The 56,255-nt window shown below is 66.7% G+C and carries 55 protein-coding genes, 1 other RNA gene and 1 pseudogene; 25 read left to right on the top strand and 32 right to left on the bottom strand.

The genetic code is table 11. The annotated features are described in order from the left end of the window. Nucleotides 1-41: 41 nt before the first annotated feature. Nucleotides 42-698: a lactate utilization protein gene (locus tag NO366_RS16765; RefSeq protein ID WP_256531930.1), complete on the bottom strand. Its 657-nt coding sequence runs from the start codon at nt 696-698 to the stop codon at nt 42-44. A 394-nt stretch (nt 699-1,092) separates the two neighbouring features. Here NO366_RS16765 and NO366_RS16770 point away from each other — a divergent pair, with 394 nt between their 5' ends. Beyond that, complete coding sequence (locus tag NO366_RS16770) at nt 1,093-1,908, top strand: class I SAM-dependent methyltransferase (protein WP_256531931.1); 816 nt, start codon at nt 1,093-1,095, stop codon at nt 1,906-1,908. Between the two features lie 123 nt (nt 1,909-2,031). Here NO366_RS16770 and NO366_RS16775 read toward each other — a convergent pair whose 3' ends face one another. The 5 genes from NO366_RS16775 to NO366_RS16795 form a co-directional block, all read right to left on the bottom strand. Beyond that, entirely contained in the window at nt 2,032-2,727 is a 696-nt protein-coding gene (locus NO366_RS16775; RefSeq protein WP_256531932.1) for a hypothetical protein, read from the bottom strand. A 143-nt stretch (nt 2,728-2,870) separates the two neighbouring features. Continuing rightward, complete coding sequence (locus NO366_RS16780; RefSeq protein WP_256531933.1) at nt 2,871-3,335, bottom strand: MaoC family dehydratase; 465 nt, start codon at nt 3,333-3,335, stop codon at nt 2,871-2,873. A 53-nt stretch (nt 3,336-3,388) separates the two neighbouring features. Further along, entirely contained in the window at nt 3,389-3,706 is a 318-nt protein-coding gene (locus tag NO366_RS16785; RefSeq protein WP_256531934.1) for a hypothetical protein, read from the bottom strand. A gap of 129 nt (nt 3,707-3,835) precedes the next feature. Then, nucleotides 3,836-4,129: an HVO_2922 family protein gene (locus tag NO366_RS16790; RefSeq protein WP_256531935.1), complete on the bottom strand. Its 294-nt coding sequence runs from the start codon at nt 4,127-4,129 to the stop codon at nt 3,836-3,838. A 123-nt stretch (nt 4,130-4,252) separates the two neighbouring features. Further along, on the bottom strand, nt 4,253-4,537 hold the full coding sequence (locus NO366_RS16795) for an amphi-Trp domain-containing protein (protein ID WP_256531936.1): 285 nt from the start codon (nt 4,535-4,537) through the stop codon (nt 4,253-4,255). A 469-nt stretch (nt 4,538-5,006) separates the two neighbouring features. Between NO366_RS16795 and NO366_RS16800 the strand changes: the two genes are divergently transcribed. Beyond that, on the top strand, nt 5,007-6,344 hold the full coding sequence (locus NO366_RS16800; RefSeq protein WP_256531937.1) for a TIGR00341 family protein: 1,338 nt from the start codon (nt 5,007-5,009) through the stop codon (nt 6,342-6,344). A 161-nt stretch (nt 6,345-6,505) separates the two neighbouring features. Here NO366_RS16800 and NO366_RS16805 read toward each other — a convergent pair whose 3' ends face one another. Continuing rightward, nucleotides 6,506-8,293: a PQQ-dependent sugar dehydrogenase gene (locus NO366_RS16805; protein ID WP_256531938.1), complete on the bottom strand. Its 1,788-nt coding sequence runs from the start codon at nt 8,291-8,293 to the stop codon at nt 6,506-6,508. Between the two features lie 507 nt (nt 8,294-8,800). On the opposite strand from NO366_RS16805, the gene NO366_RS16810 reads away from it, so the two are divergent. Further along, nucleotides 8,801-10,837, top strand: a complete 2,037-nt coding sequence (locus NO366_RS16810) for an SLC13 family permease (protein ID WP_256531939.1) — start codon at nt 8,801-8,803, stop codon at nt 10,835-10,837. Nucleotides 10,838-11,087: 250 nt separating this feature from the next. On the opposite strand, the gene NO366_RS16815 is transcribed toward NO366_RS16810, so the two are convergent. The 6 genes from NO366_RS16815 to NO366_RS16840 all read right to left on the bottom strand — a co-directional run bounded on the left by NO366_RS16815 (nt 11,088) and on the right by NO366_RS16840 (nt 17,332). After that, nucleotides 11,088-11,813 carry a TMEM165/GDT1 family protein gene (locus tag NO366_RS16815; RefSeq protein ID WP_256531940.1) on the bottom strand — a complete coding sequence of 242 codons (726 nt, stop codon included), beginning with the start codon at nt 11,811-11,813 and terminating at the stop codon, nt 11,088-11,090. A gap of 300 nt (nt 11,814-12,113) precedes the next feature. Then, nucleotides 12,114-12,488: a helix-turn-helix transcriptional regulator gene (locus tag NO366_RS16820; protein WP_256531941.1), complete on the bottom strand. Its 375-nt coding sequence runs from the start codon at nt 12,486-12,488 to the stop codon at nt 12,114-12,116. Between the two features lie 208 nt (nt 12,489-12,696). After that, nucleotides 12,697-13,494 (bottom strand): 5'/3'-nucleotidase SurE, encoded by a 798-nt coding sequence (gene surE, locus NO366_RS16825; protein WP_256531942.1) that lies wholly within the window; start codon nt 13,492-13,494, stop codon nt 12,697-12,699. 144 nt (nt 13,495-13,638) lie between these two features. Beyond that, nucleotides 13,639-15,171 (bottom strand): small ribosomal subunit Rsm22 family protein, encoded by a 1,533-nt coding sequence (locus NO366_RS16830; RefSeq protein ID WP_256531943.1) that lies wholly within the window; start codon nt 15,169-15,171, stop codon nt 13,639-13,641. Then, nucleotides 15,168-15,965 (bottom strand): prephenate dehydrogenase/arogenate dehydrogenase family protein, encoded by a 798-nt coding sequence (locus tag NO366_RS16835; RefSeq protein WP_256531944.1) that lies wholly within the window; start codon nt 15,963-15,965, stop codon nt 15,168-15,170. Before NO366_RS16835 ends, NO366_RS16830 begins: the two co-directional genes overlap by 4 nt. A gap of 182 nt (nt 15,966-16,147) precedes the next feature. After that, entirely contained in the window at nt 16,148-17,332 is a 1,185-nt protein-coding gene (locus tag NO366_RS16840; RefSeq protein ID WP_256531945.1) for a M24 family metallopeptidase, read from the bottom strand. Between the two features lie 310 nt (nt 17,333-17,642). Here NO366_RS16840 and NO366_RS16845 point away from each other — a divergent pair, with 310 nt between their 5' ends. The 6 genes from NO366_RS16845 to aglJ all read left to right on the top strand — a co-directional run bounded on the left by NO366_RS16845 (nt 17,643) and on the right by aglJ (nt 23,004). Next, nucleotides 17,643-18,896, top strand: a complete 1,254-nt coding sequence (locus tag NO366_RS16845; RefSeq protein ID WP_256531946.1) for a hypothetical protein — start codon at nt 17,643-17,645, stop codon at nt 18,894-18,896. A gap of 164 nt (nt 18,897-19,060) precedes the next feature. Then, the gene (locus NO366_RS16850; RefSeq protein ID WP_256531947.1) at nt 19,061-19,405 is read left to right on the top strand and encodes an ArsR/SmtB family transcription factor; all 345 of its coding nucleotides are present in this window, start codon (nt 19,061-19,063) and stop codon (nt 19,403-19,405) included. Continuing rightward, nucleotides 19,405-19,716, top strand: a complete 312-nt coding sequence (locus tag NO366_RS16855; RefSeq protein ID WP_256531948.1) for a DUF7521 family protein — start codon at nt 19,405-19,407, stop codon at nt 19,714-19,716. Before NO366_RS16850 ends, NO366_RS16855 begins: the two co-directional genes overlap by 1 nt. Before the next feature lie 165 nt (nt 19,717-19,881). Next, nucleotides 19,882-21,210 carry a 3-phosphoshikimate 1-carboxyvinyltransferase gene (aroA, locus tag NO366_RS16860; protein WP_256531949.1) on the top strand — a complete coding sequence of 443 codons (1,329 nt, stop codon included), beginning with the start codon at nt 19,882-19,884 and terminating at the stop codon, nt 21,208-21,210. 136 nt (nt 21,211-21,346) lie between these two features. Continuing rightward, nucleotides 21,347-21,694, top strand: a complete 348-nt coding sequence (locus NO366_RS16865) for an amphi-Trp domain-containing protein (RefSeq protein ID WP_256531950.1) — start codon at nt 21,347-21,349, stop codon at nt 21,692-21,694. A 209-nt stretch (nt 21,695-21,903) separates the two neighbouring features. Beyond that, nucleotides 21,904-23,004, top strand: coding sequence for an S-layer glycoprotein N-glycosyltransferase AglJ (gene aglJ / locus NO366_RS16870; RefSeq protein WP_256531951.1), 1,101 nt, complete (start codon nt 21,904-21,906; stop codon nt 23,002-23,004). A gap of 101 nt (nt 23,005-23,105) precedes the next feature. Here the strand turns inward: aglJ and NO366_RS16875 are convergent, their stop codons facing one another. Then, nucleotides 23,106-23,435, bottom strand: a complete 330-nt coding sequence (locus NO366_RS16875; protein ID WP_256531952.1) for a DUF5789 family protein — start codon at nt 23,433-23,435, stop codon at nt 23,106-23,108. Between the two features lie 125 nt (nt 23,436-23,560). Between NO366_RS16875 and NO366_RS16880 the strand changes: the two genes are divergently transcribed. Next, complete coding sequence (locus NO366_RS16880; RefSeq protein ID WP_256531953.1) at nt 23,561-23,770, top strand: ribbon-helix-helix domain-containing protein; 210 nt, start codon at nt 23,561-23,563, stop codon at nt 23,768-23,770. 95 nt (nt 23,771-23,865) lie between these two features. Here the strand turns inward: NO366_RS16880 and NO366_RS16885 are convergent, their stop codons facing one another. The 3 genes from NO366_RS16885 to NO366_RS16895 all read right to left on the bottom strand — a co-directional run bounded on the left by NO366_RS16885 (nt 23,866) and on the right by NO366_RS16895 (nt 25,955). Next, entirely contained in the window at nt 23,866-24,327 is a 462-nt protein-coding gene (locus tag NO366_RS16885; RefSeq protein WP_256531954.1) for a JAB/MPN domain protein-containing protein, read from the bottom strand. 202 nt (nt 24,328-24,529) lie between these two features. Further along, entirely contained in the window at nt 24,530-25,510 is a 981-nt protein-coding gene (locus NO366_RS16890; protein WP_256531955.1) for a PLP-dependent cysteine synthase family protein, read from the bottom strand. 67 nt (nt 25,511-25,577) lie between these two features. Beyond that, the gene (locus NO366_RS16895) at nt 25,578-25,955 is read right to left on the bottom strand and encodes a DUF5798 family protein (protein WP_256531956.1); all 378 of its coding nucleotides are present in this window, start codon (nt 25,953-25,955) and stop codon (nt 25,578-25,580) included. 135 nt (nt 25,956-26,090) lie between these two features. Here NO366_RS16895 and ffs point away from each other — a divergent pair. After that, nucleotides 26,091-26,402: signal recognition particle sRNA (gene ffs, locus NO366_RS16900), an RNA gene on the top strand. A gap of 405 nt (nt 26,403-26,807) precedes the next feature. On the opposite strand, the gene NO366_RS16905 is transcribed toward ffs, so the two are convergent. Continuing rightward, entirely contained in the window at nt 26,808-27,056 is a 249-nt protein-coding gene (locus tag NO366_RS16905; RefSeq protein WP_256531957.1) for a YhbY family RNA-binding protein, read from the bottom strand. A gap of 86 nt (nt 27,057-27,142) precedes the next feature. Then, a complete protein-coding gene (locus tag NO366_RS16910; protein ID WP_256531958.1) occupies nt 27,143-27,424 on the bottom strand; it encodes a ribonuclease P protein component 4 in 282 nt (93 codons plus the stop codon). A 431-nt stretch (nt 27,425-27,855) separates the two neighbouring features. Between NO366_RS16910 and NO366_RS16915 the strand changes: the two genes are divergently transcribed. From NO366_RS16915 to NO366_RS16925, 3 genes are all read left to right on the top strand, one after another. Next, nucleotides 27,856-29,598 (top strand): ABC transporter substrate-binding protein, encoded by a 1,743-nt coding sequence (locus tag NO366_RS16915; protein ID WP_256531959.1) that lies wholly within the window; start codon nt 27,856-27,858, stop codon nt 29,596-29,598. After that, a complete protein-coding gene (locus NO366_RS16920; protein ID WP_256531960.1) occupies nt 29,598-30,452 on the top strand; it encodes a phosphatase PAP2 family protein in 855 nt (284 codons plus the stop codon). Before NO366_RS16915 ends, NO366_RS16920 begins: the two co-directional genes overlap by 1 nt. Nucleotides 30,453-30,603: 151 nt before the next feature. Then, nucleotides 30,604-32,343 (top strand): ABC transporter substrate-binding protein, encoded by a 1,740-nt coding sequence (locus tag NO366_RS16925; RefSeq protein ID WP_256531961.1) that lies wholly within the window; start codon nt 30,604-30,606, stop codon nt 32,341-32,343. 203 nt (nt 32,344-32,546) lie between these two features. Here the strand turns inward: NO366_RS16925 and NO366_RS16930 are convergent, their stop codons facing one another. Beyond that, a complete protein-coding gene (locus NO366_RS16930; RefSeq protein WP_256531962.1) occupies nt 32,547-32,909 on the bottom strand; it encodes a hypothetical protein in 363 nt (120 codons plus the stop codon). A gap of 87 nt (nt 32,910-32,996) precedes the next feature. Next, complete coding sequence (locus NO366_RS16935) at nt 32,997-33,761, bottom strand: DUF2797 domain-containing protein (RefSeq protein WP_256531963.1); 765 nt, start codon at nt 33,759-33,761, stop codon at nt 32,997-32,999. Between the two features lie 99 nt (nt 33,762-33,860). Here NO366_RS16935 and NO366_RS16940 point away from each other — a divergent pair, with 99 nt between their 5' ends. The 5 genes from NO366_RS16940 (at nt 33,861) to NO366_RS16960 (ending at nt 38,249) form a co-directional block, all read left to right on the top strand. Next, on the top strand, nt 33,861-34,193 hold the full coding sequence (locus NO366_RS16940) for a BsuPI-related putative proteinase inhibitor (protein ID WP_256531964.1): 333 nt from the start codon (nt 33,861-33,863) through the stop codon (nt 34,191-34,193). A 188-nt stretch (nt 34,194-34,381) separates the two neighbouring features. Further along, on the top strand, nt 34,382-34,582 hold the full coding sequence (locus NO366_RS16945; protein ID WP_256531965.1) for a hypothetical protein: 201 nt from the start codon (nt 34,382-34,384) through the stop codon (nt 34,580-34,582). Nucleotides 34,583-34,819: 237 nt separating this feature from the next. After that, nucleotides 34,820-35,707, top strand: a complete 888-nt coding sequence (locus tag NO366_RS16950) for a sulfurtransferase (RefSeq protein ID WP_256531966.1) — start codon at nt 34,820-34,822, stop codon at nt 35,705-35,707. 323 nt (nt 35,708-36,030) lie between these two features. Continuing rightward, complete coding sequence (locus NO366_RS16955; protein ID WP_256531967.1) at nt 36,031-36,774, top strand: TetR/AcrR family transcriptional regulator; 744 nt, start codon at nt 36,031-36,033, stop codon at nt 36,772-36,774. Beyond that, on the top strand, nt 36,771-38,249 hold the full coding sequence (locus NO366_RS16960; protein ID WP_256531968.1) for an MATE family efflux transporter: 1,479 nt from the start codon (nt 36,771-36,773) through the stop codon (nt 38,247-38,249). The genes NO366_RS16955 and NO366_RS16960 overlap by 4 nt, the downstream gene beginning before the upstream one ends. A gap of 27 nt (nt 38,250-38,276) precedes the next feature. Here NO366_RS16960 and NO366_RS16965 read toward each other — a convergent pair whose 3' ends face one another. After that, complete coding sequence (locus NO366_RS16965) at nt 38,277-39,557, bottom strand: MFS transporter (protein ID WP_256531969.1); 1,281 nt, start codon at nt 39,555-39,557, stop codon at nt 38,277-38,279. Nucleotides 39,558-40,027: 470 nt separating this feature from the next. Here NO366_RS16965 and NO366_RS16970 point away from each other — a divergent pair, with 470 nt between their 5' ends. Beyond that, entirely contained in the window at nt 40,028-40,174 is a 147-nt protein-coding gene (locus NO366_RS16970) for a hypothetical protein (protein WP_256531970.1), read from the top strand. Between the two features lie 18 nt (nt 40,175-40,192). Here NO366_RS16970 and NO366_RS16975 read toward each other — a convergent pair whose 3' ends face one another. Continuing rightward, the gene (locus tag NO366_RS16975; protein WP_256531971.1) at nt 40,193-41,902 is read right to left on the bottom strand and encodes a GNAT family N-acetyltransferase; all 1,710 of its coding nucleotides are present in this window, start codon (nt 41,900-41,902) and stop codon (nt 40,193-40,195) included. Between the two features lie 256 nt (nt 41,903-42,158). Here NO366_RS16975 and NO366_RS16980 point away from each other — a divergent pair, with 256 nt between their 5' ends. Both NO366_RS16980 and NO366_RS16985 read left to right on the top strand, forming a co-directional pair. Continuing rightward, nucleotides 42,159-43,493, top strand: coding sequence for an APC family permease (locus NO366_RS16980; RefSeq protein ID WP_256531972.1), 1,335 nt, complete (start codon nt 42,159-42,161; stop codon nt 43,491-43,493). After that, nucleotides 43,490-44,626, top strand: coding sequence for a 3-hydroxyacyl-CoA dehydrogenase (locus tag NO366_RS16985; protein WP_256531973.1), 1,137 nt, complete (start codon nt 43,490-43,492; stop codon nt 44,624-44,626). The genes NO366_RS16980 and NO366_RS16985 overlap by 4 nt, the downstream gene beginning before the upstream one ends. Nucleotides 44,627-44,949: 323 nt before the next feature. On the opposite strand, the gene NO366_RS16990 is transcribed toward NO366_RS16985, so the two are convergent. The 7 genes from NO366_RS16990 to NO366_RS17020 form a co-directional block, all read right to left on the bottom strand. Further along, nucleotides 44,950-46,629, bottom strand: coding sequence for a thiamine pyrophosphate-binding protein (locus NO366_RS16990; protein ID WP_256531974.1), 1,680 nt, complete (start codon nt 46,627-46,629; stop codon nt 44,950-44,952). Between the two features lie 165 nt (nt 46,630-46,794). Next, the gene (locus tag NO366_RS16995) at nt 46,795-48,786 is read right to left on the bottom strand and encodes a S9 family peptidase (RefSeq protein WP_256531975.1); all 1,992 of its coding nucleotides are present in this window, start codon (nt 48,784-48,786) and stop codon (nt 46,795-46,797) included. Nucleotides 48,787-48,984: 198 nt separating this feature from the next. After that, entirely contained in the window at nt 48,985-49,707 is a 723-nt protein-coding gene (locus tag NO366_RS17000; RefSeq protein ID WP_256531976.1) for a ZIP family metal transporter, read from the bottom strand. A 217-nt stretch (nt 49,708-49,924) separates the two neighbouring features. Then, nucleotides 49,925-50,386 (bottom strand): DUF2267 domain-containing protein, encoded by a 462-nt coding sequence (locus tag NO366_RS17005; protein WP_256531977.1) that lies wholly within the window; start codon nt 50,384-50,386, stop codon nt 49,925-49,927. A gap of 181 nt (nt 50,387-50,567) precedes the next feature. Further along, nucleotides 50,568-50,717, bottom strand: coding sequence for a DUF7557 family protein (locus NO366_RS17010; RefSeq protein ID WP_256531978.1), 150 nt, complete (start codon nt 50,715-50,717; stop codon nt 50,568-50,570). 259 nt (nt 50,718-50,976) lie between these two features. After that, entirely contained in the window at nt 50,977-51,474 is a 498-nt protein-coding gene (locus NO366_RS17015; RefSeq protein WP_256531979.1) for a YbhB/YbcL family Raf kinase inhibitor-like protein, read from the bottom strand. Further along, nucleotides 51,471-51,614 (bottom strand): DUF7557 family protein, encoded by a 144-nt coding sequence (locus tag NO366_RS17020; protein WP_256531980.1) that lies wholly within the window; start codon nt 51,612-51,614, stop codon nt 51,471-51,473. Before NO366_RS17020 ends, NO366_RS17015 begins: the two co-directional genes overlap by 4 nt. A gap of 217 nt (nt 51,615-51,831) precedes the next feature. Here NO366_RS17020 and NO366_RS17025 point away from each other — a divergent pair, with 217 nt between their 5' ends. After that, nucleotides 51,832-52,518, top strand: a complete 687-nt coding sequence (locus NO366_RS17025; protein ID WP_256531981.1) for a dienelactone hydrolase family protein — start codon at nt 51,832-51,834, stop codon at nt 52,516-52,518. 91 nt (nt 52,519-52,609) lie between these two features. On the opposite strand, the gene NO366_RS17030 is transcribed toward NO366_RS17025, so the two are convergent. Then, complete coding sequence (locus tag NO366_RS17030) at nt 52,610-53,485, bottom strand: helix-turn-helix domain-containing protein (protein WP_256531982.1); 876 nt, start codon at nt 53,483-53,485, stop codon at nt 52,610-52,612. 203 nt (nt 53,486-53,688) lie between these two features. Here NO366_RS17030 and NO366_RS17035 point away from each other — a divergent pair. Both NO366_RS17035 and NO366_RS17040 read left to right on the top strand, forming a co-directional pair. After that, nucleotides 53,689-54,145 (top strand): annotated as a pseudogene (locus NO366_RS17035) (manganese catalase family protein); the annotation flags it as partial. A gap of 255 nt (nt 54,146-54,400) precedes the next feature. Next, nucleotides 54,401-55,312, top strand: a complete 912-nt coding sequence (locus tag NO366_RS17040; RefSeq protein ID WP_256531983.1) for a hypothetical protein — start codon at nt 54,401-54,403, stop codon at nt 55,310-55,312. Between the two features lie 82 nt (nt 55,313-55,394). Here NO366_RS17040 and NO366_RS17045 read toward each other — a convergent pair whose 3' ends face one another. After that, nucleotides 55,395-55,985: an HdeD family acid-resistance protein gene (locus NO366_RS17045; RefSeq protein WP_256531984.1), complete on the bottom strand. Its 591-nt coding sequence runs from the start codon at nt 55,983-55,985 to the stop codon at nt 55,395-55,397. Nucleotides 55,986-56,255 lie beyond the last annotated feature (270 nt).

The raw sequence follows: 56,255 nt of genomic DNA on the forward strand, positions 1-56,255 counted from the left end.
TGGCATCCGCAGGCGGTGGCCGGAGCCCCCACTCGAGTGATCTAGTACCCGAGTTGGGCGCGGATCAGCACGACGGTCGTCCGCCCCTCCTCGAGTTCCTGTCGGAAGATGAGCTGTTTGGCCATCGCCGAGTCGACACCGTAGGTTTCCTTGGCGCGTTCGTTTTCGAGCGGATAGGCCACCGACTCGAGGCGGTCGAGGGCATCGTCCAGCGTCGGGACGATCTTGTTCACGCCGCTGACGATGACGACGTTGCTCGCGGCGAAGGGGTAGGCGCCGATCCGACTGCCCGAGCGGTCGGCGGCGACGAGTTCACCCGTTTCCGCGATCGCGTTGATACCGCCGAGGAAGTAGTCGGCCGTCTGCGACGCGCGCCGAGCCGCCTGGCGCTCGGCGTCGTCCTCGATACTCCAGATCTCGTCGGGGAGGCTCTCCCACTCGTGGTCGCCCTCGGAGAGGTACTCGACGAAGCCGATCTCTTCGAGCGTCGTCGAGTGACCGTTCATTACCGTTGCGCCATGGGGGACGTGTGACTGTATCGCCTCCAGGGCGTGTTCGGCCGAGTCGACGACTACCACGTCGAAACCGTTCGATTCGAGGGTGTCGACGGTCTCCTCGATCGTTTCGTCGGCCGGAAGGTCGTCGAGCGAAGCGTCGATATCCGTCTCGGGTGCGTAGTCTGATTTCTGTTGAGACATGCCGGATAACCGTACCAGGAGTAGCCGCGAGACCCTCATAAGCGCTCGCGGACACGCCCGTCGGGAAGTTGCATCGGTGATACCGGTATCGTCGAGACGATCTCCCACGTGGCCGGGGATCACAGGGTCTTCTTCGTCAGTCCACTTCTTCGATCCAGCCGAACCACGGCAGGTGGCCACCCACTCGAAGGAAGTACCCTCGGCCGTCCGGGGTGAGACCAATCGCTCGTATCACATCACGATGGCAGACGGCCCGTCACATACGGATCGCCGAACACGACGCGGCGTTCGACGACCCGCTCGCTGGCCAGCGGCGACGGGAGCAACCGCTATCGCCTGGACACGGTCCATCGAACCACCCCACTCTAAACCCCTGTCGTTCAGACACGTTCACATGGACGAGATCCGATCAGCGAACCGTCGGCTCTGGGACGAGTGGAGCGACGACTTCCAGGCGCTGTGGAACGCGAACACCGCCGACGGCGAACACCCGCCGGCGCCGAATCCGTTCGCCGACGATGCGCCCGGCGGAAGCCAGCCCGACCTCCTGCCGACCGTCGAGGGACTCGACGTCGTCGAACTGGGTTGCGGGGGTGGGCAGGGGAGCGTCGGCGCCGCGATTGACGGCGCCGACACCGTCGTCGGTGTGGACTTCTCCGCGGCGCAGCTCGAACACGCGCGACACCTTCGGAACCACTACGGCGTGGACGCGCGGTTCGTCCGCGGCGACGTGACGGCCCTGCCGCTGCCCGACGATTCGTTCGACGCCGCGTTCTCCGGTTGGGTCTTCCAGATGGTTCCCAATCTCGACGCGTGTCTGTCGGAGGCCCACCGGGTGCTTCGACCCGACGGCGTGCTGGTCTTCAGCGTGCCGCACCCGGTCTACGAGTGCTTCGACCCTGAGACGGGCCAATTCAGACGGAGCTACCACGCTGACCCCCGACGAACGATCACGATCGACGACGCGTACGAGTCGGACCTGGTCGTCTTCGACAGGGCGGTGGGCGAACTCCACGACGCGGCGGAAGCGGCGGGATTCGACGTACGTCGGGTCCTCGAACCCGAGGGTGACGACACCGGCTCCGACGATACAGCGGCCGACGACACCGGGTCTGACGACGAGGGCGACGACGGCCCGCCGGTGAGCGATCGCCAGGACCTGACGGCGCTGGTGCCGCAAACGCTTCGCTTCTGGGCGACGGTGCGCTGATCAACGGACCCGGATGCGTCTGGAGGTCACCACGAGACCGCGACGACGACCGCCCCGCTGCCGAGATCGACGAGGAGCCACGGACGCGGCTCGCGTCTGGTTCTCGATTCGAAAGCGGCGTGCTCACTCCATCGCGAGCGTCCACTCGCCGTCCGCTCGCACGCCGACCCAGCCGATCCCCTCGTACTGGAACGCCGTCTCGATCCCATCGACCGCGCCGATCTCGTTGAACACCAGCTCGCTGAACCCGCCGAACTGGCCCACCTCCATGGGAACGACTTCGACGATGAAGTTGCCCTCGCCGGTGTGTGACCCGGTCGCAACGTGAGTGCCGCCGAACTCGTACGGGCCGAAGACGCGATCGGTCTCGCCCGACACTTCCACCGGCGGCGAGTTACCCGACTCTGCCCGCGGCTGGTAGACCGCGAGCGACCACTCGCCATCTGCCTCGACGTCGACGACGTACGTCCCGGCCTCGACCGCCGCCGCGCGCTCGCCCTCGTAGGGTTCGAGCTGGTTCTGAAAGAGGTCGCCGACGTCACCCTCCTCGGGAACGAACTCGACGATGAAGGTGCCGATTTCGGGACCATCGTACGCGGCCCGGACGACGGTCAGGCCGCCGTCGATCTCGATGCCCTCGCGAATCTCCGACCCCTCGCCCTCGAACTCGAACGGATCGGGCTCGAAGTCGTCCGGAACGAACGGTGGCCACTCCGATTCGTCGCTCTCCTCGTCGCCGGACCCCTCCTGCGCCCCGGCGGAGCCGAGCGCGAGGAGCGTCGTACCACTCGTCGCGACGATGTACTGTCGCCTTTTCATGTTGTATGCTAGCACGCCAAAAGACGTAACGTTTCCCCGCAACGCACGTGAGCGTCAGGCATTCCTGGTAGTGTCGTCCGACAAACACCGGATCCGTTCGGCGGATCCAAAGTCGATTCGGCGGGTGCGCGAGTCGGGACGGATCAGTCCCGGGGCGAATTCGTCGACCGGCGCTCGAAGAGGACGTTGTTGACGGCCTCGAAGACCACCGCGTCGGCCCCATCGACGACGGTCCGCTCCGTCGTGACGATGCCGCGGGACGGATCGCTCTCGGAGACACGCCGGTCGAGTACCTCGATGTGGGTCGTCAGTCTGTCACCCGGCCGGACGGGGCGCGGAAAGCGGACCGACTCGAACCCGAGACTGCCGATGATGTGCGATCGGCCGTAGAGGCCGTCGACCACCTGACTCTGTGAGAGCGCCATCGTCTGGATCCCGCTGGCGATGAGTCCGCCGTAGCGCGACTCGCTCGCGGCGCCGGCGTCCGTGTGAAACGAGAGCGGGTCGTACCGCGTTGCGAACTCGACGATGTCGTCTTCGTCGACGCGGACCGGGTCGAACTCGTACGTCTCCCCGACGCGGAAGTCCTCGTACCACAACTCGTCCATATACTCCGATTGCCAGTACCGGCACATAGGTCTTCGCCACCCTCGGCCGCCGGTCACAGCCACACGCCGACGAAATACAGCGGGACGTAACTGGCGAGGGCCCACCAGGGCTCGTGGCGGACCGTCCGGAGGCCGATCGATCGCGAGTAGTCGGCGTGATCGTGCGCCAGCGCGTGGAATCGCGGTCGACCGAGGACGGCGTACAGCGGCAGAAGTGGACCGAGCACCGGAACACTGTAGCCGATCAACACTCCGACCGTTCCGAGGAGCGCGGCGTGGACCTCGTTGATCGTGATCGGGTGGCCGAACAGCCGGGCCAGCGCCTCGTCACCCTCGTCCAGACGGTTCTCGGCGGTCGCGGGCTGGCTCACGCTCGTTCTGGCGTTCGCCCGCGTCCGGATAAATAATTACCGTTATATGTCGTTTCGTGATATTTCCGACCAGGCGGCGGATACCGGTCCTTTCACGGGTCAACGGTCCGTTCACGAATCAGCAGTCTTTCACGAGTCGGTCAGGACGACCCGCGCGCCCGGCGCGTTTCGCTTCACACTCTCTAGACCCCTCCTGGCTCCGTCTTTTCGGTCGTAGCCCTCGCCGCTGTCGGCGATGATGTTGCCGTTGTCGTGGACGAGTCGCCAGCGCCACTCGCCGACGCCGTCGCGGTAGAGTTCGAAACGAGCCTTGCTCTCGGTATCGCCACCGTCCGCGACGATCGACTCGTCGACCTGAACGCCACCCGATCCGGAACGGTGTTCGCCGTCCTCGTCGGGAATCGTGCATCGGTCACGCACCATACCGGTACGACGTGCCGACACCCGAAAGAACCCGGCCTTCCGGAATCAGGCCGCCGCGACCGTCCTATCCGCACTCGTCGAGCGCTCGGGTCTGAGCCCTCGGGCGAACCGAGGTCGGGCGAATCAGCCGTCCGCCGACATGGACGCACCGTCCCCTACCGACCACTCGAGTTCGACCTCGAGTTCCGCCTCGCCCTCGGCGACCTCGTACTCGACCTCGAGTTCGAAACGGTCCGGGATCGTCGCCGTGAAGCCGTTCTCCCCCTCGATGGCGATCTCGCCGTCCTCGACGCCGGCGGCGACCTCTCGCAGAATCGCGGCGCCGTCAGCGCGATTCATCACGCGCTCGCCTTCGTGTTCGGTCTCCTCGGACGCTTCGATCTCGGTGTCGGCTTCGTCGTCTGGCATACCGCGGAATCCGACCCGCTCGTACAAAATACCACACGTCAGGACCCTCCGTCAGTATCCCAGCCTCGTGGCGTGTCGGTGCGATCCGTCCGGCTGCTAGTGTCGGTCTGGAAGGAGCCGTTCGAGTTTGTGGATCGTCTATTCTACGGAACGTCCGTGCCAGAACAGTCGAACCAGGCTCGGTCACAGTCGAATCACGCCAGATCACAGTCGAACCAGGCTCGATCACTATCGAACCTGGCCCGATCGACGTCCGATTTCGCGACCCGATGAACGTGGTCGGATCGCACTCCCGCTGCTCGTCGGCCTGTATTCGGCCAGGGAGTCGACCTCCCGTCGGACACGACGGCCGTGATGAACGCACCCGGTTCCAGCTTGCGCACCATGTCGCCGCCTGATCCACGTCGGTCTCGACCATCGAACCCGCCGCAACGTGGTACTAACCATCGGTTCGTGGTTGGTGGAGACGATGCGATACGTCGAAATCGCGATCCCCGAGGGGCGGCGCGGGGCCGTCCTCAGCGTCCTCGACGATGCGGGAATCAACTACGTCATGAGCGACGAGACCAGCGGGGCCCAGTACAGTTCTGTCGTCCGGTTTCCCCTCCCGACGAACGCGGTCGAACCGGTGCTCGACGATCTGGCGCAGGTGGACCTCGAAGACGCCCACGTCGTCGTGGTCAACGCCGAGACGGTCGTCTCCGAGGCGTTCGACGAGGTCCGCGACCAGTACAGCGGGAGCGGTGCAGGCGGGGCGCGCACGTCCCGACAGGTGCTGCGGACGAAGGCCGACGAGTTCACACCTGCGCTGTCGATCTACCTCGTCATGCTGTTGATCAGCGCCGTGGTCGCGACAGCGGGGCTACTGGCCGACTCTCCGGCAGTCGTCGTCGGCTCGATGGTCATCGCGCCCTTACTCGGTCCATCGCTCGCGGCCAGCGTCGGTATCGTCACAGGCGACGACGCCCTTCGACGCGGCGGCTTTCGCTACCAGGCCCTCGGCGTGAGTGTCGTCGTCTTCGCCTCTATCGGCCTCGCGACGCTCGCTCGTCTGGCCGGTCTCGAGCCCGCCGGCGTGGACATCGTCCTCGTCGCGGAGTTAGAAGAGCGCGTCTCGCCGAACCTGTTCTCGGTACTGGTCGCCCTGGGGGCCGGCGTCGCCGGCATCCTGAGTCTCACCCGCGGGTTCTCCGAGGCCATCGTCGGCGTGATGATCGCCGCCGCGCTCATCCCACCCGCGGCGGCCGTCGGCATCACGACCGCCTGGGGGATGAACGGCGCCGCGCTCGGCGCCCTGATCCTCGTCACGGTGAACCTGCTCTCGATCAACCTGGCGGCGCTGGTGACCCTCTGGGTCGCCGGCTACCGGCCCCAGGGCCTCTTCGAGGTGGCGCCGACCCGAGGGGCGACGATGCGGTACATCGCCGTCTTCGCGGTCGGCCTGTTGGTGCTGGCGGTACCCCTCGCCGGATTGACGCTGAACGACTTCCAGACGACGGAACTCGAGGCGACCGCCCAGGACGAAGTCGAGCAGCTCCTCGACGACCCGCAGTACAACGAGGTGACGAACGACGACGTGACGGTCGTACTAGACGACGATTACCCAGCCCGATCGGTCGAGCGCGTGATCGTCGTGGTCAAGGGGTTCGATCCCGGGCCGGACCCGCAACTCAGTGACCGGATCTACGAGGCCATCAGCGAGGAGACGGACGCGGCGTTCCTCGTGGAAGTGCAGTACGTCGTCGCCGAGGAACGTGGTGAGGCGAGTGCGGAGCGGAACGTTCGGACGGTAGCGGTTGACGAGTGAAGTTGGGGATACGTTCAGCCTGACGGGAGGACAGCTCACGGCGTTCACCACGGGAAGAATCCGTACAGCCGACTCTCTACCGATACTCCCGGAGGCCAGGGTTCCGCCACGTCGGGTTCACTCCGGACGATAGCGAACCGTTGGTCCCCGCTGCTACTCGATCACTCGCCGGACTCGTTACCCGCCGACTCGTTGCCGTCGTTGTCTTCGATCGATTCGTTGTCCGTCCCGTCGTCCACGGATTCGTTCCCGCCGTCTACCGTCTCGTTTCCGGCACCGTCCACGGACTCGTCGTCGGTTTCGTTGTCACCTCCATCGTCGTCGGCTGCGTCGTCGTCCATCTCGTCGTCTTCCTCGCCGTCGGAGTCCTCGTCATCTGCTTCTTCTTCGCTCCCGACCGCGTCCTCGTGCGGTTCGATGGTCTCGCCTTCACCCTCGGGGACGATGCGCCAGACTTCGCCGGTCTCGCCGTCGGTGTAGCGCGCGGTGGTCAGGACGTAGAGTTCGTCGTCGTGGTCGCGACCGAACGCGAGGACGAAGCGGTTGATCCGATCGTTCGGCGCATCCGAGACCGAGAGCTCTTGAATCTCCCAGAGATCGTCCTCGGATCGGTCGGCGGACGGTTCGTACTCTGCGACCGGGGAGGCGAACAGTGACCCGTCAGGCGACCCGAACCCTCGGCTCCAGTCGCCGTAGACGTACATGTCCTGCAATTCCGAGGCGGCCTCGCCCTCGTAGACGTAGCCGCCGGTGATCGAGATCCCGAACGACTCGCCGTCGACGAGGTGTGGGTACTGGATCACCGGGTCGAGCAGGTCCTCGCCGCCGCGGACGTCTTCGGGTGTCGCGTTCGGACAGTCCTCGCCGGGTTCGCCCGGGTTCTCGGTGCTGAAGCACTCGATCCCCTCCTTGACGTTCCAGCCGTAGTTGCCGCCGTTCTCGACGATGTTGACTTCCTCGAAGAGGTTCTGCCCCACGTCGGCGACGTAGAAGTTCCCCTCGCTGTCGAAGGAGAGGCGCCACGGGTTGCGCAGCCCCCACGCGTAGTACTCGTCGAACCCCGCGTCGCTTTCGACGAACGGGTTGTCGTCGGGGATGCCGTACGGCCGGTCACCGTCGCCATCGGCGTCGACGTCGATCCGGTGGATTCCACCGAGGAGGGTGTCCGTCGTGTTCTGGGCGTTCCCGCCGTCGTTCTCGTCGTACCAGTCCTCGACGTGACCGAGGCCGACGTCGTCGGCGTTCCCCCCGTCGCCCAGAGGAACGTAGAGGTAGCCATCCGGCCCGAAGAGCACGGCCCCGGCGTTGTGGTTGAACTGCGGTTCCGGCACTTCGAGCAGTCTCTCTTCGGACTCCGGGTCCGCGGTCGAGTGCTCGTCGTCCGCGGTAGTGAACTCCGCCAGGACGGCCGTGTGGTCGTAGTCCTCCGGCGTGTCATCGGTCGGCGGCGCGCTGTACCGGACGAAGAACCGTCCGTTCTCCTGAAAGTCCGGGTGGAACGCGAGTCCGAGCAACCCCCGCTCGTCGAACTCGCCCGTGCCGCCACTCACCTCCACCATCCGATCGCTCACGTCGAGGAACGGTTCGTCCCGACGCTGGAGTGGACCGCCGTCGCCGTTCGAGGCTCCTTCCAGTACGTGGATCTGGCCGAGTTGATCGACGACGAAGTATCGGTCGTCGTCACCTGGTGCGACCTCGAATCCGACAGGCGAAGTGAAACCCTCGCCGACGAGTTCGAGGCCGATCGTCGGTCCGTCGGTCACGACGTCCCCCCATTGCTCGTCGCTCCCGTCGCTGTCGTCCGTCTCGTTGTCCTCGTCGTCCTGCGCGACGCTGACGCCCGAGAGACTCGCGACCGCTCCGGTTGCGGCAGTCACTTGCAGGAAGCGCCGTCGCGACGAATTCCTGCGCCGTCGCTGTCCGTCTCGCCCGGGTGGTGAGTGGGTCATGTCTCTCTCACGTCCCGGGCGAGACGTGTCCATAAATGGACGATACCGTTCCACGCGAAATACGGGTTTTCCGCTCGTCCGTCCCCGGTAATGACGGCTTCGTCCCGTCGAACGTCGGTTGGACGACGTCGCTCGAAGGTTCAGAAACCCACCCAGCCCGTTGGCCGCGCCCGTAACGGTTGCCTACGGACGGGAGCTCGGGGCCAGCTCCCGGATCGAACGTCGGTCGGTCCAGCGGTAGCCTCGCCGAGACAAGCGGCGATTTTGGCACGCCGCTCACTCGATTGCCAGTGTGAAGAGACGTGGTGATCGAAGCGCGACCGATCGGAGACCAACGGACGGGTCGGGTTCGGCGACAGTCGTGCATCCAAACTGTTTTGGGGACCCGCGAGCACCGTCTCCTGTGCGTTCGTTCGATCGTCGTCCAGAATCGAAGCGCCCGCAATCCCGTCCGATCCCGACGCCGTCCCGGGACGTTGAGGGGCGTCGATCGGTGGGTCCGGACCGATGACCGATCCCGTTCTCTCGACCGGTGCCCTCGTCGTCTTTACCCTGATCGCTGTCACACTGATCCTGTTCGTCACGGAAGTCATCCCGACCGACGCGACCGCGATCGGCGTGCTGGTCTCGCTCGCCGTCCTCGAACCGGTGACGGGTGTGTCCGCCGGCGACGCCATCTCCGGCTTCGCCAGCACGGCGACGATAACCATCGTCGCGATGTACATGCTGAGTGCGGGTATCCAGCGGACGGGGCTCGTCCAGCGGCTGGGCCTGTCGCTCGCACGGTTCGCCCGCGGCAGCGAGACGCGGGCACTCGCTGCGACCATCGTGACTGCCGGCCCGCTCGCGGGGTTCGTCAACAACACACCGATCGTGGCCGTCTTCATCCCGATGATCTCGGAACTCGCACAGAAGACGGGAGTGTCGCCCTCGAAACTCTTGCTCCCGCTCTCGTACGCGGCCATTCTCGGGGGCACGTTGACGCTCATCGGGACGTCCACCAACCTGCTCGCGAGCGAGTTCGCGGTCGAACTCGTCGGCCGCGACCCCATCGGGTTGTTCGAGTTCAGCGCGCTGGGCGTCGTGATCCTCGTGGTCGGACTCGCCTACCTCATGACGGTCGGCCGCTGGTTGACACCCGGGCGAGCGCCCGTCGAAGGGGACCTCGTCGACGAGTTCGACCTCCAGGATCACCTCACCCAGGTTCGGGTGCGCCCCGACGCATCGGCCATCGGGTCGACCGTGGGCGAGCTCGAATCACGATCGACGGCCAAGGTTCGCATTCTCCAGTTGCGACGCGAGGACGGCCCAGAACTGACGTACGACGAGGAGAGTACGAGCGGAGCGGCCACAACCGAGCCACCGATCGAACACTCAACGACGGCGTCCAATATAGCAGGAGACACCCACACGGTCGACCGTCGCGAAGGCGACGGGGACACCACGGACCGTTCCGACGTGACGCCGGCTTCGTCGGATGCAGGTGCCGACGGCGTGGTCTCGTTCGCGTCTGTCAGCCCGGAAACGCGGATTCAGGCGGACGACGTCCTCACGGTTCACGGAACGCTGCAGGCGGTCAATCGTTTCGTCGGTACACAGGGACTCTCACAACTGCTCCGCCGATCGGTCACGGATGAGACGTTCGACGGGGCTGCGAGCGACGACGTGCTCGCGAAGGCCGTCGTCTCGCCGGAGTCGTCGTTCGCCGGTGAGCGCCTGGCCGACTCACACCTCCGGGAGGTCTACCGGACGACGGTGCTCGCGATCCGTCGAGACGGCGAATTGCTCCGCACCGATCTGGGCGAGCGGCGTCTCGAACCAGGTGACCTGCTGTTGATCCAGACCGTCCCCGAAACCATCGAGTATTTCGCCGACGGGACAGACCTGGTCGTCGTCGACGAGGACACGCTCGACCGATTGCTCGCGGACGAGTCGACCGAACGGGCGTCACTCTCGTCGAAAACGCCACTCGCGGTGGCGATCATGGCGGGCGTGATCGGCGTGGCCGCGCTCGGACTGGCGCCGATCGTCATCTCGGCACTCGCCGGCGTCTTCTGCATGGTCGTCACCGGCTGTCTCTCGACGAGCGACGCCTACGATGCGGTCTCCTGGAACGTGGTATTTCTCCTCGCGGGTGTCCTGCCGCTTGGGATCGCCCTCGAGGCGACGGGCGGGTCGGCAGTCATCGCCGAGGCGCTGGGCGGGACGGAATCCTTCCTGCCGCACGCTGGGATCCTGTTACTCTGTTACCTCGTGACGGGAATTCTCTCGAACGTCATCACCCCAGTCGCGACGATCGTGTTGATGGCGCCGATCGCCGTCGATACCGCGACGAGACTCGGCGCCGATCCGTTTTCGTTCCTGCTCGCGGTCACGTTCGCCGCGGCGACGTCGTTCTCGACGCCGGTCGGGTACCAGACCAACCTGATGGTCTACGGGCCCGGACAGTACGAGTTCACCGACTTCCTTCGGGTCGGCGGCCCGCTCCAGTTGTTGCTCTCGGTCGTCACGTCGATCGGTATCGTCGCCCTCTGGGGCGTGTAACGTCGTCGCCACGGTGCGAAACGGTGCCCGGGGCCGATGTCGTCGATAGCTGTCGTCGGTAGACGCGCTCGGCTCCCGATAGGAACCCGAACCCGGTGTCACGAGCGTCGACGGAACCCCCTACCGTGCTCGACCGACGCCGCGGACGAGGCTCGCTGAACGACGCGTGGCCAGCCCGGGGGTTCCGGGACGTGTGCGCCGCGTTCGACGGGGTCGGCGAGTCGGTCGCATCGGTCCCGATAGCCGGCGCTCAGATCGGCAGGAGCGAGACCCCGACGACGTACTCCGCCGCGATATCCAGCGCGAAGACGAGGAAGACCGCGGCGGCGACACGGTGGAGCCACCCGCCGTCGAGGCGAGCTGCGCTTCGGTCGACGACGAGGGCCGTCGCCAGGCTCACTGGGACGATGGCGAGCATCTCTCCCGCCCAGATCGCTGCGGACGCACCGTACTGGGCCGCCAGTCCGATCGTGACGAGTTGTGTCTTGTCGCCGAATTCGCCGACGACCATCATCGAGAAGGCGGGGACGAACCCGCGGTAGGCGGGGGAGACGTGTGAGTCGAGGTGCGACGAGCGGGTCGAATCGACCGCCGTTGCACCGCCGTCCGTCGTCGCACTCCCCGGCGCCACCGGCCCGGCGTCGGCGGCCGCTCCGGAAGGTGTGCGCTCCGATCCCCCACGATCGGTCGAGTCGCCGGCTCCGAGAGACCCGTACAGGAGCCACGCGGCGAAGACGACGAACAGTCCGGCGGTCACGGCGTCCAGCGCGGCGACGGGGAGCGCCCCCTTGAGCGCGTTCCCGAGGAGGATCTCGACGGCCGTCCAGCCGCCGAACGCCGTGGCCGCGCCAGCGACGACCATGTACGGGTTGTAGCGCGTCGCGAGGCTCGCGATCACGAGCTGGCCCTTCTCCCCCGGAAGGGCCAGAAGTTGCGCGACGAACGCCGTGACGAGGATTTCGACGAACGCACTCATCCTCGTCCACCCGCAGACCGACGTCGGTACGGAGAGCGTCTCCCGACGGCCAACGTGCGGCTACGTTCACGACACCCGTCGACGATCTCGTCCATCCGTGCGAACGGATTAGACGCAGCTAACAAAGAGGGTTGTGGTAGCTAACCCCGTCCTCGCTCGGTCCCAGCCGACGCGCCGGAACGAGTGAGGCCCACGACAGTAGCGCGGTCACACGGAGTTGTCCAGTCGCACGACAGTAGCGCGGTCACACGGAGTTGTCCAGTCGCACGACAGTAGCGCGGTCACACGATAATTTCGCAGTCACTCGTTCAGGTGAGACCGGTAGCCTTTGGGTTCGAATCCGCGACGGCAGATTATGTCCTGGCGCCCGACGGTGATGGCGCTGACCTGGTCGTCGTCTTCCATCTCGGAGACGACGTCGTCGAGGCGGTCGTGCGACCACCCGGTCTTCTCGAGAACGGTCCCGCGGTCGACCCGCCCGCCACGTTTGACGAGCAATCTGAGGATGCGATCCTCGTCGGCGAGATCACGTTCGTCGACGCCGTATTCGACCTGCTCGGCGTAGCTCAGCGTCTCTTCGTCGTCCCCGCTCGCGTCCGTCGGTCCTGCGTCGGCCTCCTCGACAGGTTCCCCAAACCTGGCGGACAGCTGGGACCAGAGGTTTTTGAGTACCATGTGTTGATCACCGTTCGCAATTGGTCGTCCTTCGACGCCCTCCTACCTTGTCCTTTTCCCCGGACTCACATATCGGTGGCGGACGTCGCCCGTCGGTGGAGACGACTCCCCTCCACGGAATGAACGCCCTGCTTGCGAAGACAGGTCGCATCCAGGGACCCGGGACGGCCAGCTGACGCGGGATCGGCCGGTTCGGACGACGAGGCGATCACCGACGGTCGCTCTCCGGGTAGGCGGCCGCGATCGACTCCAGGGCGTCGAGTGACCCCGTCGTGTGCGGCGCGACGAGGGGAGAGACACTGATTCGTCCCTCCGCGACCGACCGCCGATCGGTACCCGGCGGATCCGGAATAGTCTCGGGATCCATCGACTCCCAGACGCGGTCCTCGACCGTGATGGTCGTTCCGTCGCGCTCGGCGGTCATCTCGTAGCGCGTCGAGGGATACGTGACGTCCATCGGGAGGCCCTCACCGGCGTCCTTCGGGACGTTGACGTTCAGATACGAGGCCTCGTCGAAGACGCCACCTGCTATCGACTGCTCGATCAGGTGCCGCGTCGCCCTGACCGGTTCGGCGAAGTCCGCGGCCGTCGTCTCGACGTCGGCGAGCGTCCCATCGCCTACGGGGATGTACATCGACGTGGCGATCGCCGGCGCACCGAAGAACGCAGCTTCGACGGCGGCACTGATCGTCCCGGAGCGCCCGAGGACGTACGCGCCCAGGTTCGCCCCCTCGTTGCAGCCCGCGACCACCAGGTCCGGATCCGGGACCAGTTCGGAGAAGCCGGCGACGACACAGTCTGCGGGCGTCCCACTCACGGCGTAGCCGTCCGAGCGTTCTTCGACCGTCACCTCGTCGGAGAGGCGTCGACCCACGGCGCTCTGGTCGTCGGCCGGCGCGACGACCGTGACGTCGCCGACGGCCGCAAGCCCGTCCGCCATGGCCCGGATCCCCGGCGCGTCGATGCCGTCGTCGTTCGTCACCAGGATCTCCAGCTCGTCGTCCATACGGGTGTCGTTACGGCGAACGGCGAAAAACACGTCGGAGTCTCGATTCACCGGAGTGGCTGGCCAGGCGCCGAACCCGTCGCCGGAGTGGCTGGCCAGGTGCCGAGCCGGTCTCCGAATTAGCTGGTCACCCGCTCGATCGGGTCACGCGAGCGGATCGACGACCGTCTCCTCGTCGACGACGAGGTTGTACGCCCCCTCGTCGTCGTTCCACAGCGCCAGGGCCGACTCGAACGCGAGCAGATCGCCGTAGTCGGCCTCGAGCAGCGGCCGGTTGAGTGCCGTCTCCTTCGTCACGACGGCGTAGTGGTCGCGCGCCTCGCTACCGTCCGAGATCTTGTAGAGCGGATTCGGGTCGTCGGCCGGACCGCTCTGCGGGTTCGTAGCGGTCCGGCTGCCGGGTCCCGACGCCTCGCCGGCCTCGCTCAGCGATCGACTCACTTTGGCCGCGACGAGGTCGATGCGGTTCGAGACGTGGCGGTCCATCTCGGCCATCTTCGCCCAGCGATCCGTATCGAGCGAGACATCGTAGTATCGCGTCCCGTCCGTTCGCAGGACGCTGTAGGCGAACTGCACGTCGACGTTGACGAACTCGCCTCGTGCGTGGTCGGGATCGTCGGCGGCCTCGTCGAGACGCGATTGGACAGAGGGGACGGCGAGGTCGGGACGGACGTCGAACGACCAGCCGCGGTCGGACGGGCGCTCACCCGGCCAGAGACGAACCATGGGACCGTAGACGGTGGCCCCACGGCGTTCGTCGGCGTCGTCGAGTGCGTCTTCGGCCGCACCACCTGAATCCGCCCCTTCCAGGGCGCGCTCCACCTCGCGCAGACCGATGGCCGTCTCGCGGTCGGCGGGCGCCATCGCGAGTAGCGAGCCGTCGTCGGCGAGGCTGTCTACGTATCGCCGGGCGACCGCGACCGGCTCGTCGAGTTCGCTGAGGACGTTACACGCCAGAATCAGATCGTACGTCCCGTCGTCGGTGCCGTCGGTCGGCTCGAAGGCCTCCGCCGTCGTCCGGTGGACCGTGGCGTGCACGTTGCGGCCGGTCTCTTCGAGCATCGCCTCGAGGACATCTGCCGCGGCACTGGGTTCGACGGCGTGGTACTCGACGAGGGCATCGTCGGGAAGATACTCGAACAGGCCGAGAGCAGGTCCACCGACGCCGGCGCCCACGTCGAGCACCCGAAGGTGGCGATCGAGGAGGGCCCGTTCGGCGAGGTCGTCGAGCGCGTACTGGATCGCCGCGTAGTAGCCTGGCAGGTGGTAGATCGCGTAGCTCGCCGCGACGTCTTCGCCGTAGGTGACGGCGCCACCCTCCAGGTACTGTGCCTTCGTCCGGCGGAGCGTCGAACGCAGGAGGTCGCCCGAGGCACCCTCGTGCCAGTTCGGTCCGTAGCGCTCTGCCAGCCAGTCGTCGAGGCGTTCGGCGTACCGGGCCGGAAACTCGCGAATCGAGTCCGTGCGCCGGGGAACCGGTTCGTCGGAGACGGGGACGAAGGTGCCGTCGTCGCGCTCGACCAGGCCGAGGTCGAGCGCCTCCTCGCGAAGGAGCTGGCGGACGACAGCCGGATGCGGCTGGCCCGCGACGTACTCGACGATCTCGTCGGGGTCGATCGGCCTGACGTTCCGGAGATACAACGCGTTCTGCCGAACCGCTTCGCGGTGATCCGTCACGCGCCGTCACCTCCGTCGGCTCCCCATCGGTCACGGAGTCCGGCGAGGATCACGTCGAGTTCGTCGTGATCGGCGCTCGCCACCCGTTCGGCGGCCGCGGCCACCGCGGCTGCCCCGTCGAAGCGCGCCTGGACGTCCGCGTAGACGCGCGGCGTCCCACCGGCCATCCGCTCGACCTGCTCACGCAAGGCGGCGTAGACTGGCGTCTCGAACTCTTGCGGAACCGGATCGGCCGTCAGTCCGAACGCGAGTACCGCCGCGTGGGTCGCCGCCTGGACGGATTCCATCGTCGCGTCGTGCTCGGCGGCGGTCGTCTCGACGAGGTCGTTCCCGGCGGCTTCGAGGTCGGTCAGGATCGCGTCGATCAGGGGCCCTCCTTCGTCGGTGACCACGGCGACGGAGCCGGGCGCTCGCTCCGGCGCGAAGAGCGGATGTAAACTGCACCGTTCCAGATCGGGAGCGTGTTCGGTCATCGCGTCGAGTGCCGGCGCCATCACGCCGGTTACGTCGACGATTGCACCGCGAGCACGGTCGGCATGAGCGACGACCGCCTCCTCCACCAGTGGCATCGGGACGGCGAGACAGACCACGTCGAAATCGGCCGATGGCCCATCCGCGTCGCCGGCAGCCTCGCCGATGCCGGTGGCCGGGTCGAGTGGTACTACCCGGGCGTCGACGGCCGCGGCCGTCTCACGTGCCACGGCCTCGTCGACGTCGGCCACGGCGACGTCCGCGTCGAGCACGTCGGCGATCCAGCGGCCCATCGCACCGGCCCCGACGACGAGTACCTCCATTGGCGGGTGGTATCCGGCGGTTCCGCAAAAGGGGTTCGGTCGGTCACCCGTCCCGGCGTCGATCGCGGACCCAGCGGACACCGAGAGCACGGTCGACTCCCGGAGACTGGGACCACGCTAGATGCCTGAATCACGTCGGAGGCTCGAATCACGCCGAAGATCCAAAACACGACGGAGACGGGTTAGCGCCGGTCTTCGGGTTCGACGTCGATCGGGTAGTCCGTGAGATTCTCGTACCCGTCCTCGGTGACGACGACGAGGTCCTCGATGCGGACGCCGCCGACCTCGGGGTCGTAGATTCCAGGTTCGACCGTGACGACGTGTCCGGGTTCGAGTTCTTCGCCGCCGAACGAGAGACGCGGGCCCTCGTGGATGTCGAGACCGACGCCGTGGCCGGTGCCGTGGATGTAGCCGGTGTCGGTCTCGGGGTCGCTTCGCAGCGTGGCGTAGCCGGCGTCCTCGATCACGTCGCAGACGATTTCGTGGACCTCGTCGCCCGTGACGCCGGGTTCGATGGCGTCGAGGGCGGCCTCGAACGCTTCGTACGTGACGTCGTAGCGTCGCCGGAGCTCGTCCGACGGCTCGCCGCGGACGAAGGTCCGGGTCATGTCGCCGAAGTAGCCCGTCTCCTTGTCGCGCGGGAAGATGTCGATCACGATCGACTCGCCCGCTTTCAGCGGGCCGCTCCCGCGGTCGTGTGGGTCCGCGGCGTCGGCGCCGCAGGCGACGATCGTCTCGTCTAACGCGCAGCCCTCGCGCAGGAGCGTGATCTCGATCTCGGTCGTCACGCGCTCGCTCGTCAACGGCTCACCCTCGTAGTAGAGGACGCCGTCGCGCACCGCTGCGCTCGCGATCAACCCTTCGGCGACGGCCATCGCCCGCTGGTTCGCTGCCTGCGTCTCGTGGATGGCGTCGATCTCGGCACCGGTCTTCGTCGCCCGAATCTCGCCGACGACGTCGTCGGTCTCGACGGTGACGTCGATCCCGTGCTCGCGTAACCCGTCGGCCGTCCCGACGGGGCAGTGCTCGGGTACCGCGATCGACGAAACGTCGTGGGTATCGAGAAAGGCCGCGATCGTCCGGAGCGTGCCCTCGCGGGGGCCGTACTCCGAACGGAGTTCCTGCGCGTCGTAGGCTGCCATGTTGGTCACGGTGTCGGCAGCGGCCTCGCTCTCGGCGCGCCCGTACTCGAGGCCGGAGACGAGGAGGTGGACGCCGTCCTCGGTGACGAGCGTCTGGTACGGATCCGGCGCGTCGAACCCGGAGACGTAGCGCTGGTCTGCATCCTCGCCAGCAGCGTCGACGAGGTACCCGTCCAGGTCGTTCGTCGCGAGGTAGTCTGCTAGTGCCGTCAGATCGTTGCCCATGGACTCGCTCGGTGCGGATGCACCATAACGGTCGGGATTGTGCGCGCACGGGTAGACTCTCGTCGCTCCACACGGGTCGACGACCGCGCCGCTCGGAACGATCTGACGACCCTCGTCGCTCCACACGGGTTGTCGACCACGGTGCTCAGACGACCTGACGTCTCCGGATCCTCGTCGGGTCGCGTTTCTGTGGAGCACGACCCGTCGAATCGACCGGAGAACCAGACAGATTATATAAACGTTCCGGCGGCTTTCCACCTCGCACGGTCGAGGATCCGTTATAGGATGCGGCGTTCGTCTGTCGGAGTAGATGCCATCCCAGGAGACACGGTTCGACCGCCGGTCGCTCCTTCGCCGGGTGAGCGGCGTGACGGCGCTCGGTACGAGTCTCGGACTCGCCGGGTGTCTCTCGTCGCTACCGACGATGGGGCAACGAATTACCTACGCGGACGTCGACGTTCCAGCGCCCGGAGAGCCGGTCTACCGCGAGTGGATTCCGGCCCCACTCGAGACGGACGAGTACGAGTGGGACGAACTGATCGACCTGTATCTCACCCCGCCCACGCTGACCGACGGCCAGGTCGACGCTCGCTCACTCCTCCACCTTCAGGACCGGGTCATCCGCCCGCGAGTGGCGTACGTCGGCGTCGGGTTCGAAAACTACGAGAGGACGTTTACGATCGGGCCGGTTACCGTCGCGCTCGGTGCATTCGATCCGGCGGACGTCCACGAGACAGTTCTCGGGATGGGCTACGAACGCCTCGAATCCGACAGGTACGACCTGTTCGGCAGAACGGATACAGGGGGCGTCCTCTGCGTCCTCGACGGGGCGATCGTCTCCGGTCGCGACCCCGATTCGCGACCGGCGGTCGAGGCCGTCGCCGATGCCGGGACGGGCCGGCGAAATCGCCTCCACGAGGTCGACGACGGGTTCGACGCGATCTCGTCGACCGTCGGGTCCCAGCCGGGCATCATGTTCGTCACCGACGTCGGGGAGATGCACGTCCTCGGGTTGGACGGTGCCGATGTACAGAAAGCGGCCGCGGCGACTACCTTCGACGACGAGTACGTCTACTACCAGTACGTCCAGACGTTCGCCGAGAAGATCGACCTCACCGAACGGCGCGTCCGGGATCGCATCGAGCACGAAGATGAGACGCTCGACGCCTCACAGGTCGACGTCGTGATTCGGGGGAACCTGGCCACGATCTCGATGAAACACGCCATCGACGACCTGTCCGTGGACACCCCAGAGACGGTGTCACCACCTCAGATCTCCTGGTGGTTCGACCACGATCCGGACGACGAGACGCTGACAATCGACCATCGCGGGGGCGAGACGGTCGACGCGGACGAGCTCGTCGTGGGGTACGGTAGTGGAGCCAACATTCGAGAGCCCTTCGACCGGCAATTTTCGTCCGTCACCGGGACCGTCGCTCCCGGCGACTCGATCACGGTCGACGTGAGCGGACGGGGAGATAGGGACCGGGTATCCCTGGTCTTTCACCCTGGGAATCGTAGATCGCGGGTCCGAATCGGCGTATACAGACTCGATACACCGTGAGCACGTCCTCGACAGACGTACAGATGGCACCGGTAGACCGGCGAGAAACTACTGCCCAGGGAACGCCCGTAGAGGGCGCCCCCGGGTGCCGTTTCCGGCCCGGCCTCCAGGTCGACGGACGATCGACCGACACCTTCACGTTACAGATGTCCGATGAGAAACCCGTGAGTGAGGATCCGCCGCTGGAGGTGCTCGTCTCGGTTCTCGACGACGAGTACGCCCGTTCGATCCTCGTAGCCACGTGTACCGAACCCATGTCAGCGACAGAACTCGCCGACCACTGCGACGCCTCGCTGTCGACGATCAGTCGTCGACTCGATCGACTCGAAACGGCGGACCTCGTCCACGAACGCACACGACCACGAGCCGACGGTCACCACGATACGATCTACACGGCGACGCTCGCGGAGATCCGACTCAGACTCGAGGCTGACGGGTTCGAGTTCGACCTCCGTCGACGCGACGAAGACGCGATCGATCGCCTCCAGCGCCTTTGGGGTGATCTCTGATGGTCCTAGACGTTCCGCCGATCCAGTTCGCGGTCGGTGTACTCGCCGTCGGAGCGACGCTGCTGGGCCTCTACATCGGCTACCTCGCCTATCGCGCGATGCGACGACACGAGGATCCGTCGATGTGGTACCTCGCCGTCGGGCTGATCCTCCTGACCGCCGTCACCTACACGACGTCGTTCGTCGGGACGGTGTTGATCAGTCTCCGACTACTCACGCTCCCACAGCAAGACTGGTTCTGGCTCGCCGTTCACGTGTTCCAGTTCGCCGGGCTCGGACTCATCGCGTACGCCCTCCATCGCCGGCCCTGACGGCCTCACAGGAGGGTAAAAACGTCGCATTCTCCCGACAACAGTCGACGGCAGCAGTCGTCCGTCTGGACGCCAACTGAACCGGTATCCGAACGAGCGGCACGCCAAAGCGGCCGGCACCCACCGACATACTCATTTCTCCGGCTCGTGAGTGGCGACGTACGGATGGACGTCACGATCTCGCCGGGGCCGGTCGAGGGTACGGTACGCGCGCCGCCGTCGAAGAGCTATACGCACCGGGCGATCCTCGCCGCCGGCTGTGGCGAGCGCGCCGTCGTCGCGAACCCGCTCTGGAGTGCCGATACCCGGGCCACCGCCCGCGCCGTCGAAGCCTTCGGCGGGAGCGTCGAGCGACGGACGGACGGTGACCTCACGATCGACGGGTTCGACGGAGACCTCGAGGTTCCCGCGGACGTGATCGACTGTGCGAACTCTGGCACGACGATGCGTCTGGTCACCGCCCTCGCGGCCCTCGCCGACGGGACGACGGTCCTGACCGGTGACGAATCGCTCCGATCCAGGCCGCAGGGACCGCTCCTCGACGCGCTCTCCGAACTCGATGCGACGGCCCGTAGTACCCGCGGGAACGGCCAGGCGCCGCTCGTCGTCGACGGGCCGATGGCGGGCGGGACGGTCTCGATCCCGGGCGACGTCTCCTCACAGTACGTGACGGCGCTGCTCGTCGCGGGTAGCCTCACCGCCGCCGGCGTCGACCTGCGCCTCGAAACCGACCTGAAGTCCGCCCCCTACGTCGACGTGACGCGGGAGGTGCTCACCGACTTCGACGTGGAGACGCGCGAGACGGCCGACGGTTTCGCGGTTTCGGGCGGGCAGTCGTACCGCCCAGCCGACGGCACGTACGCCGTCCCGGGCGACTTCTCCTCGATCTCGTACCTCCTCGCGGCGGGCGCCGTGGCCGGCGGGGACGCGGGCGGAGGTACCGCGAGAGCCGAGGGGACGACGCTCGAAATAGCGGGCGCACGGCCGAGCGCCCAGGGCGACACGGCCATCGTCGAGCACGTCGCCGACTTCGGCGCTCCGGTCGAGTGGGATCGCGACGCCGGGACGCTAACCGTCGAACACGCGCCGCTCTCCGGGACCGAGATCTCGGTCGCCGACACGCCGGACTTGCTCCCGACGCTCGCCGTCCTCGGATCGGTCGCCGACGGCGAGACCAGTATCGTCGACGCCGAACACGTCCGATTCAAGGAGACCGATCGGATCGCCGCGATGGCGACCGAACTCGCGAAATTCGGTGTCGAGACGACCGAGGAGCGTGACTCGCTGACCGTCCACGGCGGCGAGTCGACGCTCACCGGGGCGACGGTCGACGGCCACGGCGACCACCGAATCGTCATGGCACTCGCCGTCGCTGCACTGGTCGCAGACGGTGAGACGACGATACACGGCGCCGAGCACGTCGACGTCTCCTTCCCGACCTTCTTCGACGTGCTCGAATCCATCGGTGCAACAGCTGTCGTGGCCGAGATGTGAGCGTGTCGTGGCCGAGATGTGAGCGTGTCGTGGCCGAGACGTGAGCGCCACGTGACGGGCCGGGGCACGTTCAGCTGGACGACTGCCCGTCACACTCACCCTGTACCATTTTACCCGAGAAGCCCGTCCTAGGGCTATGGTCGTACGAACCGACGACAGCCGGGAACTCGGGCGCACGGACGTCGCGGCGCTCTTTCGCGAACTCGCGGACGAGTTCGAGCGGGGCGGTGAGACGGTGTCGATCCCCGTTGGGAACAAGACCGTCGCCTTGCGGCCGCCCGACGAGGTGACGACGGAGGTCGAAGTACTGGAGCGGTCGGGAATGGTCCGCGGCGACCAGGAGCGTCTCCGGCTCGACGTCCGATGGTCGCCCGCCGCGAAAGAGGAGCCCCAACCGGTCGGCGAGGCCGGCGAGCATCGGAACGCTGGCTCGCAACCGAACCGCTCCGATCGGGGCGAATCGGTTGACCACCGCGAGTCCTGATCGACTGGTGCCGTTCGGTCCCGAGCGGGCGACATCCAGCGAGACACTCCCGACGACCGGATCGCGATCACGGAACGTGTCGCACTCAGCCCCTCCCGACACCGTCGACGCCGTCGCGATCTATCGGTCGATGGGGCACGCGGACGCGGAGCCCGACGACGGGGTGGCGACCAGTAGCCTTTTTGGGTCACCGGACCGACGTGCCTCCAATGGTCCCCGAGGCGGCCGAAGCGTACACCCGCGCCGAGCAGTCGGCACCCGAGTCGTCGTCCGACGTTCCACGGTCGTCGGTGTGCGTCCTCATCCCGACGCTCGACGAAGCGTCGACGATCGGCGACATCGTGACCGACTTTCGAGACCGGGGGTTCGACAACGTGCTCGTGATCGACGGCGGATCGAGCGATCGAACGCAGGATATCGCCCGCGACGCGGGCGCTCGCGTCGTCGAACAGTCTGGCGCCGGGAAAGGGCAGGCGATCCGCGAAGCGATGACGTACGTGGAGGTGCCGTACGTCCTCATGCTCGACGGCGACGGGACGTATGATCCGGAGGACGCGAAACGCATGCTAGAGCCGCTCGGAGACGGCTACGAACACGTCATCGGCAACAGGTTCGCCGACATGGAGTCAGGTGCGATGACGCGGCTCAACCGTGTCGGAAACGGGCTCATCAACCGGGCGTTTACGACCATCCACGGGGCGGCGTTCGTCGACATCCTCTCCGGCTACCGGGCCTTCACGGCCGACTCGTTCGAACGCTGTGCCCCCTCGTCCGACGGCTTCACGATCGAGACGGAACTCGCCGTCGAGTGCGTCAAGCAGGGCATCGACACGACCGTCGTCCCGATCAGCTACGCGCCGCGCCCGGACGACTCCGAGACGAACCTCCGGCCCGTTCGAGACGGCGGACGCATCATCGCGTCGATGTACTCCCTCGCGAAGACGAATAACCCCCTCTTTTACTTCGGGAGTCTCGGACTTGCCGGGGTCATCTCCGGCGGGGCGGTCGCGACATTCGTCCTGTACCGGTGGTTCGTCCACGGGATCGGCCACAACATCCTGGCGCTCGTCGGCGCGGCGGCGATCCTGCTCGGCGTCCAGCTCCTGATGTTCGGCGTCCTCTCGGACATGATCGTCTCGTTACACCGCGATCACCGCCGCCGACTCGAGCGGCTCAACCGCCTCGAGACCGCACACGGAACCGATCGGGAACGCTCCGGAGACGAGACGCGGAATAGCCGACACTCCGCGACCGACGCCAGTCAGCGAGACCGATCGAAGCCGACGCGGCCCGGTCGCGATGGCGAGTGAACGCCAGCACACGAGGGAACGCCCGTAGGGGCGAGGTGGTTCATAGTGTCACGTACCGGGACGGTTCGCCTCGTCGCGATAACGCGGGTGTCGCACGGCCGTTAGAAGGGGAGAAGGCTGCGAAGCTGCCCGACGAGCGACGCGCTCCGGTTGGCTCGATACGCCTCGAACACCGGGTGCAACTCGTTCATGAGGTCCTGACGGGAGTCGAAGGCGTCGGCGTCCGTCTCTGCAAGGGCCTCGGAGAACTGGACGGTCGACCCGGAGGCGTCGAACGGGATGGCGGACCCGCCGAGTGCGCGCTCGACCGTCTCCGCCGACGCCGGAAAGTCGAGTTCGGACTCGCGCAGTCGCGCGTCGACGGCCGCGATACCGAATTCGATCGTCTCTGGCTCCCTGTCGTCGCCTCCCTGTGGCGGCCGAACTCCCATACCCGGACGTAGGATCCTCCCGATAAAAAACGCCTGCGCTGCGGGAAGAGCGCACACTGGTTCAGTCGACGGTCGCGATCGCTCGCCGTCGACACGTCTTTGAGAATCGACGGCAATGTGTCGCCATGACCGAGTACACCACGGTCTCGATCCCGAAAGAACTCGCAACGCGCGTCGACGAGACGATCGAGGGAACGAGCTTCACGTCGACGAGCGACCTCGTCCGATTCCTGCTGCGCAGTATCGTCATCCAGCACCAGCGCTCCGGCAAGCTCACCGAGTCGGAGTTCGAAGAGATCGCAGAACAGCTGCGTGGACTCGGCTACCTGGAGTGAGCGCACCGGAGGACCGGACGCCGGATCGGTCGGTGAGGCGTCGGTGACCGGCGTCCCGCCTCGCTCGCCTGTCCGGCCAGTCGACGACCGTCCGGTCAGGATTCGAACGGCCGTTCGGGCGGTTCGGCGTCGATCAGTTCGAGCGGGAGGCGCTCTCCGGATCGATCGAACGCGGCGAGTGAGTCGTCGGCCGGGTTCCACGGCGGGACGGCCACGATGACGACCGCTGCGAGGTCGTCCCGTAGCGTCAGGTCGAGCACGCCGTCCGGGTGGGAGAGAAACCGTCCCTGCGTGTTCCGGTTCGGCGTCGACAGCTCCACGCCGAAGACGTGCGTCAACGAGTTTCCCGGATCGGGTATCAGGTACTCGGCGAAGACGGGTGTCTCGGCCGGGAGTACGGTGGCTTCCTCGCCCTCGAGGTCGCCAGCCGAAACCGTCGAAATCCCCGTCGAGACGCGGTCCGGTTGCGCTTCGCTGGCCAGGTCCAACAGCGCCTCGACCATCCCGGCCGTGGCGTAGACGGTCGGCTCCGTCCCGGTGGAGTCGTCGATTCCCATGACTGTCTACCGTTCGGACCGGGAGACCGTAACCGTTCGCCCGGGACGGAAACCGCTCGCCCGAATCGTCGGTCGCGGTGGCCCGATACGCCTGGGGTACGTGATTCGATGTGGCGATACGTGCGACCGTCGGTCGATAGGCGCACGTGCGCACCCCCTGAGACGGCGTTCGTCGACGAGCGCGTGTCGATGGGTCCCACCCCTAGCCGCTCCACTCCTCGAACGATCGGTAGATTCCCTTCGAGAGATAGCGCTCCGCCGAGTCGGGGAAGACGGTGACGACGGAGTCAGACGGTGTGTCGAGTTCACCGTCGGCGATCCGCTGGGCGACGCGACGGGCGGCGACGCTCGCCGCACCCGAACTCGAGCCGACGAGGTGGCCCTCTTCCGCGGCGAGTCGTTTCAGCTCCTCGTGGGCACGGTCGTCGGAAACCGGGTGGATATCGTCGACGAGATCGGGGTCGAAGAGCTCGTTCGTCGCGGTGTCGTGGGTACCGATCCCTTCGATCTTGTACTCCGCTTCCTCGCGGGGCTCGCCGAGGAACTCGCCGTAGAGCGACCCTTCCGGCTCGACGGCACCGACGTACGTGTCGGGATTTTCCTCGCGGGCGTACCGGGCGATGCCCATCAGCGTGCCCGCCGTACCGCACCCGGCGACGACCGCCCCCACCTCGCCGTCGAGCGCCTCGTAGATCTCCGGACCCGTCGTCTCGTAGTGCGTCTCCGCGTTGAGGGGGTTCGAGAACTGCTGGGGGACGACCGCGTCGTCGAGTTCGTCCGCGAGTTCGTGTGCGCGTTCGATCGCACCGCCCATGCCGTCGTCGGTGGGCGTGTTGATGACTTCGGCGCCGAGCGCGCGCATGAGCTGTTGCTTCTCCACGCTGAACCGCTCGGGGACGACGAACACCGCGTCGAGACCGAGCTGTTCGGCGGCGATGGCGAAGCCGATTCCGGTGTTACCGGCGGTCGGCTCCACGACGGTCCCGCCCTCACCGACGTCCCCGCGCTCCAGCATCCGTTCGACCATGTACGCGCCGATGCGATCTTTGACGCTCGCGCCCGGATTGAACGACTCGAGCTTGGCGTAGATGGAGACCGAGGAGGGCCCGGCCTGGACTTCGACAAGCGGCGTCCGACCCACGGCCTCGAGGACCGAGGACAGTGCGCGATCGTGTTCGGTCATATTGAGGCAACGTTTGCCCCGGGTGATAGCTGTTATTATCCCACCGGAATCACCGACCCGACGCCGGTCAGGCGTTCGATTCTGACGTCGCGTGGGCGTCACCGGTCTCGCCCGCGCCGTCGCCAGACTCGTCCGCGTCGTCGCCAGACTCTCCCGCGTCGTCGCCGCTCTCGCTAGCCGTCGACCCGGTCTCCTCGTCGGCGTCCTCGATTGCCGCCTCCGTCAGAATGGCGTCGACGTCGAGGCCCCGATCCGCCGCGATGGCTTCGAGTAGCGCTCGCTGTTCGGCGACGTCGCCTTCGAGGTCGGTGACCGTGTCGTGCGTCTCGTCGACCGCACCTTCGAGGGTGACGATACGACCCTGGAGTTCCTGGACCTGTTTGTACATCTGTTCGGCCTTCTCCGAGACGAGCTGGATCTTCTTCGCCGTCGAACCAAGTCCCATAGTCGGACGTCGGTCCACACGCAGTTGGTTCTTTCCACTCGCCGCGATGCCGGTTTCAGACGGTCGATCCCGATCGTACAGCCCGCCGAATCGCCGTCCAGACGAAAGGCCCTTAAGTCCCTCCCGCCTACGTAAATTCGGACTAGGTCGGGCAGTTAGGCCCTGCTCGTTACCCGCACTATGGCCTTCAGCGGGGACCGAATACCGTGGGCGTCCGGTCAGCCCGACCGGGGCCCCGGGAGCCAACGTGGAAGCCTCGTCCGTCGGGGACAGCGGTCCGCGATGATCGTCCGCAGGGACGTCCCATCGCGGTTAGCCGGCGACAGCCCATCAGGCGCGGAAGCGAGCAGTGGACCGTCGGACACCTGTCGCTCGCCGGGTCGCGGGGTGGAGGAGGCAACCGGGATTCCCCCGGTCGGAACGCCGGGCAATCGCGACCGTCCACTTCCAACCGAATATACTGCAGAGCGGTAGTTCTGTGCGCCGCGTTTCTCGGTGAAATTTTCACAAGAGCCGGAGGCTCTTTTGGACTGGGCGATTCCAGAGGAATCGCTTGCAGTCGGCGCGTAGCGCCGCCCGACGACAGCGGGGGACTGCGTTCTCTCGAGCAGACGGCGCGCCGCGCCGACAGCCCCGCGAGAGCGGTGGTCCCGCGTCGGTTCGACGAAACGTACTCCTCTCACCGACAGCCGCGCGGTAGGAGTCCCGTCTCACGGGTTCACCGCCCGACCTCCCGCGGCGCTATCGCGCCGCGCGTTCCAGGTCGGTCGTCGGCTCCGTCCGCCGCGTGTCGCTTGCGGTGAACGAGTCGAGCCGACAGTCGTGGGTGTTCTTGCGGCCAGAAGCGGGCGTCTACCGGTACACGACGGCGGTGTGTCCGCGCGTGTCGTGAACGGTTGCGTTCAGGTCCGCCGCCAGTTCACTCGCGAGTTCATCGGTGTCGGTTCCACCGCGGGCGGCGCGCAGGAACTTTACCTTCACCAGATCGCGGTCGTCGAGCTGGGTGTCGAGTTCGTCGACGACGGCGTCGACGCCGCCCTTGCCGACCCAGACGGTGACGTCGAGGTCGTGGGCGCGTTTCGTACGCTCGGTTTCGTCCATGGGTGTGAATTGGCGGCGAACGGTTTCAATGGACCGTCTCGTCGCTGCCACGGCGTTCGTCACTCCGGAACGGATCCGGGTGGCCGTCACGCAGTCTCGTAGGGGTAGCGCGCGTGGTGCCCACACGCACAGGTGATCACGACGTGGCCGTCCTGGAGACGGACGCGAGCGTTGTCGCCCGGTCGGAGGTAGGCGTCACAGGCGTCGCAGGTCGAGCGCGTGAACGAGCGCGGCAAGCGAAGACGATTGCGCTCGGCGATACGGCGTGCGAGGCGAACGTACTCCCGGGCGCGATCGACGTTCCCGTCGGCCGTCGCCTCGGCGGCGAGCGCTTCGAGGCGATCGATCCGTTCCTCGGCGATCGTCACAGCCACACTCGGCGGGGCACGTAAATCGGTGTTTCGTTCCGGCGCGGAGACGACGGCGATGGGCGTGTCTCCGAACGTCACGGCCGACGCGGATGCGACCTGGCCGAAACCACAAGACTCGTAGGTGCGTCGGGAGTAGTGACCCCAATCAATGTCGTCCGACCGCAGGCCGTCAGGTTCACGCCCTCCCCGCGACGGTGAGTCCCGTCTGTGGCACCTGCGCGGACGCGGTCGGTCAGTTAGGGGCGACGAGTCGACGACGCGATCGGCCGGCGACCGGTCGATTCGATGGACGGGCCCGATCGCCGACGGACTGGCTGACGGTGGCCGACGGAGCCGAACCGTCTCGCCGTCTCCCTGTCCACTCGTGGCACGGATCAGTGCCTGTCGTAATGTAATTATAGGGCGAGAAACTTCACAGAGGTAAGAAAATGACCGGGACCGGCGCGCCGTCGCGCGATCGTGTGAACCGGCGGTCGGTTCTCGCAACGGTGGGAACCGGGGCGTCACTGGCGACCGCCGGGTGCGCGGGGCTGTTCTCGCACGTTTCGTCGCTGGACGATCAGCTCTCGGTGACGATAACCACGGTTCCGGACGACGACGATCGACAGAGCAACGGAATCTTCAAATACCTCGAAACGGCGCTGGAGGCCGCCGGCATCGACGTCGGCGTCGAACTGCGAACCACTGCGCAGCTCCAGCAGAAGGTGCTCGTAGACCAGGAGTTCGACATCTTCGTCGCCAGACACCCCGGCTTCAAACACCCGGACGGCCTCTACGAACTGCTTCACTCCCGGTTCGCCTCCGAACCCGGCTGGCAGAATCCGTACGGAGTGACGCATATGGACCTGGACGAGCATCTCGAGGCACAGCGTCACCTCACCGGAGAGGAGCGGACGGCGGCGATCGGTGACGCGCTCGACATCGTTCTCAAAGAGAAACCGTTCGTCCCGGTCTGTGCCCCGTCGACGTATTACGCCGTCAACCCGGAGCAGTTCGGTGGGTGGGACCGACAGACGTTCCGGACGCGCCTGGGGTTCGTCGACCTCGATCCGGCCGACGGGGTCGACGCGTTCACCGGGCTCGTGACCGATTCGAGACCGACCGTGAACCTGAACCCGCTCGCCGTCCAGTACCGTCGAACTGGCGTGTACACGTCGCTGCTGTACGACTCGCTGGCGACCGAGTCGAACGGCGATCTGATACCGTGGCTGGCGAGCGACTGGGAGTGGGCCGACGACCGCGTGACAGCCACCCTCAGGCCGGACGTCACGTTCCACGACGGCGAATCACTCACGGCCACCGACGTCGCGTTCACGTTCGACTTCCTCGAAGATCTCTCGCTCGGCCGGGCGGAGTCGCCGATACCGGCCTCTCGGTTCCGCAGGCACACGTCGACGGTGGAGACCGTCACTCCGGTCGACGACGAAACGGTCGAGATAACCGTCAGCACGAACCGCACCGTCGGCGCGTCGGCTCTCACCGTCCCGATCCTTCCCGAACACGTGTGGCGCCCGATCGTGACGGAGTTAGAGCAAGAGACCGCCTCGACCGGACCGTGGCTCAGAGAGGAACTGCACGCAGAGACGATCCCCCGGACCGGGAGCGGACCGTACCGATTCGACGGCTGGACGCAGGGAGACCAGGTGACGTTCACGCGATTCGACGAGCACTTCGCGATCGACGACCCCGACCTTCCGTCGGCGCCCGTCGACCAGTTACAGGTACAATCGGCGCCCAACGGGTCGACCGCGATCGGACTCGTAGACCGAGGCGACGCCACCGCGCTCGTGACGCCGATCGAATCCCACGTCGTCGGGGAGACCGAATCGACCGAGACCGCCAAACGGATCTCTGATCCGAACTGGGCGTTTTACCAGGTGGGATTCAACACGAGGGAACCCCCGTTCAGCAACTTCAGGTTCAGGCAGGCGGTGGCGTCACTGATCGACCGGGAGTGGCTCGCCTCGGAGGTCTTTCACGGACACGCCCGTCCGATCGCGGTACCCGATATGGAGTCGGCCGCGATCGACGACTACACGTGGAACGGTGCCGACCCGGAGACGCCGTTCGTCGGCACGGACGGCGAAGTCGACGTCGAGGCGGCCCGCGACCTGTTCGAAGTGGCGAGCTACCGATACAACGACGAGGGAGAACTGGTGGTGAACGACTGATGTTCGTGTCGATCCTGGGCCGGGTGTCTCTGGTCGTGACCGCCCTGCTGGTGCTCGGTATCTGGAGAGTCATCGGTTTCGAGACACTGCACCAGGCGCTTCGGGATTGGCGGCCACGGATTCGGTCAGTCCTGCCCGTAACCATCGCTCTCGCACCCGTGTTGATCGTGAACAAACTTGCACGCCAGTCACTCGTCACCATCTCCCAGGAGTACGGACTCCGCGTTGGTGATCTCTTCTACGAGATCGAAGGCGGGTTCATCCTCGTCTTCGAAGTGATCTGGTCGCCGGCGACGACGCACTACTTCTCGTTTATCTACATCTACGGGTACGCGTTCTTGCTCGTGTTCCCGATCGTGATGTACTTCACGCTGCGGGATACGACCACTTTGCGCCGGCTCCTGGGCGCGTACGCACTCAACTACGCGATCGGCGTCACCCTCTACGTGGTCTTTCACGCGTTCGGTCCCCGTCAGTACCTCGGGGGAGAGATCGAGACGATGCTCTATCAGGTCCAGCCGAACGTACAGTACCTGACCAGGGAGATCAATCACTACACGAACGTCTTCCCCTCGTTACACACGTCGCTTTCGGCGACGGTCATGTTGTTCGCCATCGAGTCGCGGTCGGAGTTTCCGGCCTGGACGCCGGTCGCGATCGTCCTCGCAGTCAGCGTCTGGCTCTCGACGATGTACCTCGGGATTCACTGGGCGATCGACGTCCTCGCCGGACTGATACTCGCCGTCGTCTGCGTCGACCTGTCTCACAGGCTGATCGGCCGATTCGACGTCGATCGTCGGCTCGAATCGGTCTACGACTGGATCGCGTCGATCCGCGGCCGCATCGGGGCGTGAGTCGAGAGTGGGACGACCGATCTGGCCGAAGTTCCGGACGAGCGGGTATCGGTTCGCAGTCGCGGGGCAGAGCGGCGGAGACCACCTACCGGCCGACGAGCCGCGTGCGTAATACCCTTATATCTCTCCTGTCGAACGGCAAACGAACTGAATGGATCCCGTAGTTCCCGATACCCCGCTCTCCAGACGGGCACTCCTCGGCGCGGTGACGGCCGGAACGGTGGCGGCCGGTGCCGGCTGTCTGAGCGGCGTCCGAACGTTCCTCAGAGGCGAACCGGTCGACGAGTTCACGTTGTCGGTCGCGAGCGTCGACGAGTCCAGCGATCCACAGGCTGCCTCGGTGGCGGCGATTCTCGAACGCGCCCTCGAAACGGCGGGAATGACCGTCGACCGGACGACCCACTCGCGCGAGGAGTTCTTCCGCCGGATCCTCGTCGACCACGAGTTCGATCTCTTCGTCTGGCGGACGCCGCCCGTTCGCGATCCGGCAGTCCTCTACGAGGCGCTGCACACGCGTTTCGCAGACGAAGCCGGCCTGCAGAATCCGTACGGGTTCACGAACGCCACGTTCGAGTCCACGCTCGATCGACTGCGCGCAGCGTCGGACGGCGACCGCCGACGGGAGACCAGGCGAACGCTCGAATCGTTCGCCGACAACCAACCGTTCACGCCATTGTGTCGCCCGACCGCTAGTCACCTGTCGAACACCGATCGGTTCGCCGGCGTCGGTCGGTACCCACTCGAGGAGCGCTACGCGTACCTCGATATCGAACCCGTCGACGACGCGGAGACGCTCACCATGGTAACGACCGACCCGGACGTGACCCGTTCGTTCAATCCGCTGGGAATCGACCGGCCGCACTGGAACTATCCGACCGAGACGTTGCTCTACGACTCCCTCGCGACGGCGGCTGACGACACGCTCGTTCCGTGGCTGGCAGCGGAGTGGAACTGGTCCGACGGCGCCGCCACCGTCACGTTACGTGCGACTGACTGGCACGATGGCGACACCGTCACCGCGTCCGACGTGGCATTTACCTACGACTTTCTCACGGACACGACCGCTGGAACGGGCGACGTACCGATTCCCGCACCCATCCACAGGGGACTGGCGTCTGCGATCGAAGCCGTCGACGTACTCGATGACCGCCGCCTTCGAATCGTCCCCGCGGGCGGTGCGGCCGCCGCCGAACGAGCGTTCACCGTCCCGATCCTGCCGGAACACATCTGGAGCGAGCGGACGGACCGAACCGGCTTCTTCGAGGTGGATTCGCCCGGCGGGACGACGCGGGCGATCGCCACCGACAACGTGGCGCCGGTCGGCAGCGGGCTCTTCGAGTACGTGTCTCACACCGCAGGACAACGCCTCGAACTCCGGCGAAACGACGAGCACTTTTCGACGACCGAGACGGACCAATCGGCGTCGATCGCGAGGATCGTGGTGACGGTCGCGGACGATTCTGGGGCCGCGATCGACGACGTTCGATCCGGGCGTGCGGACGTGACGCTCTCGGCGCTGGCACCGACGTTCGCCGATTCCTACGCGCCGGCTGACCCGTTCGTCGTCCACAGGCGTCCGAGCGGGTCGATCTATGCCGTCGGATACAACACACGGAGCGCACCCCTCTCGAGCCCGTACGTCCGACGGACGGTCGCGCGATTGCTCGACAAGGCGTGGCTGGTCGAGACCGTCTTCGAGGGAGCCGCCGAACCGATCGCGTCCCCGATCGGCGACCCCTGGCAACCGTCCACACTGGCGTGGGAGTCCGAGGATCCAGTGACGCCGTACCTGGGCGAAGACGGAGAGCTTGACGTTCCGTCGGTCAGGCGAGCGTTCGAGGAACTGGGATACGGCTACGACGACGAGGGCAATCTGCTCGTCGAGGGCTGAGCAGCGGTATCGAGCGTCCCGGCAGTCGACGTCGCACACGCTTGCAGGATCGGCCGGCATCCGCCCACAGAGACGGCCTTCGACTGCGGGACCGTGGCGGCAGGGTCGAGTATCGATGCGTCACGACCGGCCACGATCGACGATACACACCTGCTCGCTGAAAAAACAGCACAGACCGTCCGGCACAGGGCTGACAGCGCCGGTCAGTCGTCTTCGAGCGCGTCAGCGATGCGCTGGAGCTGGCGTGTCGCGTCTCTGACCTCGTCACGAAGCTGTCTGACTTCGCGGACGAGTTCCTCGTCGCCGGCCTCCCCGCCCCGACCACCGCCGCCGGGACCGCCGCCCATCATGCCACCCATCATCTGCGCGAAGGGATTTCCACCGCCCATGCCGCCGCCCATCCCGGGGCCGCCGCCACCGCCGAACGGGCTCTCGGGCGCCTCGCCCTCACCGCCTTCCTGTTCTCGCTTCTCGCGGATCTCTTCGACGCGCTCGCGGAACGACTTCTCTTCGCCGTCGTCGTCAGACTGCTCGTCCGGTGCGTCATCGGGGGAATCGTCCGTCATGTCCGCGGGTTCACTCGCGGGTCGGAAAAGGGTTGTCATGGCGACCGCCTCGTCCGATGCGCAGCGGTAGCGGGCGCTACGGAACGGTCAGTCGGTGGCGAAGGCGCCGAGCGACGACTGCCGATCGGCCGGTTCGCCGTCTGGATCGAGGACGTGTCCGACGAGGTCGCGCAGGTCGACGGCGTACGCCGTTCCGCGTCGGTCGAGGACGAGGAGACGTCCCTTGACGCCGAGGACGGTGCCGGTCGCGATCGTCTCGGTCACCGGACGCGAGGCAAGCGAGAGGCCGTACTCGAACGAGAACCGCTCGATCGGGTCGAACGCCGCGAGCAGTGAGTCCCAGGCGGACTCGTCGACGCGTTCGGAGAGACCAGCGATCTTTCGACCGACGCGGACGCGGTCGGTGAGGTCGGTCGCCAGTTCCGCCTCGATTTCGCGGGCGATACGGCCGTTTCGAACCGTTCGCACGTGGGCTCCGCGGTCCGCCCCTTGCTCTCTGAGGCGCGTTTCGAGGCGTTCGAGGCGTGTCACACCAACCTTGAACGTGTCTGGGGCGAACGCGGCGAGATAGATCGCGTGCTCGTCGTAACAGTCCATCTCGTCCTTGAGGCAGGTACCGGTACACCGTGCGCACACCCACGTCGACGTGTGTGCCTCGCAGTACGGCGTTCCGGCGCGGGTACACGGCACGTGTCGTCCGGACTCGTGGTCGACGACACCCGCGCAATGGCGCTCGCCGAGGCCGAAGTCGATGGTCTCGCCGCGTTCGAGCGACGCCCGAGAGACAGCCCCGCCGTCGCTTACAAGCAGCGACGAGCCCCGGCCCGCCCGTTCGTAGCCCACGATCTGCACGCCGGAGGCTACGCGTCCGCGCGCCAAATGCGTGGCGCTCGGTACGGTTAGGGACAGCAGGAGCAAAGATTTAGGGGAAAGCGTGGCGAATGTCGATCGATGACACTCGAAGGATCACTCGACGCGGCGACAGACGACGACTCCGTCACGTTCACGCTGACCGTCGAGAACACGGGGAGTGAACCCACAACGGCCCAGTTCTCGGACGGCTGTCGGGTTGACGTGGCCGTCTACGACGGTGAGACGGAGATCTGGCGGTACACGGACGGAATGATGTTCATGCAAGTTCTCGGACAGGAGCGGTTCGAGCCCGGCGACCCCCGAACGTTCGAGGTGACGTGGGACGACCCGACTGCCGGGACGTTCACCGCCGTTGGCGAACTCACCGCAACTGACCGTTCGTGTGAGGCGCGGACCGACGTCTCGATCTGAGTCGCCGTCTCCCTCCTTCGAGACCCGGGTCTCGACTCCGTACGAACTCGATGGGCACGATTCCGTCCCCGGCACGGCCGATCTGCGCGACGGGCGCCGGGGCCAACGATCGACCGCTGCACGTCATCGGCGAGCGACGACGGTGAGTGAGGAAAGCATATACGAATCCGGTCCCAGAAACCGGTGGAATGGCGAACGGAATGACGGTCACTGACGTTCTCGAACGAGTTCGCGAGCGACGACGGTCGAAACAGTGCGCCGAGTGCGAGGGCGTCGTCGCGATTCAGGGAATTCGCGGCGAGTATCGATGGACCTGTCTCGAGTGCGAGGCGGTCGGGTTCGGCTACCGATCTCGAACGGCGGCCCGAGCGGCCGTCCGCTCGTCGTAACGGTCCTCACGCTCGGATACAATCGTTCGACGGTCACAGCGTCGGCCGTCGTCTTCGCGGCCTACAACAGGCAACGTTTGTCGCTATCCGCGAGGGCCCACAGGGGCGGTAGATCACGTTCAGGCCCGGCCCGTGAAACCGAACCGGACGCACGGCGACCGGGTCGACGTCATCGCCGACGGCCAAACCGGACGCCACTGTCAGCACTATTTGGCTGGAGGACGTTCGTCGACGTGCATGACGGACCACGACACCGACGCGCTCGTCACAGCAGACTGGGTCGAAGCGCATCTCGACGACTTTCGATCGGACGATCCGGCGTATCGCCTGCTCGAAGTGAACAACCCGACGGTAACCGCCGATTCCGACTACACGCCCTACGAGGACGGCCACATCCCCGGCGCGACCTTCTTCGACTGGGATGCGGACCTGAGCGATGCAGTGACGCGTGACATCCTCGACAAAGACGCGTTCGAGGCGCTCAACAGCGAAGCGGGCATCGCCGAGGACTCGACGGTCGTCTTCTACGGCGGCGGGCGCGTCCCGAACTGGTTCGCGCTCTTTGCCTACTGGGAGTACAAGTACTTCGGCCACGACGACGTCCGCGTGATCGACGGCGGAAAGCCCTACTGGGTCGCAAACGACTACCCACTGACCACGGACGTCACCGAGTTCTCCTCGCAGGAGTACACCGCCTCCGGCCCGTACGAGCACATCCGCGCCTACCGCGAGGACGTCGAGCAGGTCGTCGACGCCGGCCTCCCGCTGGTCGACGTGCGCTCGCCCGAGGAGTTTACCGGCGAGGTCATCGCGCCCGAGGGACTCATGGAGACCGCCCAGCGCGGCGGCCACATCCCCGGCGCGCAGAACGTCCCCACGACGTCCGTGCTGAACGACGACGGCACGTTCAAGAGCCCCGACGAACTCCGCCAACTCTACGCTGACGTCGGCATCGACGAGGACCAGTCCGTCGTGACCTACTGCCGCGTCGGCGAGCGCTCCTCGATCGAGTGGTACGTCCTGGCCGAACTGCTCGGCTTCGACGACGTCCAGAACTACGACGGTTCCTGGACGGAGTGGGGCAACCTCATCCGGCAGCCGATCGAGACCGGCGAGGCCGAATAACGGAACGGTCGCCGGTCGAGTCCGTACTGGCGGTCTGTCCACGCTCTTTGCTCTCTGACGCTCGGTCTCTTGCGCTCACACCCGACGCTGTCGACCGGCTACCGATCGGCCACGCCGAGAGGTGAAATCCCGATCCGGTACTAGACGCCTGCTGCGTCTTCGACGGGTGTCACTGACACGCTTCTACCAGCTCACACGACGCCTCGGACGGGACCGTTCGCACGAACGAGCGGCGGTACCACACAGTACGGCCCGTGTCCCCACGAGTCGATGGCGCCTCGAGCCGAAAGGGGTTTTAGTGTTCCTGACCAACCAGTCAGTCAGTGACCGACGACGCACGCGACGCGATCATGCGCGCGACCTACGAGGCGCTCTGTGCGGAGGGCTACAGCGACCTCACCGCCCAGCGGATCGCCGACCGGACCGAGAAGAGCAAGGCGGCGCTGTTCTACCACTACGACTCCGTCGACGGCCTCCTCGCATCGTTCATCGAATACCTTCTCACCGGCTACGAGCGTCGCGTCGAGGCCCTAGACGGCGTCCCACCGGAAGAGCGACTCGCCGCGTACGTGGAGTGGTGGGTCGACATCTCGCCGGACGAGGGGACCGGCCACCACACGGCGATGCTCGAACTGCGCGCGCAGGCGCCGTACAACGAACTGTTTCAGGAGAGGTTGCGAGAGAGCGACGAGGCGCTGCGGGATACCCTGGTCGATATCCTGACCGACGGCGTCGAGAGCGGTGCCTTCTCCGAGCACGACCCGGAGACTGCGGCCGACTTCCTGCTTGGCGCCTTCGTCGGCGCGAGGATCCGCCACTTCACGCTCGGGCGCGCGGCCTACAGCGAGCGCGCCTACGAGGCCGCCCGAGCGTACATCGAGACCGAAATCCTCGCCCCGGAGACGACGTACCCCGACGAACCGGCCGTCACGTTTCCGCCGGACGAGCGGTTCACGGACGCGGCCGACGGGGACGTATCGGAGGACGGTGAGGACGTGACAGAGAGCGACGACCGACGAGAGACCGCGACGGTCGACTCGGCGGACGACCACGAGGGCACCGAATGAGTTCGGCGACGGATCGCTCGGTCAACGTCACCGACGGCGACCTGTTCAAGCCGCTGATGGTCCTGTCCGCGCCCATCGTCGGCTCACAGGTACTGAACGTCGGCTACAACATGGCCGACACGTTCTGGGTCGGTCGGCTGGGCGGCGACGCGATCGCTGCCCTGTCGTACTCCTGGGCCGTCGTCTTCCTGATGATCAGCGTCGGCGGCGGCCTCACCGTCGCGGGCACGGTCCTCATCGCCCAGAACAAGGGCGCGGGCAACACGGAGCGCGCGAGTCACATCGCCGGCCAGACGCTCGCGTTCGTCACCGTCGTCGCACTGGCGTTCGCGACGGTCGGGTACCTCCTGACGCCGTGGCTCATGCGAATGGTGGGGGCGGACCCGGGCGGCGACGCGTACGCCTACGCCGTCGGGTACACCCGGATCATGTTCGTCGGGATCGCCTTCATGTTCTGGTTCTTCATCTTCGACGCGCTCTCACGGGGCTGGGGCGACACCCGGACGCCGCTGTACCTGATGGCGATCAGCGTCGGACTCAACGTCGTGATCGATCCCATCCTGATCCTCGGGTTCGACGGAAACCCGCTGTTCGCCTGGCTCGGCATGACCGACCTCGAGGCGTCGCTGTACGCCGCGACCGGATTCACCGGCTGGGGCGTCGACGGCGCGGCGATCGCGACGATCGGTTCGCGAGCCGTCGCGGCGGTAATCGGCCTCTTCATGCTCTTCTCGGGGCGTGTCGGGCTCGATCCATCCCTCTCGGACCTGTGGCTCGAACGCGAGACCGTCCGGAAGATCCTGGACATCGGCGCGCCGACCGCCACCGAGCAGGGCGTTCGGGCGTTCGGGATCACCGTTCTGACGGCGATCATCGCGCTGGCCGGGACCGAGGCGGTGGCCGCCTACGGGATCGTCACACGACTCTCGTCGCTGCTGTTCATGCCCGCGCTCGGACTCGCCCGCGGGACCGAAACCGTGGTCGGACAGAACTTAGGGGCCGACCAGGTCGACCGCGCGAAGCGGGCCGTCACGCTGAGTACGATGGTCATCGTCGGTGTTTTCGTCGTGGTCATCGCGATCGCCTATCCCTACGCCGAGGCCATCGCGGGCGTCTTCATCACACCCGACGCCGAGAACGCCGACGTCGTGATCGAGTACGCCGCTGCCTACGTCTTCATCGCCGGCCCGTCGTACGTCTTCCTCGGCGTCTTCCAGATCCTGCTCGGGGGATTACGCGGAAGCGGGTCGACGAAGGCGGCGATGGTCCTCTCCGTACAGGAACTGTGGGTCTGGCGGATCCCGATCGCGGTCGTCGCCGTCGTCGGGTTCCAGATGGGCGTCGTCGGCGTCTGGTACGCCGTCGCCGTCTCGTTCGTCGCCTCGGCGATCGTCACCGGCCTCTGGTTCCTCCGCGGAACCTGGACGGACAACGTCGTCACGGACGACGTCGCGACGCCGCTCGCCGGCGACTGATCGCTTCTGCTGCTGATCCGTTCCCACCTACCACGCAGCCAGTGCCCGTGGGCCGTGGAGCCAGACGAGGACGGTGAGGAAAGCCCCTGCGCCGGTCAGTGCGAACGCGCCGCCGACGTAGAAGACCGAGGCCATACTCACTTCGTACATGAGCCAGCCGCCGAGTAGGGGCGCGATCACGCTGCCGGGGCGCCAGACGAGTTCGCGGATACCGAAACTGGAGGCGACGCCGCCGTCTTCGGTTCCCTCGTCGGCGAACAGCGCCATGCTCGCTGGTTCGCGAAAGCTGTCCGCGACGCCGAGGAGGGCGGAGAGGCAGACGAGCGGGACGAACGCCGGCGAGACCTCGCCGAAGATCACTACCTCTCCCGGGAGTCCAAGTGTCGCGCCGATCGCCGGCGAAAACGGGACGACCAGGGCCACGAGCCCGTACGCCGCCCCGCCGGCGAAGACGAACAGTGCGCGCCCGTGACTGTCCGAGAGACGCCCCGTAAACGGTTGACAGCACATGTTGGTGAACTTCTCGCTCGTCACGGTGAGCGCGACGGCCAGGCCGCCCCCGTAGCCGAGTCCACCCTGCGCCGCGGCGACGCCGGCGAAGATCGGGATCCACGTTCGGACGAGCGTCACCGCGAACGCGTACTGAAAGCGGAAGGTCGAGAGGGTGACGATCCGGCGGTTGACCGCGAGATCGCTGAACGGAAACCCCTCGATGCGGGTTTCGTCGGGGTCGAGGAAGTGATAGACCACGAGCCAGGCGAGGCCCATGATGACCACGATGATCGCGAAGACGGGGCCGAAGCCGACGGCGTCGTAGATCCCACCGGCACTCATCCCACCGACGATGGAGGCCGCGAAGCTCGCCGCGTTGGCCTTTCCGATGTGGTTTCCGCGGGTCTCGACCGAGGCGAGTTGGCCCACCAGGGAGAGGGTCATGAGACCGGCCCCGGTGACGGCGATCCCTTGCAGGGCCCGTACCGCGATGAACGACGCACTGGAATCGACGAACGGGAACGCAGCGTAGACGAGGACGCCGGCGCCGAGGACAGCGAGCAGGACGGATCGCTTGTCGAATCGATCACCGCCCCAGGCCAGCGGGATCACCGCGACCGTCTGTGCGAGGGTGAAGCCGGTCGTGTAGAGGCCGACGACGAGTCCCGCGCTGATCGTGAGTCCCAGCACGGAGAACCCCGACGGGTCGAGCTGGTTGATGTACGCTGGGAGTAACGTGATCAGCGTGATGAAACCGAAGCCCTCGGCGTATCGAGCGAGATACAGTGCGCGGAACTGGGTGCTGGACTCGGCCACGCTGGGAGGTTCGACCGGTCGGTAGAATAGGTTTCGAATCGTAACGCCTGAGGCCCCGGCGTCAGACGTGCGTCTGCCGAACCTTTTTCAACTATTACCACCGACCATAGCACGGCCGCAACGCTCCAGGTTCGCATCCCATTCCCGTGTCCCTCCTGGGCGTCGGCCCCTTTTCAGACGCGACGCGCCCCGCACTCTGGCGGTCTCACGCCGTCGGGGTCGATTCCACCGAACCGTCGATCAGTTGGAAGCACCCAGATCGTCCGTCAGGGATCGGTGAGACTCTCGAACGGAACAGCGGGTACGCGTGCAACGTCGGGCGCGACGACGAAACGGGACGGTTGGCTCCGGATCGGCACTACCCAATCGGAGACGGGTACAGGTCTCTGACCGTGAAACCCACGCGCTCGTAGTCGGTGCAGGCGACGGACGGCGCGACGGTGAACCCGCCCCGCCACGTACGCACCACCGTGACCGAGTCGATCGTCGGAGAAACGCGGCCGTTCTTCGCCTGCGAAGCGTGCGGAGCGGTGTACGCGCGACGCGAGGAACCGCAACTGTGTCGCCTGTGCGAGGCGACGCTGTTCGTCGTCGTATATCCCGACCGATACGCCTGAACCTGTCACAGGCGACCGTTACGCGACGGACTTCTCCATGACGACCTCGTCGTACTCGCGATCGTCGAGCGAGGCTTCCTCGGTCCGTTCGTACCCGTGATCGCGATAGAACGCCGGGAGGTACGGGTGGTCCTCGGGGATGGTCAACCAGATCGTCTCCGCGCTCCCAGCCGCGACGGCGGCCTCGGCGGCCGCGAGCAGCTTCGATCCGATCCCTCGTCGCTTCCAGTCTGGGGCCACGCCGAGCCGGCTGACCTCGACGCGATCCGGTGTCGTCGCCGCCAGTCTGAGCCCGCCGACGACGGTATCCTCGGCGGCCGCGACGATGACCGCCTTCTCGTCGATCCACGCGCGAACCATCGTGGACGTCACCGATTCGGCAGACGCGGGGAACCCGAGTTCCCGGTTCTCTGCGTACGCGTTCCGGTAGACGGCCGCGAGGCGTTCCGCGTCGTCGGAGCTGGCTTCTCGAATACGGACGTGCGCGGTTCGATCCCCTCGATCGGTCGTGTCGGTGGCCTCACGTGCCGATCCATCCGATTTCTCGTCGGTTTCCAGGTCGCTCGATCGACGGGCGTGTGTCGACGGGTGCTCGCGCTCGCTCCCGTCTGCAGACACCCCATCACCGTCGTCCGGTTCTATCTCGTCACTGTCGTCCGAGTCCGTCCCCTCATCGTCCAGCGCTTCGTCCTCGCCGTCGTCCGAGTCCGTCCCCTCATCGTCCAGCGCCTCGTCCTCGCCGTCGTCCGAGTCCGTCCTCTCATCGTCCAGCGCTTCGTCCTCGCCGTCGTCCGAGTCCGTCCTCTCACCGTCCAGCGCTTCGTCCTCGCCGTCGTCCGAGTTCGCCCCCTCATCGTCCGGTTCCGCGTCGGTGGCGGGTTCGCCCGCTCCGACCGGAACATCCGGTTCGGTGCGAGCAGTGTCGGTCGTCGATTCGGCTACCCGTCGTTCAGACCGATCGGAGGAGTCGACGGGCTCGTCGGCCGTCACTGACCTCGATCGGTCACCCGGCGAGTCGCTCGATCGGTCCGCGCCACCAGTAGCCGCGGACACGGCCTCTCCGGCCTCGTTCGAATCCGCCGACGCGTCTGTCGACGTCACTTCAGGTGTGGTCGCATCAGTCGAGGTGGCAGTCGGTTCACCCGCCGGGGTGGGCGAGCCGGCGACGGTCTCCTCCGCCGACGACTCCGACGTGTTCGGGGCGTCACGTTCGAGGACGGAAGCGGCCGCTCCGCCCTGTCCAGTCGCCCGGTCCGGAGTGGGATTCGTCGCATCGGCGGTCGCAGAATCGGTCGTGGTGGACTCGGCGCGACCAACGGTGTGTCCGACCGCGGGAGTCGACTCGTCGGCGTCGGCCCCGGTCGTCTCGGACTGGCGTTCGGAGGCTGGCAGGTCGCCCCCGTGGCCGGTACCGGTTGCCGGTTCCGCAGACGATTCGGCGTCGGGCTCGACCCCGTCGTCGCCGGTCGACACCCCTGTCGCCCCCCGTCGAAACCGGTAGGTGAACCCGTCGAGCACCTCCCAGAGGTGCTCCTCGTCGATGATCTCCCAGCCGTGGTCGGCCAGACGGCCGTCCGTCCCGGGGTCGTCGACGGTGAATCGCCACTCGTCCACCTCCGGCGCCCGCCGCGTCGTCGCGTCGTCCACGCGCGTCGCGGCCAGGACGAGCCCGTCGTCGCGTCGGAGGGAGACGGCGGCGTCCTCCAGCTCCTCCAGATCCCAGGTCATCGCCTACCCATTCTAACTCACCAGTGAAAACGGTCGCGGTGCACAGAGTGTCAGTTCGAACGAGCACACACCGCATCACCGAACAGGACAGTCGTCGCTATCGGCGACGTGGCACTAGCATCTGGTCAAGCGGGGCGGTTCCGTGTCACGATTCCCGCCGACGGGCCCGTCCCCCGTACTACGGCACCCAGGTCGACCGCACCAGCAGCGGTCACTCGCAGGAACGTTTTTGGGTGCACACTTCGAGAGAGGTACCGTGTCGAGTGAATCGGGTGGGCGTTCGGGCGATATCGGGCTCTTCGACGCGGTCGCCATCGAGGTCGGCCTCATCGTCGGCGGTGCCCTGTTCAGCCTGACTGGCGTCGCCGTGGCTATCACAGGACCAGGGGTGGTAGTCGCGTTCGCCATCGCGTTCTCGATCGCCATCCTCGGGCTCGTCCCGACGGCGATGCTCGGTTCCGTCTACCCGACGACGGGCGGAAACTACCGCTACCCTGCCCGGTTCGTCTCCCCCGCACTCGCGTTCCTGGCCGCCTGGGGACTCGCGATCAGCATGTTCGGGGGCGGCCTCCCGCTGTACGCCCTGACGGCCGGGCAGTACGTCGACGCCATCGTCGCGGTCGACCCGACCGCGGTCGGCCTGGCGATGCTGACCGGCTTCTTCCTCGTGAACCTGCGAGGTATTCGGCCGGCGGCCCAGGTTCAGACACTCATGTTCGTCGCCCTCGTCGCCGCGCTCGGGGCGTTCGTCGTCTTCGGCGTCCCTGCCGTCGAGGTGGCGAACCTGCGGCCGACGTTCACGGGGGGTCCCGTCGGCCTCGTGACGGCCGCCGGCGTGCTGTACTTCGTCTGTCTGGGGGCCAACTTCGTCGTCGACATCGGCGGCGAGGTCCGCGACGCGACGCTGACAATTCCGCGCTCGTTCGCCGTCAGCGTGCCGCTCGTCCTCGGACTGTACGCGCTGCTGGGGTTCGTCGCGGTGGGGTCGGTCGGGGCCGAGGCGATGGCCGGCGAGACCCTCGCGGTTGCGGCCGAGGCGTTCCTCCCGGCGTCGCTCCGCGCTACGTTCATCGTCGGCGGCGCCCTGTTCGCCATCGCCACCAGTGTGAACGCCGTCTTCATCATCGCGCCGAAGTACGTAGCGGTGCTCGCAGCCGACGGCCTCGTTCCGCCGGCACTGGCCCGTCGGAACGAGCGGTTCGGAACGCCGCACTGGGGCCTCGCACTCGTCTACGTCGTCTCGGTCGCGGCGCTGGTCTCGCCGATTCCCGTCGATCAGTTGGGCTCCCTGCTCGGCTTCGGCGGGGCGTTCCTCGTCGTGCCGGTGATGGCCGCCGCGATCCACGTCGTTCGCCACCGCCCGTCCGGATTCGACCCGGCCGCGTTCCCGCTCTCGCCGCGACTGGTGGGAGGGATGGCCGCCTTCGCGATTCCGCTCAACCTCTGCCTGCTCGTCCTGCTGGCCACCACTGCGCCGCGTGTGTTCGCCGGGTGGCTCGCCCTCCTCGCGATCGGCGGCGTCTACTACGTCGCCCGGTCGCGACTTCGACCGCAACCGGAGACGCCGCCGGCTCTTCGACCAGAACCATGACGCTAGATACCAACAGACACGAAGACGCTCCCGATATCGACCGCACCGGTGTCGTCGGCGCGGGCGTGATGGGCCGCGACATCGCGGCGCTACTCGCCTCGGCGGGCTATCGCGTTACGCTCGTCGATGTCGACGCCGACGCATTGACCGACGCGGAGACGTACCACAGCGGCGCCGTCGCCGGCGCGCTCGCCGACGCGGGCTACGAACCGCCGGACGACTTCGCCGCCCGAATCACCTACGACACGGACCTCGACGCGCTCGCGGACGCCGCGTTCGTCGTCGAGGCCGTCCCGGAGGACCTCGGGCTGAAGCGCGACCTCGTCGGCTCCCTCGCCGACGTTCTCGGCGACGAGGCGATCCTGGCGACCAACACCTCCTCGCTCACGCCGGGCGAGATCGCGGCCGACGTCGTCGACCCATCCCGCGTCGTGCTCTTTCACTTCGCGAACCCGGCGATTCCGCGCGACCTGGTCGAGGTCGCCGGCGACGAAGCCGCCGACCGGGTGTTGGAGACGGCCGCCGCGATGGCGGCCGCGATCGGCAAGCGTCCGATCCGCCTCGCGCGAGAGTACCGCGCGAACGGCCTCTCGCGACTCTCAGCGAGCATCAAGTGCGCGGCGACCTGGGAACTGCGCGAGGCGACGCCGGCGGCCATCGACACCGCCGCGACGGCGGTCGGCTTCGCGCAAGGCCCGCTGGAACTGATCGATCGCATCGGGCTGGACGTCCACCTCGCGACGGTCGAGAACCTCGAAGTCGCCTACGGCGACCGGTACGCGCCCCCGACTCCCGTCCGCGACCGAATGGCGTCGATGATCGAGGACGGTCGACTGGGCCAGAAGTCCGGTGAGGGCTTCTTCGAGTGGGTCGACGGCGAGGCGGTCGTCCCCGACCCCGAGGAGTCACACGACGTGACGCCGATCCTCGCCGCGCTGGTCAACGAGGGCCACCGGCTCGTCGACGACGGCGTCGCCAATGCGGACACAGTCGACGAGATCCTCAGGCGCGGCTCGGCCGGCGACGTCGGTCCGTTCGACGTGGAGTCGATGCTCGGGCGCGACTTCTTGCGCGACACGCTGGCGGAGCGCTACGCGGAGACGGGCGCGGGCGTCTACGAGCCGGTGTTCTGAGAAATTGGGGAGTTGCGAGGCGCTATTGAAGCCCTCAGCAGGTTACAAACCCTGACCCGGATGTGGTCTATACAGACGAACCTCTTTTCGCCTCGGGTGCGCTTCGCGCACCACTCGGCGAAAACCCGTTCATGCCAAAAGGCCGGTCTCGCTCCGCTCGACCGGTGAATCGCGCTCACTACCGGGTCCGTCGGACCGCTCGTTCGCGCGAATGCTCGTGTTCAACTCGCAGCTCTCATCGACCGGCTGTTTCATGCGATACCATGTCTAAACAACATCAATTCAACGGGTACGGGTGTGAACGCGTCTCCGGTTCGTCTCGATCACACGAGCAGCGGCGGCGCGGCGTAGGGGTCCACGTACACGTCGAGCAGCGTGGGTTCGTCGCTCTCGATCGCGGCTGCGACGGCGTCCGGCAACGCGGCCGGATCCTCGATCACTTCTCCGGCACACCCGAAGCCGCGAGCGACCTGCGCGTAGTCGATGCCCGGTTCGAAGTCCGTCGACTGGTCGACGTTGTAGCTCCCCATCTGGCTCATCTTCGAGGAGCCGAGCGACTCGTTGTTCGTCACGATCACGGTGAGCGGGAGGTCCTCGCGAGCGGCCGTCTCCAGGTCCGCGATGTGGTAGCCGATGCCGCCGTCGCCCGAGAGCGCGACGACCGGGACGTCGGGGCGGGCGAGTTGCACGCCGATCGCCTGCGGCAGACAGGCGTTGATGCCGTCGCTGCCGCGAGCCTGCAGGTAGCGGAGTCCGGGCTCGGCCGGTTCGTAGAACGCGCCGGAGAAGAAGCCGGGGAAGCTCGTCGCGCTCACCAGCACGCCGTCGGCGGGAAGCGTTCGGTTCAGTTCCGCGATCACTCGCTGGGGTGTGATCGGGGACGCGTCGCTCTCGAACTCGTCGGCGTGTGACTCGCGCCATGCGTCGCGGGCGGCGGCCAGTTCGTCGATCAGATCTGCGCGGTCGGCGAACGCCGCCTCGTCGGCGAGCCCGGATTCTTCGCCCGCTTCGATCCGTTCGTTCAGCGCGTCTATCGTCGCCCGAAGGTCGGCCCCGATCGGGACGTCGGCCTCGTAGTTCCGGCCCAGCCACGCGGGGTCGCGGTCGACGTGGACGACGGCGGCGTCCTCGGGGACCAGCGACCAGCCCACGGTCGTGAGGTCGCCGAAGCGGGTCCCGAGGCCGATCACGAGGTCGGCGTCCGCGACGGCGTCGTTCGCGACCTGGCAGAACCCCCAGCGCCCGACCACGCCCAGGGCGTACGGGGCGGTCTCGGCGACGGCGCCTTTCCCGTTCATCGACGTGACGACCGGCGTGTTCGTCCGTTTGGCGAACGCGCTCAGTTCGTCGGCGGCGTTGGCGCGAACGATCCCTTCGCCGGCGAGTATCACTGGCCGGTCGGCGTCGGAGAGGTTCTCGAGGACGGCGTCGATCTCGGCCGGCGACGGTCGCGGACGCGCCGCGGGGAACGTCGCGTCGAGGTCGTCGCGGGGTTCGTGATCGGTCTCCGCGCGGACGACGTCCTCCGGGAGGTTGACGTGGGCCGGCCCGGGAACGCCGCCGGTCGCCTCGCGCATCGCCGCTTCGACGGCCTCGACGGCGCGGCCAGGTGTCTCGGCGTCGGCCGTGGTCTTCGTGAACGGGTCGAGGATTGCCTCGTTGTCCGCGTCCTGGATGACGCCCTTGCCGCGCGTCTCGCGGTCGTTCCCGCCAGTGAGCGCAAGGACGGGACTCGAAGCCCCGGCCGCCTCGCAGAGTCCGGCCCCGATGTACGCGGCGCCAGGCCCGCTCACACCGTCGACGATCCCGATCGAACGGCTCGCCCGCGCGTAGCCGTCGGCCATCAGCGCGGCACTGGCCTCGCTACGGGCGAGCACGTGCCGGAGATCCGAATCGGCCAGACTCGCGTAGTAGGGATCCAGCTGCTCGCAGGGAAAGCCGAACACGGTCTCAACGCCGGCGCGTTCGAAGCAATCGACGATACGGTCGGTGACGCGAGTCATCGGACCACCGCCCGTGGTGAGGATGCACTCGCCGTCGCACCTGTCGACGCTCGTCCCGTGATATCGTGTATCACTCGATCCATGCGGTGACACGTGGGCTACGGCGCAAAAAGCTTGCGCAGCCTGTCGGACGGCGCCGATTCGGTTCGAATCCGGAGCCGCCGGTTACACGTGCTCGTCGAGGAAGTCGACGATGCGCTCGAACTGCTCGATGCGGTTCTCGCGCGAGGTGGTGTGGTGGCCTTCGTCGTCGAAGATGCAGGTCTCGACGGGAATTCCCTGATCCGCGACCGCCTCGGCGATCTGGCGCGCTTCCTCGACCGGCACACGCGGGTCGTTCTCGCCGTGCTGGACGAAGAGCGGACATTCGATTCGATCGACCTGGTGAATCGGCGAGATGGATTCGAGGAAGTCGCGGTCCTCGGCGAGCGAGCCGTACTCTGCTTCGCGGTGCGATCGTCGCCACGCCCCGGTGTTCTCGAGGAAGGTAACCCAGTTCGCGATCCCGACGAAGTCGACCGCGGCCGCCCAGTGGCCCGGATACTCGGTGATGGCCGCGAGAACCATGAATCCGCCGTAGGACCGGCCGTAGCAGACGATCTTCTCGGGATCGATCGCGGGGTGGTCGGCGAGCCACTCGACCGCGGCGTCGATATCGCGGACCGAGTCCATCCGCTTCTCGACGTCGTCCAGGCTCGCGTACTCGGCGCCGTAGCCCGCGGAGCCACGGACGTTCGGCTCGAAGAGCGCGTAACCCGCGTCGAGGAAGTACTGCCGGATCGGACGGTTGCGCCAGGACGGCCGTCGCTGAGCGGCGGGTCCACCGTGGATGTCGACGATGACGGGCGTTTCGCCGGGTTCGTACTCGTCGGGCAGGGTGATGAACGCCGGAATTTCCCTCCCAGCGCGAGACTCCGTCTCGCGAGCAGACGGGCGTCGCTCGTCGACGTCGAACGTCTCGTAGCGGATCAGTTCGGGTTCGTGATAGCGGTCGAGCGTGACGCCACCGGGTGACGGTCGCGTCCACCGCGTGGCCTCGGGGCCGGCGACGCCCCCGTCCGCGAGGTCGATCGCGTAGATCGAGTAATTCAGGTTCGTCGCCGAGAGGGTCATCGCGGCGCGCTCGCCGCCGGCGCCGATCGTCACCTCGGAGACGACGCCGGTGGGGTGGTCGACCGGGACGGCGGCCACGTCGGTCGCACTGGCCAGCCGGCCGGCGGCCGTCACCGAGTAGCCCTCGACGTTCCACGTGTAGACGAGTCGGCCCGAGTCGGCGTCGAGGGCGAACCCGTCGATGCTCCAGTCGCGGTCGTGCGCGCCGGCCGTGACGGTGTCGTCGTCCGGGAGTGCGGCGTCCCCAGCCGCGGCGGCCTCGAGAATGTCGTCGTCAATCCCCACGACCGTCTCGATCTCACAGATCTCGAGGTCGATGCGGACGAGTTCCATCGTGTCGGCGTTCGCGTCGCTCAGGCAGTAGACGTCGCCGTTCGGGCCGAACGTGGCGTGCGTGTACCGGACGTCGCCATCGTGAGGCGTGACGTGCTCGCGCTCGCCAGTCTCGACGTCGACGACGAAGAGGTCCGTGTCCGAACTGGCGTTGGCGGTACTCGTGAGGAGGGACGCGCCGTCCCGACTCCAGTCGTCGACGGCGTAGAACCCCGTGCCCTCGCAGACGAGTCGCGGCTCCGGGACGTCGGTCGAGCCGTCTGCGGTGGCCTCGTCGGCGTCACGCTCTCCAGGCACGAGGTCACCGACGTCCATCACGTAGACGTCGAAGTCGGCGCCATCGCGGCGGTTCGCCGTGAAGGCGATCCGATCGCCCGTGGGACTCCAGCCGCCCCACAGGTGGATCGCGTCGGGTCGATCGGTCAGTCGAGCGATCTCGTTCGTCTCGGGGTCCACGACGAAGAGTTGATCGTGTTCGTCGGCCCCGCTGTCCTTTCCGAACGCGATCGCCCCGCCATCCGTCGACCAGTCTGCGACGGAGACGCGATCCTCGTAGAACGTTCGCTGGGTGGGCCAGGCGCCCGCCTCGTCGCTCGTCCAGACCTGCATCGTCCCGGTCGCGTCGGAGAGAAACCCGATGCGGCCGTCCGGTCCGACGGTCGGAGCCTGCGTCTCCCGTGCCGATAGATAGTCACGAAGCGCTCGTGGCATGGCTCCAGTGGCGAACCGGGGCCGGTTTATCCTTTGGGTCTCGGCATCGTCTCGCCCTGGCGTCTCTCCAGATACCTGCAGTAGTAAACCGGCGATACCACGGGCAACATGGAGTCCAACGTAGCCGACGATGGAACGCAGCGTCGCTGTACGGGCCGCACGTTCGAATCAACTCGTCGAGGAGGCCGTTCGCCCTCCTCAGTGGACCATGTCGAGGAGGAAGATGAGGAGAAATCCGACGAAAAACAGCGTCGTCGACGTCGGCGTCTCCGGCACTTTCTGGGCCTTCACGAGGAGTTCCTCCGTCACCAGATAGAGGAGTGCGGCAGACCCGAACGCGAGCACGAGCGCGATCGGCGTTCCCGAGACGCCGCCGAGGGCGAACACGCCGACGAGCACGCCGACGAGCAACAAGACGCCGAAACTGCCCGGCACGGCGAGCTTCCTGAACGTCCCCATCTCCTCGGGCAACGCGATGACGCCGGTGACGCCGAGGAAGAGGACCTCGATGGCGAGTGCGACCGCGACGAGGACGCCTGTGGCCGGTTCCGTCAGGAACGCCACCCCGATGAGCACGCCGTCGATCACCATGTCGATGGCGACGGTGACGAGCAGGCTGGCCGCGCCCGCGATCTTCCCGCCGATGCCTCGCTTCTCGACGTACGTTCCGAGCCGGTGGACGCCGAGCATCGTCACGACGCCGATCGCGAACCCCACGACGACCACGCTCGGGGCACGAGTGTGGACATCAGGCAGGAGTTCGGCGGCGACGGCGGCGAACACGACTCCGGCCGCAAAGTGCTGGACGTTGCTCTCCATCTGCGCCGTTGGCGGCCGATAGATAGCGATCACGCCACCGACGAGTGCGGCGACGACCGCCAGCATCGTGTACGAAACCGCCTGAACAAGTGTTTCGGTCATCCCCTCCTCGTACCTCGTCCAGCTAGTTGAGTGCTGTCGCAGAAACGCCCGGTCGCGCAGTCGTCGGATCGACTCGTTACCGGATAGGTGAGAGCCGTCGATGCCTGAGCCTGCCGTGAGCCCCTGCCGGCGGCGGATCCCTCGCGAGTCGGCGCGGTCGCCTGTCAGTCACCGATCGCCCGCCAGCCATGGCGACGACCCGCGGCTGTGCAGTCGGTCACTCCTGTTCCGGCTGGGGGCCGCCCCCGGTCTGGGCCTCCTGGGCGTCACTCCACCCGCCCGCGTCGACGACTTCGAACAACTTTCGCCAGTTCCCCGTGTTCTCGCTCTCGGGCAGTTGGTTTCGAAGCTGTTCGAAGTCCGAGCCGGGCACCTGCTCGCGGACCAGATCGACGATCACACGCGTGTGATAGGCGACGGTCGCCTTGTCCCGTCCTTCGATCTCGCTCGCTCGGTCGAGGAACTCCGCCCAGTCGAAGCGCTGGCCGTGTTCGTCGACGGCGCCGGTCAGGTACCACTTGATCTCCATCGGGAGCGACGCGGCCAGGTCCGCGGCGTTCTCGGCGGGAATGCGCTGGCCGAGCGGGTACAGCGTCGCCCGGATCGCGCGCACGGTCTCGCCAGTACCGGGGAGTTCGAGTCGGTGCTGCACCTCGCCAGTGAACTCGTTGAAGTTCATACCCGAATCGCCCACGACCACGGTCGTCAATGTTGGTGGCGCCTGCAGGCGCGGGTGAGAGTCGCCATCGTTGTCAGACGCCGCCACCATGGCGCGTGGGATGCAGACTGCACGAGGTGCGGGGTCACGGCTCACCGCTCCTGTCGCTCGGCCGGGTCACTGCCAGTCGGCATCGACGACATCACTCGGAGTAGCCTTCCTGGAGGAACGCGCCCTCCGTCTCGTAGATCGACACCAGCTCGGCGATGAACTCCTCGTAGGTCTCGTCCGCCTCGGTGTGCTCGTCCAGCCGTTCTCTGAGGTCGTCGCTGATTTCGAGTGTGTAGGTCATGGTGACCACCGGATCGTCCGGACCGGAAACACGGTACCGAGCGGCAAAATACCCTGGCCGATCCGACACCGCTCTCCGCCTGCACGGTGCGTCGGACTCGGTACCTGTGCATCGAACCGGTACCGGTGTTTCGGATACGGGACAGCTCTCGAAATCGCTCTCGATGCCGACATCGTCGTATACCGAATCGATGCCTGACCGATGACGTGCGCGTCGGCGCCTGAGGCGATTCTGTGGAGACTCGCGCAGTGGAACGTCCCTACGGCGCGTACGTCCCCGTGGTCTGCGTCTGGGCGAGCACGTGGTCCGCAATCGAGTCACCGAGTGCGCCCGCCGTTGCACCCGCTGGCAGTTCGAGGTCCGCGTCGAGGGCGTACAGCTTGAACCGGTACGTGTGTTCGCCGTCTGGCGGTTTCGGGCCGCCGTAGCCCACCTCGCCGAAGTCGTTCTCGCCCTCGGCGGCGTCGGTCGGTTCCCAGTCGCGCGGAACGCGGTCCGTCGACGGGTCGGCGTTCCAGACGAGCCAGTGGACCCAGATCTTGCCGGCGGGCCCGACGGCGTCGGGGTCGTCGACGACGAGGACGAGCGACGCGGCGTCGTCGGGGACGCCGGAGATCTCGAGCGGTGGGTTGACGTTCGCGCCGTCGTACGCGTGAGCGTCCGGTATCGGGTCGCCATCGTCGAAGGCGGGGCTCGACAGCCGCAGCTCGCCCCGCTGGTCGGCGACCGACAGCGCGTGGTTGTACGCGTCGGTCACGCTCCCTCCTGGAGAAACCTACCCTCCTGTTCGTAGATCGCCACCAGCTCGGTGAGGAACTCCTCGATCGTCTCGTCGGCCTCGAGGTGGCCCTCGATGCGCGCGACCAGGTCGTCGTCGAGTTCGATCGTTCGGGTCATCCGAGCGGCCTACACCAACCAGGCGAATAAAGGCGGGGCCCTCGCGTTCCGAGGTCCTGGCGAAACCGTGACCGTCAGTCGATAGTAGCGTGTCACTCGGGCCGTCTCGAAGAGCCTGCGTTCTGCACGAAGCGTGAGACGAGCGAGTCACGCCGTTTCAGTTGCGAGGGCGCGTCCACCCGCCCGTTTAACCTGCCCCGACGGTGTACGACGGGCGATGGACGACTCGAATCCGTCGCCGACCGGTTCAGACTCACTCGTCACCATCGACGTCGGCGATGTCGAACTCGAGGGAGATCTCCGCGTGCCCGAGGGGGCGAGTGGTCTCGTGCTGTTCGCCCACGGTAGCGGGAGCAGTCGGCACAGCCCGCGGAACAACTTCGTCGCCGAGCGCCTGCGTGAGCGCGGCGTCGGCACGCTCCTGTTCGACCTGCTGACGGAGACGGAGGATCGCGACCCCGACGCGCGGTTCGACATCGATCTCCTCACGGACCGGCTGGTCGGTGCGGCCGAATGGGTCCGCGGCCAGTCGGACGTCGGTGACCTCGCAGTCGGCTACTTCGGGTCGAGCACCGGCGCGGCGGCCGCCCTCCGCGCGGCGGCCCGTCCGGAGACCGACGCCGCCGCCGTCGTCTCGCGCGGCGGGCGCGTCGATCTGGCCGAGTCCGTCCTCGGGGACGTCACGGCGCCGACGCTGTTCGTCGTGGGCGGGAACGACCACCCCGTCCGCCAGTGGAACGAAACGGCCTCCGAGCACCTCGGGGGCGACCGGTCGCTCGAGGTCGTCCCCGGTGCGGGCCACCTATTCGAGGGGGAGGGGCAACTCGAAACGGTCGCGGATCACGCCGCCGACTGGTTCGCCGACCACCTCGATCGAACCGAACTCGATCGACGCGATCTCTGACGTGACCGGCGGAATATCGCCAACTCGAACGGACGGCTGCGGACGCCGCCAGTGAGACGCGTCTGTCGCTCGGTCCACGGAGACAGATTCGTCACGACACCGTGGGATCGTAGACCCAGACGGGTTCGCCGTCGGATCCCTCCTCCAGGTCGATGCCGGGGACGGATTCGAGGACGGCCAGCCGGTCCGCGGACGTGTCGGTCGCGTCACTACGTTTGCCGCGGCCGTGCGCGACCGCCGCGCGGAGTTCGTCCGTCGACGCCCGGCCGCGCCTGGCGAGGGCGGCGAACGCCGCACGCGCGTACGCACGGTCGTCTTCGTCGAGCGGCGTCGTTTCGACGGCGTGGCGAGCGCTCGCGAACCGCGGTTCGTCCACCGGGTCAGCGATTGATCGTCCATCTCGGTCGTCTCGCTCGACGACCGGGGTTCCGTCGTACGTCCACCGATCGTACCACTCGATCGACTCCTCGACGACCACCTGGACGTCCGGGAGTGCCGCGAGACGGTCGCGAACGCAGTCGTCCCACCACCGATCGGCCGTCTCGTAGCCGGCGGGCTCCTCGCTGTAGGCGGCGTCGACTATCTCGGCCGACGTCGCGTCGCCCCAGAACCGGAGGAACCAGAACGCGTTCCGGACCGCCGCGTCCTCGTCCGGCCGGAGGTCGAAGTCGGCGATCGTTCGATCGACGGTCGCCGGCGTGTCCACGCGGTTGGCTCTCGGAGCGACGGGCCTCGAATCGAGCAGCCGCAGGCCGTTTTCAGTCACCTCGTAACCCGTCGTCCCGCCTCCGCGTCCCGTCTCGGCGTCCTCGCGTATCAGTCCGTTGTCCACCAGCTGCGCCAGCCTGTCCGCGACGGCCGGACCGTCGGCGTCGAGATCGGATTCGAGCGACCCGTCGACAGCTCGCCCGCTCTCAATCGCCTCCAGGATCGCCCTGCCTAGCGCGTCCAGCGTGTTCGAGCCCACGAATCCTAGGCCATCGTGAGGCGACTTAATTCGAACTGGGCGTTTCGGGTGCAGTCCCGTACACCACGTCGTTCGCGTCGGTCGCCGGGCTGAGAGTCTCGTATCGATGTCTTTCAGGCCGATTGTGGACTCTCTCCGGCGATACGCACCCGGTTCGTAACTACTGAGACGGTACTACCACGTATCACTGCTGATGGAGTGTGATGTTCTTCCACGAAAGCGAGTAGCAGTACGCGGTCACCGTTTACGACCCGGACCCTCACTTCGCGACATCGCTCCAGCAGGCCATCGGCGGAGCGGAGGGCGAGATGCGTGTCGCCATGCAGTACCATTTCCAGGCCTGGGCCGTGCCCGCAGAGCACGAAGAATACCGAAACCTGTTGCTTCGAGACCGCGACGGAGGAGCTCGGCCACGTCGAGGTGCGGGCCCGTGCGGGAAGGAAAAACGTGCGCGACTCGCCGAAGTCGATCGACAACTAGACGCAGGCCGAGGCCGACGCGCCGAAGTCGATCACCGGCTAGAACCCTAGACAGTTCCACTCAGCGGGAAGTTCGGCGATGCCGATCGATAGCAACCGTGTGCCCGTTTCCGGCGGCTACCTGGTGACGCCGGGTACCATCTCAAGAGACCGCTACGCTGACGGGATGGCCGAGTCGACCGACGACGAGCCGAACTGATCGCGTGGCGTTCGGCCTACGGACTCGCCAATCAACTGGCGATGGCGACCGGCGTTCGAGGCGACCGACGGCGATACGCTGTTGCGACTACCGGTCGTCGCCTGTACTCGAGACAGTGCGCCCACGAGAACGCCGAAGTGTTCTGGGTGTTTCTGAAGGCGAAACTAGCGAATCGCCCCGACTACGACCTATCGATGTTTCACTGTATTTATGTACGATTTCTCGTAACGCGTTCTCATGCAGTTCGACGCATCCGCCGCTCGGTTGTTTCGCTCCTACGCAACCGGGCAAGCCCCGGTCGAGGACCTCGTCGCCCATCCTGCGTACGTGGTGGCCCGTCAACACGCGGCGCTCCTCGGACGGACGCTCGATGCGAACCTCGTGGCCGAGGCCGTTGCAGGTGAGGCCGACGCGTTTCCCGACAGCGACACACTGCAGTCGCGGTGGGAGGCGATCGATCGGCTCCTCGACACCGTCGATGACCGCGCTACCGACTGGATCGCCGACTGTACCACACAGCTCACGCACGTCATCCCAGGGGCCGAAACTGGTGATCTACCGCTTTATCTGGGGATCGGATACGAGACGGGGATCGGTCTGGCCGACGGAGCCTATCTCGACGTCGCGAGACCGTTCTACCGCGAGAACCCGGCCCGGGTACGGTACGTGGCGCTTCACGAGAGTACCCACGTCTGTTACGACCGACGGCACGATTTGCAGGCCACGATGGCTGCCCTCGATCTCGACGAACCAACCGGCCAGCGCCGGTTTTTCGAGACGTTGCTGCACACCGAGGCGTACGCGGTGTACACCGCCGGCATCCCGTGGCGTGCGGACGACGGCGTCGCCGACGTCGATCACCCCATGTGTTGTGATTACCACGCGGTGGCCGACGACTCCTGGGTCCACGATCTGGTCGACCAGTACGATAGCCTTCGCGAATCGTTCGACCGGGGCGAGACGCTCTCACACGAGGCGCTCATGCGCCGGACGTTCGGCGGTCTGCGCCTCCCGTATCGAATCGGTTGTGCGCTGCTCGACAGGGTCGAATCCGAGCACGGGATGGCGGCCGTCAGGGATGGGTTCGCTATGGACGCCGTTTCCTTCTGCGAAAAGTTCGATACCGTTCTCGATCGCTATCGCCAGTGAGGCATCGACAGAAGATAACGCACTGGCGGGGGCGAGTATCGGCGGAAACAGCAGTTCCCCTCGTGTCGAAAAAGTAGCGCTCTCAGACGCCGCGAGAGGTGTCCGAGGGCGCCGAAAACTCTCCCTCCATGCCGCGCACGCTGAACGCGATGGCGATCATCGACACGCCGGTCATGACGAGGCTCACGCCGATCGCGAAGCCGACGAGCCAGAGCGCATCGGCGGGGAAGCCGACCCAGAGAAATCCGGCCAGTACCAGCGAAAGCGCGCCGCTGGCGGCGATCCAGCCACGTCCCGTTCCGCTTTCCATCCGGACACTCGCCAGGAGTTCCGCGATGCCGTCGACGAGTAGGTACGCGATGGCCAGCAAGGTGAGACTCACCAACCCGAGGAGGGGATTGGCGAGGATGAGAATCCCCGCAACCGCCGTGACCACCGCGAGGAGGACTTGCCAGAGCGATCCAGTCCACCCGTCGGCCGCGATGGCCTGGCCAGCGTGGACGAGCCCGGCGACGAGGAGGGCTGCGCCGACGATATAGGCTATGGCGATTCCCGTCCCGAACGGCAACGCGATGGCGAGAACTCCCAGTATCCCGACGAGCCCCCCGGTAACGGCGAGTGGGCGCCAGTTCGTTCCGATCGTTTCCGCGCCGCGTGGGGTGATTGTACTCATACTGCTACCTCCGCTCGAACGTACGTCGCGGACGAACGTAAAGACATAGTCGGTCTGACAATGGAACAGATCTGACGATATCCGAGTGAGTCGGGGATCTGGCGTATCGAACCGGCTGGTAAATCGGACGGTCGGGCGGGTCGAACCCGTCCATCCCCGCCCTGAGGACGCCGAAGCATCGATTTGCGGGCGTTATTCGACTGACCGGATCGCCGTCAGGCGATCGATTGGCGGACTTCTTGGTCTCCTTGAAGAACCCACAACCTGATA

It is taken from the genome of Halovivax cerinus, from assembly GCF_024498195.1.
GTDB classification, from domain to species: domain Archaea; phylum Halobacteriota; class Halobacteria; order Halobacteriales; family Natrialbaceae; genus Halovivax; species Halovivax cerinus.

What these genes read in the sequence shown, in the direction of transcription:
- NO366_RS16765 (WP_256531930.1), bottom strand. Translation starts at nt 698, where the DNA reads ATGTCTCAACAGAAATCAGACTACGCACCCGAGACGGATATCGACGCT.
- NO366_RS16770 (WP_256531931.1), top strand. Translation starts at nt 1,093, where the DNA reads ATGGACGAGATCCGATCAGCGAACCGTCGGCTCTGGGACGAGTGGAGC.
- NO366_RS16775 (WP_256531932.1), bottom strand. Translation starts at nt 2,727, where the DNA reads ATGAAAAGGCGACAGTACATCGTCGCGACGAGTGGTACGACGCTCCTC.
- NO366_RS16780 (WP_256531933.1), bottom strand. Translation starts at nt 3,335, where the DNA reads ATGGACGAGTTGTGGTACGAGGACTTCCGCGTCGGGGAGACGTACGAG.
- NO366_RS16790 (WP_256531935.1), bottom strand. Translation starts at nt 4,129, where the DNA reads ATGGTGCGTGACCGATGCACGATTCCCGACGAGGACGGCGAACACCGT.
- NO366_RS16795 (WP_256531936.1), bottom strand. Translation starts at nt 4,537, where the DNA reads ATGCCAGACGACGAAGCCGACACCGAGATCGAAGCGTCCGAGGAGACC.
- NO366_RS16800 (WP_256531937.1), top strand. Translation starts at nt 5,007, where the DNA reads ATGCGATACGTCGAAATCGCGATCCCCGAGGGGCGGCGCGGGGCCGTC.
- NO366_RS16805 (WP_256531938.1), bottom strand. Translation starts at nt 8,293, where the DNA reads ATGACCCACTCACCACCCGGGCGAGACGGACAGCGACGGCGCAGGAAT.
- NO366_RS16810 (WP_256531939.1), top strand. Translation starts at nt 8,801, where the DNA reads ATGACCGATCCCGTTCTCTCGACCGGTGCCCTCGTCGTCTTTACCCTG.
- NO366_RS16815 (WP_256531940.1), bottom strand. Translation starts at nt 11,813, where the DNA reads ATGAGTGCGTTCGTCGAAATCCTCGTCACGGCGTTCGTCGCGCAACTT.
- NO366_RS16820 (WP_256531941.1), bottom strand. Translation starts at nt 12,488, where the DNA reads ATGGTACTCAAAAACCTCTGGTCCCAGCTGTCCGCCAGGTTTGGGGAA.
- surE (WP_256531942.1), bottom strand. Translation starts at nt 13,494, where the DNA reads ATGGACGACGAGCTGGAGATCCTGGTGACGAACGACGACGGCATCGAC.
- NO366_RS16835 (WP_256531944.1), bottom strand. Translation starts at nt 15,965, where the DNA reads ATGGAGGTACTCGTCGTCGGGGCCGGTGCGATGGGCCGCTGGATCGCC.
- NO366_RS16840 (WP_256531945.1), bottom strand. Translation starts at nt 17,332, where the DNA reads ATGGGCAACGATCTGACGGCACTAGCAGACTACCTCGCGACGAACGAC.
- NO366_RS16845 (WP_256531946.1), top strand. Translation starts at nt 17,643, where the DNA reads ATGCCATCCCAGGAGACACGGTTCGACCGCCGGTCGCTCCTTCGCCGG.
- NO366_RS16855 (WP_256531948.1), top strand. Translation starts at nt 19,405, where the DNA reads ATGGTCCTAGACGTTCCGCCGATCCAGTTCGCGGTCGGTGTACTCGCC.
- aroA (WP_256531949.1), top strand. Translation starts at nt 19,882, where the DNA reads ATGGACGTCACGATCTCGCCGGGGCCGGTCGAGGGTACGGTACGCGCG.
- NO366_RS16865 (WP_256531950.1), top strand. Translation starts at nt 21,347, where the DNA reads ATGGTCGTACGAACCGACGACAGCCGGGAACTCGGGCGCACGGACGTC.
- aglJ (WP_256531951.1), top strand. Translation starts at nt 21,904, where the DNA reads ATGGTCCCCGAGGCGGCCGAAGCGTACACCCGCGCCGAGCAGTCGGCA.
- NO366_RS16875 (WP_256531952.1), bottom strand. Translation starts at nt 23,435, where the DNA reads ATGGGAGTTCGGCCGCCACAGGGAGGCGACGACAGGGAGCCAGAGACG.
- NO366_RS16880 (WP_256531953.1), top strand. Translation starts at nt 23,561, where the DNA reads ATGACCGAGTACACCACGGTCTCGATCCCGAAAGAACTCGCAACGCGC.
- NO366_RS16885 (WP_256531954.1), bottom strand. Translation starts at nt 24,327, where the DNA reads ATGGGAATCGACGACTCCACCGGGACGGAGCCGACCGTCTACGCCACG.
- NO366_RS16890 (WP_256531955.1), bottom strand. Translation starts at nt 25,510, where the DNA reads ATGACCGAACACGATCGCGCACTGTCCTCGGTCCTCGAGGCCGTGGGT.
- NO366_RS16895 (WP_256531956.1), bottom strand. Translation starts at nt 25,955, where the DNA reads ATGGGACTTGGTTCGACGGCGAAGAAGATCCAGCTCGTCTCGGAGAAG.
- NO366_RS16905 (WP_256531957.1), bottom strand. Translation starts at nt 27,056, where the DNA reads ATGGACGAAACCGAGCGTACGAAACGCGCCCACGACCTCGACGTCACC.
- NO366_RS16915 (WP_256531959.1), top strand. Translation starts at nt 27,856, where the DNA reads ATGACCGGGACCGGCGCGCCGTCGCGCGATCGTGTGAACCGGCGGTCG.
- NO366_RS16920 (WP_256531960.1), top strand. Translation starts at nt 29,598, where the DNA reads ATGTTCGTGTCGATCCTGGGCCGGGTGTCTCTGGTCGTGACCGCCCTG.
- NO366_RS16925 (WP_256531961.1), top strand. Translation starts at nt 30,604, where the DNA reads ATGGATCCCGTAGTTCCCGATACCCCGCTCTCCAGACGGGCACTCCTC.
- NO366_RS16930 (WP_256531962.1), bottom strand. Translation starts at nt 32,909, where the DNA reads ATGACGGACGATTCCCCCGATGACGCACCGGACGAGCAGTCTGACGAC.
- NO366_RS16940 (WP_256531964.1), top strand. Translation starts at nt 33,861, where the DNA reads ATGACACTCGAAGGATCACTCGACGCGGCGACAGACGACGACTCCGTC.
- NO366_RS16945 (WP_256531965.1), top strand. Translation starts at nt 34,382, where the DNA reads ATGGCGAACGGAATGACGGTCACTGACGTTCTCGAACGAGTTCGCGAG.
- NO366_RS16950 (WP_256531966.1), top strand. Translation starts at nt 34,820, where the DNA reads ATGACGGACCACGACACCGACGCGCTCGTCACAGCAGACTGGGTCGAA.
- NO366_RS16960 (WP_256531968.1), top strand. Translation starts at nt 36,771, where the DNA reads ATGAGTTCGGCGACGGATCGCTCGGTCAACGTCACCGACGGCGACCTG.
- NO366_RS16975 (WP_256531971.1), bottom strand. Translation starts at nt 41,902, where the DNA reads ATGACCTGGGATCTGGAGGAGCTGGAGGACGCCGCCGTCTCCCTCCGA.
- NO366_RS16985 (WP_256531973.1), top strand. Translation starts at nt 43,490, where the DNA reads ATGACGCTAGATACCAACAGACACGAAGACGCTCCCGATATCGACCGC.
- NO366_RS16990 (WP_256531974.1), bottom strand. Translation starts at nt 46,629, where the DNA reads ATGACTCGCGTCACCGACCGTATCGTCGATTGCTTCGAACGCGCCGGC.
- NO366_RS16995 (WP_256531975.1), bottom strand. Translation starts at nt 48,786, where the DNA reads ATGCCACGAGCGCTTCGTGACTATCTATCGGCACGGGAGACGCAGGCT.
- NO366_RS17000 (WP_256531976.1), bottom strand. Translation starts at nt 49,707, where the DNA reads ATGACCGAAACACTTGTTCAGGCGGTTTCGTACACGATGCTGGCGGTC.
- NO366_RS17005 (WP_256531977.1), bottom strand. Translation starts at nt 50,386, where the DNA reads ATGAACTTCAACGAGTTCACTGGCGAGGTGCAGCACCGACTCGAACTC.
- NO366_RS17010 (WP_256531978.1), bottom strand. Translation starts at nt 50,717, where the DNA reads ATGACCTACACACTCGAAATCAGCGACGACCTCAGAGAACGGCTGGAC.
- NO366_RS17020 (WP_256531980.1), bottom strand. Translation starts at nt 51,614, where the DNA reads ATGACCCGAACGATCGAACTCGACGACGACCTGGTCGCGCGCATCGAG.
- NO366_RS17025 (WP_256531981.1), top strand. Translation starts at nt 51,832, where the DNA reads ATGGACGACTCGAATCCGTCGCCGACCGGTTCAGACTCACTCGTCACC.
- NO366_RS17040 (WP_256531983.1), top strand. Translation starts at nt 54,401, where the DNA reads ATGCAGTTCGACGCATCCGCCGCTCGGTTGTTTCGCTCCTACGCAACC.
- NO366_RS17045 (WP_256531984.1), bottom strand. Translation starts at nt 55,985, where the DNA reads ATGAGTACAATCACCCCACGCGGCGCGGAAACGATCGGAACGAACTGG.